The organism is Aliivibrio sp. S10_S31 (assembly GCF_014694495.1).
Lineage (GTDB): Bacteria > Pseudomonadota > Gammaproteobacteria > Enterobacterales > Vibrionaceae > Aliivibrio > Aliivibrio fischeri.
In genome coordinates, this window is record NZ_JAAUWR010000027.1 from 1 (window position 1) to 47599 (window position 47599).

The 47599-nt window shown below is 39.1% G+C and carries 32 protein-coding genes, 1 tRNA gene and 1 rRNA gene; 13 read left to right on the top strand and 21 right to left on the bottom strand.

Going from position 1 to position 47599, the window contains the following annotated elements:
- Positions 1-9 precede the first annotated feature (9 nt).
- The 3 genes from HC728_RS17990 (at position 10) to acnB (ending at position 5699) form a co-directional block, all read left to right on the top strand.
- Positions 10-86 (top strand) — tRNA-Asp (locus tag HC728_RS17990).
- Between the two features lie 541 nt (positions 87-627).
- Positions 628-2889 (top strand): patatin-like phospholipase family protein, encoded by a 2262-nt coding sequence (locus tag HC728_RS17995; protein ID WP_190395843.1) that lies wholly within the window; start codon positions 628-630, stop codon positions 2887-2889.
- A gap of 221 nt (positions 2890-3110) precedes the next feature.
- Positions 3111-5699, top strand: a complete 2589-nt coding sequence (gene acnB, locus HC728_RS18000) for a bifunctional aconitate hydratase 2/2-methylisocitrate dehydratase (protein WP_190395844.1) — start codon at positions 3111-3113, stop codon at positions 5697-5699.
- Between the two features lie 67 nt (positions 5700-5766).
- Here the strand turns inward: acnB and HC728_RS18005 are convergent, their stop codons facing one another.
- The 3 genes from HC728_RS18005 to HC728_RS18015 form a co-directional block, all read right to left on the bottom strand.
- On the bottom strand, positions 5767-6897 hold the full coding sequence (locus HC728_RS18005; protein WP_017019164.1) for a glycerate kinase: 1131 nt from the start codon (positions 6895-6897) through the stop codon (positions 5767-5769).
- A gap of 12 nt (positions 6898-6909) precedes the next feature.
- Positions 6910-8175 (bottom strand): GntP family permease, encoded by a 1266-nt coding sequence (locus tag HC728_RS18010; RefSeq protein WP_190395845.1) that lies wholly within the window; start codon positions 8173-8175, stop codon positions 6910-6912.
- Between the two features lie 127 nt (positions 8176-8302).
- Positions 8303-9448 carry a sugar diacid recognition domain-containing protein gene (locus tag HC728_RS18015; protein WP_190395846.1) on the bottom strand — a complete coding sequence of 382 codons (1146 nt, stop codon included), beginning with the start codon at positions 9446-9448 and terminating at the stop codon, positions 8303-8305.
- 142 nt (positions 9449-9590) lie between these two features.
- On the opposite strand from HC728_RS18015, the gene HC728_RS18020 reads away from it, so the two are divergent.
- The 6 genes from HC728_RS18020 to HC728_RS18045 all read left to right on the top strand — a co-directional run bounded on the left by HC728_RS18020 (position 9591) and on the right by HC728_RS18045 (position 15622).
- Entirely contained in the window at positions 9591-9959 is a 369-nt protein-coding gene (locus HC728_RS18020; RefSeq protein ID WP_005420832.1) for a YacL family protein, read from the top strand.
- A gap of 162 nt (positions 9960-10121) precedes the next feature.
- Positions 10122-10460: a P-II family nitrogen regulator gene (locus tag HC728_RS18025; RefSeq protein ID WP_005420830.1), complete on the top strand. Its 339-nt coding sequence runs from the start codon at positions 10122-10124 to the stop codon at positions 10458-10460.
- A 17-nt stretch (positions 10461-10477) separates the two neighbouring features.
- The gene (locus tag HC728_RS18030; protein ID WP_011262597.1) at positions 10478-11707 is read left to right on the top strand and encodes an ammonium transporter; all 1230 of its coding nucleotides are present in this window, start codon (positions 10478-10480) and stop codon (positions 11705-11707) included.
- 168 nt (positions 11708-11875) lie between these two features.
- Positions 11876-12889 carry a Fe(3+) ABC transporter substrate-binding protein gene (locus HC728_RS18035; RefSeq protein ID WP_012533191.1) on the top strand — a complete coding sequence of 338 codons (1014 nt, stop codon included), beginning with the start codon at positions 11876-11878 and terminating at the stop codon, positions 12887-12889.
- Positions 12890-12956: 67 nt separating this feature from the next.
- Positions 12957-14588, top strand: a complete 1632-nt coding sequence (locus tag HC728_RS18040) for an iron ABC transporter permease (protein WP_065604272.1) — start codon at positions 12957-12959, stop codon at positions 14586-14588.
- The gene (locus tag HC728_RS18045) at positions 14588-15622 is read left to right on the top strand and encodes an ABC transporter ATP-binding protein (RefSeq protein WP_190395847.1); all 1035 of its coding nucleotides are present in this window, start codon (positions 14588-14590) and stop codon (positions 15620-15622) included. The genes HC728_RS18040 and HC728_RS18045 overlap by 1 nt, the downstream gene beginning before the upstream one ends.
- A gap of 90 nt (positions 15623-15712) precedes the next feature.
- Here the strand turns inward: HC728_RS18045 and HC728_RS18050 are convergent, their stop codons facing one another.
- The 14 genes from HC728_RS18050 to hemL form a co-directional block, all read right to left on the bottom strand.
- Positions 15713-17125, bottom strand: coding sequence for a phosphoglucomutase/phosphomannomutase family protein (locus HC728_RS18050; RefSeq protein WP_005420824.1), 1413 nt, complete (start codon positions 17123-17125; stop codon positions 15713-15715).
- Positions 17126-17205: 80 nt separating this feature from the next.
- On the bottom strand, positions 17206-19611 hold the full coding sequence (locus HC728_RS18055; protein ID WP_063650479.1) for a GH36-type glycosyl hydrolase domain-containing protein: 2406 nt from the start codon (positions 19609-19611) through the stop codon (positions 17206-17208).
- 38 nt (positions 19612-19649) lie between these two features.
- The gene (locus tag HC728_RS18060; protein ID WP_190395848.1) at positions 19650-21554 is read right to left on the bottom strand and encodes a beta-N-acetylhexosaminidase; all 1905 of its coding nucleotides are present in this window, start codon (positions 21552-21554) and stop codon (positions 19650-19652) included.
- A 20-nt stretch (positions 21555-21574) separates the two neighbouring features.
- A complete protein-coding gene (locus tag HC728_RS18065) occupies positions 21575-22450 on the bottom strand; it encodes an N-acetylglucosamine kinase (protein WP_190395849.1) in 876 nt (291 codons plus the stop codon).
- Between the two features lie 2 nt (positions 22451-22452).
- Positions 22453-24171 (bottom strand): glycoside hydrolase family 9 protein, encoded by a 1719-nt coding sequence (locus HC728_RS18070; protein ID WP_190395850.1) that lies wholly within the window; start codon positions 24169-24171, stop codon positions 22453-22455.
- A 48-nt stretch (positions 24172-24219) separates the two neighbouring features.
- Complete coding sequence (locus HC728_RS18075; protein WP_005420816.1) at positions 24220-25215, bottom strand: ABC transporter ATP-binding protein; 996 nt, start codon at positions 25213-25215, stop codon at positions 24220-24222.
- 22 nt (positions 25216-25237) lie between these two features.
- Positions 25238-26221 carry an ABC transporter ATP-binding protein gene (locus HC728_RS18080; RefSeq protein ID WP_005420813.1) on the bottom strand — a complete coding sequence of 328 codons (984 nt, stop codon included), beginning with the start codon at positions 26219-26221 and terminating at the stop codon, positions 25238-25240.
- A gap of 1 nt (position 26222) precedes the next feature.
- Positions 26223-27248 (bottom strand): ABC transporter permease, encoded by a 1026-nt coding sequence (locus HC728_RS18085; RefSeq protein WP_065595746.1) that lies wholly within the window; start codon positions 27246-27248, stop codon positions 26223-26225.
- 2 nt (positions 27249-27250) lie between these two features.
- Positions 27251-28237, bottom strand: coding sequence for an ABC transporter permease (locus HC728_RS18090; protein ID WP_005420809.1), 987 nt, complete (start codon positions 28235-28237; stop codon positions 27251-27253).
- Between the two features lie 149 nt (positions 28238-28386).
- Positions 28387-30060, bottom strand: coding sequence for an ABC transporter substrate-binding protein (locus tag HC728_RS18095; protein WP_005420807.1), 1674 nt, complete (start codon positions 30058-30060; stop codon positions 28387-28389).
- Between the two features lie 621 nt (positions 30061-30681).
- Positions 30682-34062 carry a response regulator gene (locus tag HC728_RS18100; RefSeq protein ID WP_017019174.1) on the bottom strand — a complete coding sequence of 1127 codons (3381 nt, stop codon included), beginning with the start codon at positions 34060-34062 and terminating at the stop codon, positions 30682-30684.
- Between the two features lie 165 nt (positions 34063-34227).
- Entirely contained in the window at positions 34228-35247 is a 1020-nt protein-coding gene (gene rsmC / locus HC728_RS18105; protein ID WP_012533401.1) for a 16S rRNA (guanine(1207)-N(2))-methyltransferase RsmC, read from the bottom strand.
- A 117-nt stretch (positions 35248-35364) separates the two neighbouring features.
- A complete protein-coding gene (locus HC728_RS18110) occupies positions 35365-36450 on the bottom strand; it encodes an AI-2E family transporter (protein ID WP_012533785.1) in 1086 nt (361 codons plus the stop codon).
- Between the two features lie 340 nt (positions 36451-36790).
- Entirely contained in the window at positions 36791-38086 is a 1296-nt protein-coding gene (gene hemL, locus HC728_RS18115) for a glutamate-1-semialdehyde 2,1-aminomutase (RefSeq protein WP_012534220.1), read from the bottom strand.
- A 226-nt stretch (positions 38087-38312) separates the two neighbouring features.
- Here hemL and erpA point away from each other — a divergent pair, with 226 nt between their 5' ends.
- The 3 genes from erpA (at position 38313) to HC728_RS18130 (ending at position 43007) form a co-directional block, all read left to right on the top strand.
- Entirely contained in the window at positions 38313-38654 is a 342-nt protein-coding gene (gene erpA, locus HC728_RS18120) for an iron-sulfur cluster insertion protein ErpA (protein WP_005420796.1), read from the top strand.
- Between the two features lie 132 nt (positions 38655-38786).
- A complete protein-coding gene (locus tag HC728_RS18125) occupies positions 38787-39899 on the top strand; it encodes an efflux RND transporter periplasmic adaptor subunit (RefSeq protein ID WP_012532887.1) in 1113 nt (370 codons plus the stop codon).
- Positions 39900-39908: 9 nt separating this feature from the next.
- Positions 39909-43007, top strand: a complete 3099-nt coding sequence (locus HC728_RS18130; RefSeq protein WP_065604283.1) for an efflux RND transporter permease subunit — start codon at positions 39909-39911, stop codon at positions 43005-43007.
- Positions 43008-43048: 41 nt separating this feature from the next.
- Here HC728_RS18130 and HC728_RS18135 read toward each other — a convergent pair whose 3' ends face one another.
- The 4 genes from HC728_RS18135 to mtnN form a co-directional block, all read right to left on the bottom strand.
- Positions 43049-44359 (bottom strand): peptidoglycan DD-metalloendopeptidase family protein, encoded by a 1311-nt coding sequence (locus HC728_RS18135; protein ID WP_026029310.1) that lies wholly within the window; start codon positions 44357-44359, stop codon positions 43049-43051.
- 187 nt (positions 44360-44546) lie between these two features.
- Positions 44547-45158, bottom strand: a complete 612-nt coding sequence (locus HC728_RS18140; protein ID WP_005420789.1) for a TRIC cation channel family protein — start codon at positions 45156-45158, stop codon at positions 44547-44549.
- 42 nt (positions 45159-45200) lie between these two features.
- Entirely contained in the window at positions 45201-46154 is a 954-nt protein-coding gene (locus HC728_RS18145) for a cobalamin biosynthesis family protein (RefSeq protein WP_017019177.1), read from the bottom strand.
- Between the two features lie 66 nt (positions 46155-46220).
- Positions 46221-46916, bottom strand: a complete 696-nt coding sequence (gene mtnN, locus HC728_RS18150) for a 5'-methylthioadenosine/S-adenosylhomocysteine nucleosidase (protein ID WP_065597619.1) — start codon at positions 46914-46916, stop codon at positions 46221-46223.
- Positions 46917-47377: 461 nt separating this feature from the next.
- Between mtnN and HC728_RS18155 the strand changes: the two genes are divergently transcribed.
- Positions 47378-47599: ribosomal RNA gene (locus tag HC728_RS18155) — 16S ribosomal RNA — on the top strand; the annotation flags it as partial.

A 47599-nucleotide genomic window follows, 5' to 3' on the forward strand; every position in this document is an offset into this window, starting at 1 on the left:
AGACACTGCGGAGTGGTAGTTCAGTTGGTTAGAATACCGGCCTGTCACGCCGGGGGTCGCGGGTTCGAGTCCCGTCCACTCCGCCACTTATTTGAAAAAGCCCTAATCGAAAGATTAGGGCTTTTTTGCGTCTGAATAAAAGTAAAATGATGCAGAATAGACACAGCGAAGTGGTAGTTCAGTTGGTTAGGCTTTCTATTGGAGAGCTTAGCGGCCTGTCACACCGGGGGACGTGTTGCTCTCAAGGTTAATAGAAAGTCCCGTCCACTCCGCCACTATACTAAGAAGCCCTAATCGAAAGATTAGGGCTTTTATACGTCTGTATAAAAGTAAAATGATGCAGAATAGACACAGCGAAGTGGTAGTTCAGTTGGTTAGGCTTTCTATTGGAGAGCTTAGCGGCCTGTCACACAGGGGGACGTGTCGCTCTCAAGGTTAATAGAAAGTCCCGTTAACGTAGCCACTATACTAAGAAGCCCTAATCGAAAGATTAGGGCTTTTTTACGTCTGAATAAAAGTATAATTATACCGAATAGATACTGCGAAATAGGCAGTTTAGTTGATTAAGCTTTTTATCTCCTTCTTCATCCTGTATTCTTTTTATATCAATATTTCAAGGATGATTTTATGCGCTTCAAGCCTCTCCTGTTTTCTTCTATTTTTTTATATCTATCTTCTTCTGTGGCATTCGCTGATGAAACTCGCCCTAAAATTGGGTTGGTGCTTGCTGGCGGTGGAGCAAAGGGTGCAGCACATATTGGGGTACTTAAAGCACTAGAAGAAATGAAAATCCCCATTGATTATATTACAGGTACCAGTATGGGGGCTTATATTGGGGGGTTATATGCATCAGGGTTAAGTGCGGATGAAATCGAAATCTTTATTGATACTATTGATTGGAATAGCGGATTTGTTGATAAAGTTGAACGAAGTGAAAGACAAATTAGAGATAAGGAATATGAAGACCGTTATCAAATAGGGACAGATATTGGCTTCTCATTCACAGAACTAAAAGCACCAAAAGGCTTTGTTCAGGGCCAAAATATGGCCAAAATCCTGAGAACAACCTCTGGAAATGTTCCTTATTTAGAGTCATTTGATGATCTTCCTATCCCATTCAGAGCTGTTGCTACTGATATAGAGAAGCTAGAGCCTGTGATATTAGAACATGGCAATTTAGCAGAAGCAATGATGGCAAGTATGTCAGTTCCTGGAGCGCTTCCACCTGTTGAATATGAAGGGCGTTTGTTGGTTGACGGCGGTAGTGTAAATAATATGCCTGTGGATATAGCAAGGGAGATGGGGGCAGATATTATTATCGCTGTAGATATAGGTTCTGATTACTTAGAGGCAAAAGATATCTCCAGTTATTTATCTGTAATGGGGCAATTAACAAATTACATTGTAAAAAATAGCACCCTTCAGCAAGAAAAACTATTAGGTGAAAACGATATATTACTTTCTCCCCATGTAGGGAAGATGGAAACTGCAGAGTTTAGTAAGATGCCTTTTGCGTATGGAAAAGGTTATGATATCGCTTATGAACAGCATTTAGAGTTAGATAAATTGGTATTACCTACCGCTGAATATCAAACTTATTTAAAAGAAAAAGAACAAAAAACCAGTCAGTTAAAACGTGGTGATAATCTTAAAATAGATCATGTAACGTTAAATAATAACAGTTCATACAGTGAACGTATGTTATTTGAATATCTTCAAATAGATGAGGGTAAAACTTATACTTCAGAACAATTAGAAGCTAAAGTTAGAGCGCTGTATACGATTGATAGGTTTGAAAGAATAGATTATTTTTATCAGACAGCCAATGATGGATCTACAGAACTCGTTGTTGATGTAAATGAAAAAAGTTGGGGACCAAATTATTTAGATTTTCGTTTTTCATTAGAAGATGACTTTTATAATCAAAGTAAATACTCGCTTGGTTTTTCTATCAATTTTACAGATATTAACATAATTGGTTTATCTGAAAACAGTTCTGAGTTAAGGACAAATTTTGAATTAGGTACAGATAAGTTGATGCAAGCAGAGCTATATACGCCTTTTCTTAGTAATCAATTATTGTTTTCTTCTTTAAAAGGGACTTATAGCGTTACTCAAACTCAATTTAGGCCAACTCCTACTCTTGATAATATAGATAACTACCTACCAACTGAATATAACGAACTTGAATTTGAAGCATCTCTAGGTATACAACCCGCGCTTTGGAGTGATTTTAGGATCGGGGGGAGATATACAACGGGTGATTTAGTTTTAAATATTATTCCAGATTATAATAGTGATTATGAGAGACAAGGAATATTTGCACAATATCGTTTAGATACGTTGGATAATTTTACTTTTCCGACTAAAGGTTTTTATTTATTTACTGAGTATTTATATAGCGAAGATACATTAGGCGAAATTAGTAGTAGCGATACGATTGATGATTCAGTTGTAGAGTTAACCGTTAATGGGCGATTTGCTTATACAATAAAGCGTCATACTTTAGTCGTGCACGGTGAGTATGGTGTTGTAGAAAATAAAAATGGAGGTATTCCTCTTGAGCCTAAATCTCTGGGGGGCTTTCTACATTTATCAGGAATATCAAAAGACAGTTTATCTGGTGAGAATTTAGCATTTGCAAGTTTAGTTTATCGTTATCGTTTAATGGACAATGATTTTGGATTATTCCAGTCGCCTATATATTTAGGTGGATCTCTTGAGCAAGGAAGTGTCTGGAATGATGAACATTTTAGTGATGCCCCTATGTATGCAGCAGGCTCTATTTTTGCAGGAATAGACTCACCAATAGGCCCTATTATTTTCGCTTATGGTCGCACAGAGCAAAATCATGAATCAGTATATTTAAGTATTGGTGCAACTTTATAATGTTTAAAAGTGCGCCATAAGTCGTATGTTGTTTGATGTGGTGAGATTTTAATTTTGAGTTAAATTTGATATCATCTCGCCACATTTTTAGTCTATTCCGATACATATTCTCTTGTTTTATTGAGATTTATAACAGAATTAAAAAGTTAATGGATATAAACTGAATTGTTTCCAAGGATGTTTACTCATTAAGAGTAGACCAGAAAGTGAGGAATTAAGTCGTGCTTGAAGCTTATCGTAAACACGTCGAAGAACGTGCTTCAGAAGGCGTGGTCCCAAGACCACTGGATGCTGAGCAAGTAGCAGCATTAGTTGAATTAGTAAAAAATCCGCCTCAAGGCGAAGAAGAAGTTATTCTTGATTTACTAGAGAATCGTATTCCCCCTGGCGTTGATGAAGCCGCTTATGTTAAAGCTGGCTTCTTAACAGCAGTTACTAAAGGAGAAGTCTCTTCTCCACTTGTTAGTAAAGAAAAAGCAGCAGAATTACTTGGTACAATGCAAGGTGGTTATAATATAGAGCCTCTTGTTTCTTTATTAGATGATGCTGAACTTGCACCAATTGCCGTTAAAGCACTATCGCACACACTTTTGATGTTTGATGCTTTTTATGACGTAGAAGAAAAAGCAAAATCAGGTAATGTTTCAGCGCAGCAAGTACTTCAATCATGGGCTGATGCAGAATGGTTTACATCAAAAGATAAAGTAGCTGAAAAGATCACAGTAAAAGTATTTAAAGTCACAGGTGAAACGAACACCGATGATCTTTCTCCTGCACCAGATGCATGGTCGCGTCCTGATATTCCTGTACATGCAAAAGCAATGTTGAAAATGGAACGTGATGGTATCACTCCAGATGAACAGGGTAGCGTTGGTCCTATTACTCAAATCGAAGAAATGCAAAAAGACGGCATCCCATTAGCTTATGTTGGTGATGTTGTTGGTACGGGGTCTTCTCGTAAATCTGCAACAAACTCAGTGCTTTGGTTTATGGGGGAAGATATCCCATTCGTGCCAAATAAACGCACTGGTGGTGTTTGTTTAGGCGGTAAGATCGCTCCAATTTTCTATAATACGATGGAAGATTCTGGCGCATTACCGATTGAGCTTGATGTTCAAAACATGAATATGGGAGATATTATTGATATTTTCCCTTATGAAGGTGTTGTTCGTAAAAATAATGAAGAGATCTCTAGTTTTAAACTAGGGAAAGTATTGCTTGATGAAGTTCGTGCAGGTGGTCGTATTCCACTGATCATTGGTCGTGGTTTAACAAGTCGTGCTCGTGACTCTCTAGGTTTAGAAGAAACCGATCTATTTGCTAAGCCAATTGATCCATCTGCATCTGATAAAGGCTACACGCTAGCTCAGAAGATGGTTGGTAAAGCATGTGGTGTTGAAGGTGTGCGTGCTGGTCAATATTGTGAGCCTAAGATGACAACGGTAGGCTCTCAGGATACGACGGGTCCTATGACACGTGATGAGCTTAAAGATCTTGCATGTCTTGGTTTCTCTGCGGATCTTGTGATGCAATCTTTCTGTCACACATCGGCATACCCAAAACCTGTTGATGTAAACACGCATCACACGCTACCTGATTTTATTATGAACCGTGCAGGTGTTTCACTGCGTCCGGGTGATGGTGTTATCCACTCATGGTTAAACCGTATGCTCCTACCTGATACTGTTGGTACTGGTGGTGACTCGCATACTCGTTTCCCTCTAGGTATTTCGTTCCCTGCAGGCTCAGGTCTAGTGGCATTTGCAGCAGCAACAGGTGTTATGCCTCTTGATATGCCTGAATCTATTTTGGTTCGTTTTAAAGGTGAAATGCAACCGGGCATCACGCTACGTGACTTGGTACACGCGATTCCGTTATATGGGATCAAGCAAGGTCTACTAACGGTAGAGAAAGCAGGTAAGATCAACGAATTCTCTGGTCGAGTACTAGAAATTGAAGGCGTTGAACACTTATCTGTTGAACAAGCATTTGAGCTTTCTGATGCGTCTGCTGAGCGTTCAGCAGCAGGTTGTACAGTTAAACTATCTCAAGAGTCTATTGAAGAATACTTGAATTCAAATATCGTTATGCTTAAGTGGATGATTGCTGAAGGCTATGGTGATGTTCGTACTATCGAACGCCGTATTACTGCAATGGAAGAGTGGTTAGCTAACCCTGAGTTACTGTCTGCTGATTCAGATGCTGAATACGCTCACGTTATCGAAATTGATCTTGCCGACATCGATCAGCCAATCTTATGTGCACCAAATGATCCAGATGATGCTCGTCTTCTTTCTGACGTTCAGGGCACTGAGATTCAAGAAGTGTTCATCGGTTCTTGTATGACGAATATCGGTCACTTCCGTGCTGCTGGTAAGATGCTTGAAGAGTTCAATGGTTCGCTGAGCACTCGTTTATGGGTGGCTCCGCCAACTAAGATGGATAAAGATCAGCTAACAGAAGAAGGCTACTATGGCATCTTCGGCCGCGCTGGGGTTCGTATTGAAACTCCGGGTTGTTCACTATGTATGGGTAATCAGGCACGTGTGGCAGACAAGTCGACAGTAATGTCTACGTCTACTCGTAACTTCCCGAACCGTTTGGGTACAGGTGCGAATGTTTACCTAGCATCTGCTGAACTTTCTGCGGTTGGTGCAATTCTTGGTCGTATCCCGACGAAGGAAGAGTATCTAGAGTACGCTGATAAGATTAATGCAACCGCTGCAGATACCTACCGTTATCTGAACTTCCATAAAATGGGAGCATATACAGAGAAAGCGGATACGGTTATTTTCCAAGAGCCAGCTTAACCTTATCTTCATAAATACAAAAAGCAGCCAATGGGCTGCTTTTTTATTTAGAGAGCTGGATACTTACCTATTTCATTGAATATATTGCTGCAACATTACGAGCGGTATTTTCTACGTTAATAGCGGCTTCTTTTAATGCAAGCTCAAGAGACACTGAGCGAGGCACAACACTAAATACTGCATCAATACCATACTCATGAACAATTGCACAATCATCAGATAAACAACCTGCAATACCAATAACAGGTAAATCAAATTTTTTCGCTGTTCTTGCTACGCCAATCGGTGTTTTTCCATGAATAGTTTGGCTATCGATTCGACCTTCTCCAGTGATAACAAGATCGGCACTTGATACAACATCTGATAGATTTACGGCATCCATTACGATTTCAATACCAGGACGCAGAGTTGCACTAAATAAACCAAGTAAGGCGGCACCAAGCCCACCTGCAGCGCCAGCTCCGGCTGTGTCTTTTACGTCTTTACCAAGTTGATCTTTCATTATATCGGCATAATGGCTTAGATTGTTATCTAACGTGGTAACCATCTCAGGAGTTGCCCCTTTTTGTGGGCCAAACACGAAAGAAGCACCTTTAGGTCCACACAGTGGGTTATCAACATCGCATGCAACTTCAAGTGTAATATCATCAAGACGAGGATCTTTATTTGATGTATCGATCGTTACAAGCTGTGCTAACGAATCTCCACCAAAAGCAAGATCATTACCATCTTTATCCAGAAGTTTGATACCAAGTGCTTGAGCCATGCCAATGCCGCCATCATTAGTCGCACTACCACCGATTCCTACAATGATGTGTTTTACACCTTTATCAAGCGCCGCTTTAATTAGTTCGCCAGTACCATAAGTGGTGGTATTTAGAGGGTTACGTAAACTTGGTTCAACAAGGTGTAAACCTGATGCCGCTGCCATCTCGATAATGGCTGTTTGACCATCGCCAAATAATCCATAAAAACCAGTAATTTGTTCACCAAGAGGCGCAGTTACTGTGTGCTCGATAATTGAGCCTCCAGTTGCATCAATCAGTGATTGAACCGTACCTTCACCACCATCGGCCATAGGTAACTTTATATATTCAGCATGAGGTAATACTTGTTTAAATCCAGCTTCAATGGCCGTAGCGACTTCCATCGCCGTTAAACTTTCTTTGTAAGAGTCAGGAGCAATAACGATTTTCATAATATAGCCTTATTAAACAAATAAACCGAAGACGCCAAAGATGAGGGTTGAAACCGTTGCGATCATTAGACCAACAGCTGATTCGTATGGAATAAGTTTTAAACGCTCTTTAATATCCATGTGTACAGCGCCACCAGTTGCATGGAAGAAACTACCGTGTGGCATGTGATCTAATACGGTTGCACCAGCGTGAATCATTGCAGCACCAGCAAGAGCAGGAACACCAAGCTCTAAAATTGTGTGACTAAATACACTCGCAGCAACGGCAGTACCTGCGGTTGTTGATGCTGTTGCTAACGACATCATGGCTCCGGAAATAGGGGCAAGTAGATAAGATGGAAGGCCAGAAGCCGTTAAAATATCTATAAGGCCAGATTTCAACCCTGAGTTTGCAATGATGCCTGCTAATGTACCTGTACCAAGTAACATTACAGCAACAGGGGCCATACGAGTTAAACCAGAGACTGCAAAATGATTGGTATCTCTAAAGCGTCCCATTGCAACAGCACCCAGTAAGCCACCTAAAGGAAGTGCTATGAGAGGATCGACATTAATACCCGCTATTGGGCGCAGGGCTAAAAGGCTGATTGCAACAAGAGGAGCTACGATAGAAGTCGTAAAACTAGGTAGGCGAGAATGATCAACAGAAACTACTTCATGAGCTTGGACTTTGCTGCCTTTATTGACAAGTTTTTTAGCGATGAAATAAGCAAACACTAACCCAAATAATCCAGGGATAACACCAGCTGCCATCACTGAAGTTAAAGGCACATTAAAAGCATCGGCTGCCGCAATCGCATTTGGGTTAGGTGACATTACGTTACCAGCTTTACCGCCGCCAACCATCGCTAATAAGATAGTCATTTTAGATAGGTCAGCACGCTGAGCAATCGCAAGTGCAATAGGAGCAACAGTAATTACAGCAACGTCTACGAAAACCCCCACAGCCGTTAAGATCATTGTTGCAACCGCTAATGCCAGCAGTGCTCTGGTTTCGCCTACTTTTTTTACTATGGTTTCTGCAATAGAGGTTGCCGCACCTGATTCAATTAATACACCAGCAAGAACACCAGCGGCAAGAATTCGTAAAACAGCGGTAACAATTCCTTGAGCACCGCCAATCATCAAGTTAACTGTATCTGTTAATGAAACGCCACCGACAATACCACCAATTAGAGCACCAATAATCATGCCATAAGCAGGCGGGACCTTTTTAAGGATGAGGGCGATAGCAACAACGAGCGCTGAAATAGCGCCTAGGGTAGATACTTCGATCATATTAACGTTCCATTTAATAATTAAGATGTCGGTAATCTAACGTTATCGTTATCAATATGCTTTAGTCGAATGCCCAAATTTCATGAGTTAAATATTTAATTCATTATGCAGTTGCACAAATTGAGTGTTATTTATTACTCATTAATGAAGCAAGATATAAATAGGTAGAATCATTTATCTTATTGATATCTAAGCCAGTTTCTTTGTTTATTTTATCAAGTCGATAACGAAGTGTATTTCTATGAATATGGAGTGATTTACAGGTTTGAGCTGAATCACAATTATGATTAAAAAAGGCTTTAAGGGTTTTGAATAATATCCCTTTAGGATCTGCTTTTTGAAGATTAACGATAGGTTGCTTTAATTGTTCCATTCGCCAAGTATCGGATTTTAGTCCATTAATTAAAACGGGTAACTTGTTATCTTGGAAAAATAAAATGCGATGTTTAGCATTAGCAGTACTCATGGTCGCTTTTGCTGTCATATAAGATTGCGCTAGTCCTTCTAGATTTGGAAAGTAATCACCCAATGCTATTTTTATTGTGAATTTCTCATCATGGGAGATGCGTTGAAATAATTGGCGGATCCTTTTTTCTTCATGGCTTCTATTCCATCCTGTATCCGTTAATGTAATTGGCTTTAATACCACAACTTCGTTTAAGGTCACGGAGCTGATTGCCACTAAATTATCGCGCTCTGGATATTCTAATAAATGAACTAATTTTTGAAGATGGCTGAGAGAAAGGTTTTCACCATTAAAAGAATCTACCTTAATGATGGTTGCGATTCGTGGTTGATTAAGATCGAGTTCTAATCGTTCAGCAATTGAATAAAGCTGTTGTGTATTTAAGTCTGATGGTTGAATTAATTGTAGAACTAATTCTTCTTTGTGACGTTTAGACCACTGGATTTCTGTCATTAAAGCGGCTTGCTCAATGATAAGTTCGGCGGTCATTTTTACTAACTCACCGTACTGTTGGATTTCTGAAGGTTTTCCAGAAATACCAACAACCCCAATAACCTTATTTTGAAACACAATGGGTAAGTTAATTCCAGCTTTTACACCACGTAATTGTTGAGCTGTAGAGTAATCGATTTCAACTTCTCGGTTTTCATTAATAGCAAGTATCGCCCCTTCATGGCGACAGTTTAATCTTGATGGGTCCCCTGAACCAATAATCACACCATACTCATCCATCACATTGACAGAGTGTTTGATAATTTTCATTGAACGCTCAACAATTTGTTTGGCGATCATTGTGGTTAACTGCATCTTTAAACCTTTTAGCTATTAAGAAAGGAGGGAGTTAGCTATAAAAAAAATAGGGATAAGATTATACTGGAGTAAAAGAGCTCGGCATTGTCTTTGATCCAAAACGTGTGAGTTAACGCCGATATAATTGTTAGGATATCCGATGGATTACGAATTTAAGAAAAATACCCTTGAGGGTACATACCATGCGAATTTTTCTATGGGGCATGAAGCCATGGGACGTTGGTTAGTTGAAGATGTAGCGAAAAATACGGATTTACTCGCAGAAATATATAAGCACATTGCTTTAATTAAAAATACACAGGATGAGTGGACGTTATCAGGCAAGGTGATGACATTAGTATTGAGCGATCAAGAAGTCATTGTTCAAGAGAACGCATTGTTTGAACAATCTGATGAAGAGTTCGAAGAAGATATTCATATGTATGATGATGAATGTATATCAGTATGTGGATTAGAAGATTTTGAAACTATGCTTCAAAGTTGGGAAGCATTTATAAATCGCTTTTAATCTAATGCTCATTGATAGGGAAAGGCTGCACTATATTAGTGCGGCCTTTTTTGTTTTGTTACTCTGCAATCCCCTATCTTATTGAATAATAATTATTTTTAATGTTGGCATACCGATTGAATTGTTAAGAATAAGTAACAAATAAATTCAAGGGACTGAGCTATGAAAATAATTAACGCCATAATCAAACCATTTAAATTAGACGATGTTAGAGAAGCGCTTGCTGATGCTGGAGTAGATGGCATGACCGTTTCAGAAGTGAAAGGGTTTGGACGTCAAAAAGGTCATACTGAACTATATCGAGGGGCTGAGTATCAAGTCGATTTTCTTCCAAAAGTAAAATTAGAAATAGCCGTTCAAGCTGAAGGGGTTGATCGTATTGTTGAAGCGATCAGCAAAGCGGCGCACACAGGTAAGATTGGTGATGGAAAGATTTTTGTTTATGACCTTCAGCAAGCTGTGCGTATTCGTACTGGTGAAACCGATACCGAAGCACTTTAAGGATAGAGGACAATATTATGGAACTTTCAACAACAGTATCAGAACTTCGTTATGCGTTAGATACCTTCTTCTTTTTGATGTCAGGTGCATTAGTTATGTGGATGGCAGCAGGGTTTGCCATGCTAGAAGCTGGTTTAGTTCGTTCAAAAAATACAACAGAGATACTAACTAAAAATATCTGTTTATATGCAATCGCTTGTACCACGTATTTAGTGGTTGGTTATAACATTATGTATGTTGATAACGGCTCAGGTGGTTTTTTACCTTCGATAGGAACCTTAATTGGTACACAGGCTGAAGGTGCCGATCATTCACTAGAATCAGACTTTTTCTTTCAAGTGGTATTTGTAGCTACAGCGATGTCAGTAGTTTCAGGAGCGGTTGCTGAGCGTATGAAGCTATGGTCATTCCTTATTTTTTCAGCGATTTTAACCGCTTTTATTTATCCAATGGAAGGGTATTGGACATGGGGTGGTGGCTTCCTATCAGAAGCAGGATTCAGTGATTTTGCTGGATCAGGTATCGTTCATATGGCTGGTGCATCTGCGGCGCTTGCAGGCGTTCTATTACTAGGGGCTCGTAAAGGTAAGTACGGTAAGAAAGGTCAAATATATCCAATTCCAGGTTCAAATATGCCTTTAGCTACACTGGGGACTTTTATTTTATGGTTTGGTTGGTTTGGTTTTAATGGTGGTTCTCAGTTAATGGTTTCTGACTTTGAGAATGCAACTGCGGTTGGCCAGATCTTTTTGAATACGAATGCAGCTGCGGCGGCAGGAGCAATTACGGCATTATTTGTATGTAAGAGCACATGGGGTAAAGCTGATTTAACTATGGTATTAAATGGGGCATTAGCAGGTTTAGTTGCTATCACGGCAGATCCGTTATCACCGTCACCATTAGCAGCTGTAAGTGTTGGTGCAGTAGCTGGAGCTCTGGTTGTATTTAGTATTGTTGGTTTTGATAAAATTAAAATTGATGATCCTGTAGGTGCTATTTCTGTTCATGGTGTGTGTGGCTTCTTTGGTTTAATGGTGGTTCCTTTGAGTAACTCTGATGCCACATTTGGAGCGCAACTACTTGGTGCTGTTGTGATCTTTGCATGGGTATTTGGCGCAAGTTTAGTTGTATGGGCGGTATTGAAAGCGACAGTCGGCATTCGAGTGACAGAGGAAGAGGAGCTTGAAGGTATGGATGTACATGATTGTGGTATCGATGCTTACCCAGAGTTTGTAAGTGTAAAATAGAAAGTTAATATTTCCTTACAAATTCAAGAGCCCTAATGCGCAAGTATTGGGGCTCTTTTTTATAAAAAAGAAAATTGGATCATTGTCTTTTTTAAATCTCTTCGTATAATACCGTTATTGATAATTATTATTATTACCATTTGTAAGTAAAGATTTTAAAGGAATAACATGAAAAAATTACTATCAGTTTCTGCTTTAATTGCAGGTATGTTTGCACCAAGTGTTATGGCTGCTGAAGAAGTTAACGTCTACTCTTATCGCCAACCTTTCTTAGTTGAGCCAATGTTCAAAGAGTTCACAAAAGAGACTGGTATTCAGGTTAATGTTAAGTTTGCTAAAAAAGGCCTAGCTGAGAAATTGGCTCAAGAAGGGGAATTAAGCCCAGCAGATGTTATTTTAACAACTGATATTAGCCGTTTAGCTGAATTAACTAATAAAAATTTAGTTCAACCTGTTGATAGTAAAGTTATTGATGCAAATGTTCCTGCACAATATCGTGATGCTGAAGATGAGTGGTTTGCTCTAACACTTCGCGCTCGTAACGTTTATTCATCTCGTGACCGTGTGGGTAAATTAGGTGCTGATTTTGATTATGCTGATTTAGCTAAGCCAGAATGGAAAGGTAAGATTTGTACTCGTAGTGGTAAACACCCTTACAATGTATCTCTTGTTTCTTCAATGATTGCTCATCATGGTGAAGCAGAAGCGAAAACGTGGTTAGAAGGCGTAAAATCAAACCTTGCTCGTAAACCACAAGGCAATGATCGTGCACAAGTGAAAGCAATTAAAGAAGGTCTTTGTGATCTTGCTTTAGGTAATAGCTACTACTTAGGCAAAATGGTTAACGATCCAAAACAAGTTTCTTGGGCTGAGTCGGTATACATCAACTTCCCAAATCAAAATACTGACGGTACACATGTGAATGTGAGTGGTATGGCGATGGCAAAATACGCACCAAATAAAGATAATGCATTAAAATTAATGGAGTTCTTAACTGGTGATGTAGCACAAGGTATGTACGCTGAAGTTAACTATGAATACCCTGTAAAACCAGGAGTTAAGCGTTCTGATTTAGTCGCTTCTTGGGGTGACTTTAAAGCCGATACACTTTCTTTAGATGAGATCGCAGATAATCATACAAAAGCAATTAAGCTTTTAGATGAAGTTAAATTCGATCTTTAATTTGATATTTAAAAATGGTGAGGTAACAATACCTCATCATTTTTATAAGAGCCTTGCAGTTTAGGCAATGAAAGAAAAATTATTATTTTGGAAAACCAGTAGCTGGAGTCTTTCTCTATTACTGGTTTTACCGATCTTAGCGATCCTATACACAGCATTAGGTAATACAGATGATATATTTACTCATCTGTTTAATACTGTGCTTCCTACATACACACTCAACACGGTTTTATTAGTGTTTGGTGCGATGTTCTTCTCTCTTATTTTGGGTGTTCCTTCTGCGTGGTTTATGGCTATGTGCCGTATTCCTAGCTCTTCCATTTTACAATGGGCTTTGGTTTTGCCTCTTGCTATGCCTGCTTATATCGTTGGGTACATCTATACGGATTGGTTAGATTTTGCTGGTCCAATACAAGTGTTATTACGTGATATTTTTGGCTGGCAGTCTTATAGCGATTATTGGTTCCCAGATATTCGTACATTAACTGGTGCCATCTTAGTGATGTCTTTAGTTTTGTACCCTTATGTATATTTATTAGCTCGCGCAGCTTTTATGGAGCAAAACATCAGTTTGTTACAATCAGCACGCTTACTAAAATGTACACCTTGGGAAAGTTTTAAACGTATTTCTTTACCTCTTGCTAGACCATCGATTGCTGTTGCACTGTCATTAGTTGCAATGGAGGCATTAGGGGATTTTGGTACTGTGAGCTATTTTGCGGTTAATACGTTAACGACTGCGGTTTATGATACTTGGCTTGGTTATTCAAATTTGAATGCGGCAGCTAAGGTTTCTGCTTTTATGCTGATGGGTATTTTATTGTTGATCAGTGGTGAACGTTATAGCCGCCGTAAACAAAAAATGTTCCAAGAAAAATTTAATACTAGCGAGGAATTTCAATATCAATTGCATGGTTGGAAAAAGTGGAGCGCCTTTATTTGGTGTTGGGGACTTGTTTCGATAGCTTTTATTTTCCCATTAATGCAGTTAATCAGTTATGCCATTGATTATTTTGAGCAAAGTTGGACTGCAGAATTTCAAGAATATGCCATCAATAGTTTATATGTCTCCAGTATTTCTGCCGTTATTGCCGTAATCATTGCTGTTGTGGTTAATTTCTTACGTCGCTTAAAGCCTGCGAGTAAATGGAGCGTTATTCCTATGCGTTTGGCTTCATTGGGTTATGCTGTACCAGGAACGGTTTTAGCTATTGGCGTTATGCTACCAATGATTGGTTTGGACCATTTTATTAATGATGTATCAAAACAGCTTGGCTTTGGGGTTATTGGGCTGATTTTCTCGGGCTCTATTTTTGCGTTAATTTTTGCTTCTGTAACTCGATTTTCAGCGGTCGCTATCGGTTCTATTGAAAGTAACTTAAATAAGATACCGCCTTCATTAGATATGGCTTCTCGCACATTGGGATGTGGGACTTGGTCTATGCTGCGTCGAGTGCACTTTCCACTGATTCGTCGAGGGTGTTTAATTGCGGGGCTTCTAGTGTTCATAGAAACAATGAAAGAGCTCAACGCAGCATTATTATTGCGTCCATTTAATTTTGAAACACTGGCAACTTACGTGTTTAATTTTGCTTCTGATGAGCAACTAGAAATCGCAGCGATGCCTGCGGTGCTATTGGTTTTAGTGGGGTTAATTCCATTAATTATTGTTAACCGTTCTTTGGAGCAACATCATTAATGAAGTCTGCATTATCTATTTCAAATTTGACTTGTCGCTATCACGATCAAGATATCTTATCTCAGCTTTCATTAAATGTTGAACAAGGTGAGATCGTTTGTTTACTTGGTGCAAGTGGGTGTGGAAAAACGACGTTATTAAAATCCATTGCAGGTCTGTTGCCTTTATCGTCTGGTGAGATGAACTTAAATGGTAAGGTGATAACGGATAACAATACTTGGTTACCACCAGAGCAAAGAAACATCGGCATGATTTTTCAAGATTATGCACTTTTCCCTCATTTGACGGTGACTCAAAATATTGGTTTTGGCTTAAAGGATTGGGATAAGAAAAAAGCCGATGATAAAGTTGAGTCGATGTTACACCTAGTTCATTTAAGCGGATTTGGTGATCGTTATCCTCATCAATTGTCTGGTGGACAACAACAGCGTGTCGCCATTGCGCGAGCGTTGGCGAGTGAACCTGATTTACTTTTACTTGATGAGCCATTTTCAAATATTGATACACAAGTACGTCATGACTTGATTAAAGAGATCCGTCGAATTTTTAAGGCTCAAGGTGTGACGGCTATTTTTGTTACTCACAGTCGTGAAGAAGCCTTTGCTTTTTCAGATAAATTAGCAGTAATGAATCATGGCGTGATTGAACAGTTTGGTAGCTCTAACGATTTATATTACTCCCCTAATAGTCGCTTTGTTGCTGATTTTTTAGGTGGTGGTTCTTATGTGTCTGGTACGATTAACCAGAATGGAAATATAGAGACTCAAGTTGGTTTCATCTCTTGTGGTAGAAGCACAACGGAAGCCGATAAAAAAGCGGAAGTGTTATTACGACCACAAAATATTACCTTATATCGTGATGCAAACGGTGAGGCGATAGTGAAAGAGCTGCAATTTATGGGGGATACGTGTCGTTATGTTATCGATAGTGATGGTGTGGAATTAATCGCTGTTTCTAATGATTCATTAACGATAGGTGAAAAGGTGAAATTTGAAATCAAACCGCACTGCCCAATTGTTTTTGTTCAGGATTAATATCAGTAGTATAAAAAGAACCCAGCTAACAGACTCTTATATTAGCTGGGTTAATTCTTTAGAGATCTTGTTTTAGTTAAAACGTAGAAACTAAAGAGAAAGGAAAGCTTTCATTTCATTAAGTACTTTTTCTGCTGTTGGTTTGTCTTCCATCTCTGCAAAAATACGTAATAATGGTTCGGTACCAGAGAAACGAGCAATAACCCAACCGCCATTTTTAAAGTAAACTTTTGCACCATCTTCATAGCTTACTTTTTCTATTTCATATTCAAATTCAGGCAGTTGCTTCTCTACATAAATTTTATTATATAGGGCTTCTTTTTCTGCTGGTTTAAAGGTGCAATCGCCTTCTGCTGTATAGGCGTAACCGTATTTAGCGTAAATCTCATCAAGCATTTCAGATAGTTTTTTACCTGTAACACTGATCATTTCAACTAATAAGCTAGAAGCGAATACGCCATCTTTACCTTTAATATGTCCACGAATGGTTAAACCACCAGAACTTTCACCACCGATTAAAGAGTCATCCGCTTCCATTTGAGAGCTGATGTGCTTAAAGCCTACAGGAACCTCAAAGCATTTTTCACCATGATCTGCTGCGACTTTATCAAGTAAGTGAGTCGTTGCAATATTACGAACCACTGAGCCTTTCCAGCCTTTGTACTCAAGTAAATAGTAGTAAAGGAGAATTAGGACTTCATTAGGGTGAATAAAGTTACCTTTTTCATCGATAATACCTAGACGGTCAGCATCTCCATCAGTACCAATACCAATGTCATAACCTTCGTGTGCAACTAAGTGTTTTAAGCGATACAAAGTAGCAGCACTTGGCGATGGCATTAAGCCTCCAAATGCAGGATTTTCACCATCGTTGATAACGTCAACATCGCAACGACCATTAATTAACACCGTTTGAAGCGCATTTTTTGCTACACCAAACATTGGATCGATAAGTACACGTAAGTTGGCTTTTTTAATTGATTCGATATCAATAAAATCGATGATTGAGTCAACAAATGCGTTCATTGGGTTAATGATTTCAATTTTTCCCGCAGTAACCGCTTCTTCAAATTCTAATGCATTAACATCTTGTTGAGTTAAATGAGCAATTTGTTGTTCGATTTTTTGGGTAATGATTTCATCGGCGTCACGACCACCTTCGATGAACACTTTCACACCGTTGTAGTCTGCAGGGTTATGAGATGCAGTGATACAAGCTGAATAGATACAACCCATCTCTTTTGTTTGGAACATAACGATAGGGGTTGGAACAAACTTATCAATAAAACTTACTTTAATGCCATTGGCTGCAACAACTTCTGCAAACCATTTTCCTGCTTTATCTGATAAGAAGCGACGGTCAAAACCAATAACAAACCCTTTATCTTGGACTTGTTCGTTAATCATAATATTTGATAGTGCTTGAGCAACAAGACGTACGTTGTCTTTGGTAAATTCTTCACCAATAAATGCGCGCCAACCACCTGTACCAAATTGAATCATAGTAAATTCCTTTTATAGTAAGGCACCAAAATAAGGTGCCTTACTTTTGTCTATAAAACTTAGCTCATCATTAAACGAGCTTAGCCCATAATTACGACAACTTCGTTAATAGAACCTTCGGCTTGAACCGGTACTGAACCCACAACTTCTGTACCATTAAGCGTAATGCTTTGAACCCCTTTACTTACAGAATTCGGGTTTTTCACCTGAATGTTGTAAGTGGCGCCACGCCATTGGCGAGTAACGGTAAATTCAGGCCAGTTTGTTGGAATACATGGATCAATCGTTAATCCATCAAAACCAGTACGAACACCCAAGATAAAGTTAGTTACTGCAAAGTAAGCCCAACCCGATGTTCCAGTTAACCAAGGGTGGTTTGCACGACCATGATCTTGGTGATCTTTACCCATAATGAATTGAACGTATGAGTATGGTTCAGCAATACGTTTTTCAATGATGTCATTTTGGTTATATGGGTTAAGTGCATCGTAGAACTTCATCGCACGGTCACCACGACCAAGTTTCGCTTCTGCTACCCAAGCCCATGGGTTTGGATGAGAGAAGATTGCGCCATTTTCTTTTACGCCTTGATAAACACGAGTAACAAAACCGATATCATCATTTGGTGTTGCAAATGATGGTGAATTTAGGTGAAGACCGTATTCAGAGAATAGGTTTTCATCAACGGCATCCATCGCTTTCTCGCCACGTTCTTGAGACACCGCACCAGAAAGTACCGCTAATGTATTTGATTCAAGATGCACTCGACCTTCGGTTTGTTGTGCTGTACCAATTTTGTCGCCATCTTTTGTTAGGCCACGAATGTACCAACCGCCTTCGTCATCCCAAAGGTGTGTTTCACACGCTTCACGAACATTTGCTGCCATTTCTGTATATTTCGTTACGTCAGCATCGTTATTACGGAATTTAGCTAAATCTAGGAACTCTTGAAGCGCCCAGAAGTGTAAGAATGAAACCATTGATGATTCACCACCACCTAGGTTTAGACAGTCATTCCAGTCAGCTCGTAAACCTTTACAGATACCTGTTTGCCCAACATATTCAGCAGAAAAATCTAGCGCAGCTTTCATGTGTTCGTAAACCGTTGCATCGCCACCATCAGCATATGGGATCACTTCATCAAAGAAAGAATGCTCACCGGTTTCCATTACGTATTTGATAATAGTAGGAACGATCCATAAGTGGTCATCAGAACACGTATCTTCAATACCGTGGATCTTGTCGTCGTCAGATGGTGTTGGAACCACTGTCGGTGATTTAGATGGTTTAACATCTGCTTTTTCTGGATCAAACCAATCTGGATCGAATAGATGTAGACCGTAACCTGCTTTTACTTGTCCGCGTAGTAAATCCACAATACGTTTGCGAGTCATTGCTGGGTTAGCGTGAGGTACAGAAATCGCATCTTGAGCAGTATCACGATAACCAAGACCTGTTCGACCACCAACTTCAATGAAAGAAGCAAAGCGAGACCATACAACACACGTTTCAGCTTGGTATAGCGTCCATGTGTTGATCATTGTATCTAGGCCTTCGTTTGGTGATGATACTTGGAATTTCTCGCAGCGCTCATTCCAGTGATTTTTAATTTCTTGGAATGCCGCATCCACATTTGCCACGTCTTGATATTTTTCACGTAGACGTTCGCCATTACCTTTACCAATACCTAGTACGTAAGCAAAACGCACTTCTTCACCAGGTTGAATTGTGAATTGTTTATGCAGAGAACCACAGTGGTTATAACAAGTTTGCGCTGAGTTTGAACAACGTCCTTTTTCAACGGCAATCGGATTTGCTTCATCACGGTATAGACCTAAGAAGGTATCGCGTTGGCCATCATATGAATCAGGGTCAAACGTTGAAGCTAGGTAGTAGAAGCCTTCAAAGTCATTGGTGTTGTAGTAAAGATCGTATTCAAGTACGCCATTTTTGTATTCTGTACCCGCAGAGTAAAGAGACATCTGGTGGTTTTGATTATCAGATTGAATATGGCTAAATGAAAACTCAACAAATGAGAACGTTGAAATAGTGCGTGGTTTATCGCTCGTGTTTTTAATCACGACATCCCATACTTCAGCATCTTCACCTTTTGGTACGAATAACGTTTTTGTTGCTTCAATACCGTTGTACTCACATTTGAATTTTGAGTAAGAAAGACCGTGGCGAACTTCATAGTTTGCTTCGTCTAAGCTTTTTGCTACTGGTTGCCATGAGATTGACCAGTAATCGCCAGTTTCATCATCACGTAAATAAACATAATGTCCTGGGCGATCAAATGTGCCATTTGGGCGGAACTTAGTAACACGGTTGTACTCTGGAGAGTTATAGAAAGAGTAACCGCCAGCATTGTGAGAAATAACCGTACAGAACTTTTCTGTACCTAAGTAGTTAGTCCATGGTGCTGGTACGTCAGGGCGTGTGATGACATATTCACGATTGTCGTTATCGAAAAAACCGTATTTCATTTTTTTATCCTTAACTAAAATACTAATAAATGGGTGACTTATGGTTGACGGAAATTAATACCCTGACGTGTTAGGGTTGGTAATCGTCCATTTAACCTTGCTAAAAAGTCTGTCCAGTTTCTGTGTTGTTTTTGTGTCCACATTCCTTCAGATATTGCTAAAAGACGTGGGAAAATCATGTAATCCATGCGCTCTTGGTTATTGATGATTTCACACCAAAGTGCACATTGAATTCCGAGAATGCGTTTACGAATAGGGTCGTTATCAGCTAATTCAGCAAGAGGTTCGTAGTTATAAGCCTCTTCAAGAGGAAGAACATTTGCCCAATCTACTCCAGGTTCTTCAGGAGCATAATCTTGTGCCATATCTAAATAGGTGGTTTGACCCGGTTGGAGTACGACATCAAAGCCTTGTTTGGCACAATTTAATGCTGCTTCTTCACTCAACCAAGAGTAAATAACGGTATCTTTGCTGACTTTATTACCATGTTGAGCTTCTTCCCAACCAAGCATTTGTTTGCCTAGTTGTTTTAATTTGTTTTCAGCATGACGAAGTAGATGACCTTGTAGTTCAACAGGGTCGCTATAACCTTGCTCTTCCATCAGTTTTTGACATTTTTCACTATCAGTCCAAACCCCTTTTGGAACTTCATCAGCACCAATATGAACGTATGGAGCTGGGAAAAGAGCGGCAATTTCTTCGAGCACCGTATCAATAAACTGATAGGTACCTTCGATTGCTGGTGATAGCACATTATCTGTGTAGTGTTGAATACTGCGATAAACCGAATTATCGTCAGAATCAATTAACAAATGAGGTAGTGATTTAATAGCTGCACGGCAATGACCTGGAATATCGATTTCAGGTATTACTGTTATTCCACGCTGTTCTGCATAAGCAATGACGTCTTTAATCTCTTCTTGAGAATAATAACCACCATGCTTTTCTGCTATATGAGTGTATTGTGGCTCAATCACTTCTTCTGGCCCACGCCATGCACCAATTTGCGTTAATTCAGGAAAGGCTTTTATTTCTACTCGCCATCCTTCGTCATCCGTTAAATGCCAATGGAAAGTGTTAAATTTATAATGAGCTAATTGATTAATTAAACGTTTTACACGCTCTAGTGGATGGAAGTGTCTTGCACAATCTAGCATCATTCCACGATAGTGAAAGCGTGGTTGGTCTTTGATTTTTGCACACGGGATCAAGTGTGTATTTTCATTTATTAATTGTAAAAGCGTTGCAGATGCGTGAACGAATCCCTCATTAGAGCCTGCTGTAAGAGTGATGATATCTTCAGATACCGAAAGTTGATATGCACCTTTATCTAATGTTGGATTAGCAATGAATTGGATCTGACCTTGTGATTTAATCGGATACTTTAAAGAAGTAATATTTTCTAATTCATCACTTAACCACTGTGCGGCACCTTGTGCTAAATGGGTTTGTGTTTCTAGAGAGATTTTATCTTTTAGATTAAATTGGCCATCAAAACGTTGTACTGATTCTGGTTTTGGAATAAGAGACAGTTCAGAAGGAGCAACTCTAGGGATAGACGTTCTCTCTGAGTATGGTGAAGCCAAAACAATCGGTGAGATCGATACATCTAAAAAATGAGTATTTTTGCCATCATCAACAAAAATAGCGGCATCATCTAAACCATCGGTGATAAAGCGAAAAGGGGCGGTACCAATACTAAATTCAACATAATAGTGATTATTTGCTTTTAGTACTTGGTTGGGATCTGGAGTTAATTTACAAAAACTACCGACTTGTTCTAATGTTCCTTGGGAATTACTTTCAGGTGCAATAAAACGATCAATAGTAAATTGTAATTGCCAATGATGAAGATCCACATCGCTTAAATTATGTAAGGTTAAGCCAAAACGGTTTAACTTTTCTTTGTCTGATAAGACAACAAGGTCTACACGATAATCCATCATCTTTTCCTTATAAAAGACTAGAACAGGTTATGTTCTTTGTTTCTTGCCATCATAATGCCACCTTCAATGGCATCAAATTGCGGCTGTACTAAATATTGACGAATAGAAGGCGATAGCCATTCAACAATGCGTTCACCAATACTTCCCATAAGAGCGATTTTTGTAGCTCCTTTTTTGTTTAGTGCGGTTAGAAACATTTCAATATCGCTTGCTGTTTGTTGCAGCATATCGATAGCAAGCGTGTCTCCTTTTAATGCAAGTTCAAAAATAGCAGGTGAGAACTGACCATAATCACAAGGACGAGCCGTTTTAGACCAATCAACGATACTATCGATATCATTCTCAAAGTGCGCTAATACGTGTTCGGTAAGAGCGGTGGTAGGTTTAATACCATCGGAGGCCAATAGGGTATATTGAATTAAACGAAGTCCCATAATAGCGCCACCGCCTTGATCTGAAATAGGGAACTCGCGCCCACCAACAACATGTTGTTGACCCTTGCTAATATAGATGCCACAAGAGCCTGTGCCTGCGATCATTATCGCGCCATTCTCACCGTTATGAGCTCCTAGACAAGCGCCGTAGGCATCGGTATTAAGAACCATTGAGGCAAAAGGGTGAGCTTGTTGCATAAAGTTATGCCAAGCTGATTTTTGTTCAGCGCCAGCAAGAGCCAAACCAAGGTGCATGCGAGAGAAATCCGCATCCGTTAAATTATGTTGTGCAGCAGCTTGGGTGATGGCGTCAATGATTGAATTCATTGCTACATCAACACCAAGTAGGATATTAGCGCTTCCGCTTTTTGCTTCACCTAATAATTCACCTTGTTCATTGCGAATACGAGCTCGACAAGACGTACCGCCACCATCAATACCGACATATAAATGCGTCATGATTATGCTCCTTGCTCTGAGTAATAAGCGGATTGAGACATAATCGCTAACAGATACCATGCGCCATGAGGGATCCATTGCTCACCCCAACGCCAGTTTTGCAACATATCATCGCCATGTGGTGCAGGATTAAATGCAATATCTTCTTCGTCTTCAAAACCACCAGTAATTCCATTACAAACACCACCTTTGGCATTAAAGAAACCAAGATGAGGAAGGTAATCAGGGTTATTGTGGCCATGACCGTCTAACATACACATGTCATAAGGATTTAGACCTAGCACCCAGTTCAGGTTATGTTGAGCAAATGAGGTTAGTCTTTGTTTTAGCTCGTTAGAGGTTAGGTGTGGTAACACAAGGTAGCTCATACTCGCTAGAGAGCCGAGTCGAGCATTTTCGCCTTGCCACCAGTAACCAGACTCATTGTCGTGAGCAACAAAGAAAGCACTGCGTTTTTGACCATTAACGGCTTTAACGTATTGTCTTGGGTAACCAAATGGATTGAATGTCTCCGATGAAATAGTCAATTCAAATTCAACCGCTTGATTGATCACTAATTGAGTATGAGCTTTGCGGCTATTATCGGTTTCAATCTCTAAGTACTGAGAGAGGGCAATAACAGGAAGGCCTGCTTCTGCTGCGTGAAAATATGGACGTTCGCCATTATCAGTCGCTGACCAGAAGTGTGAGAAATTATCATCACTTTGTTGACGTGCAGAAAGTTTATCGGCCCAGATTCGAGCTTCAATTAAGAAGCTATTTTCTTGTGTTGCTTTAAACAGTTCAATAACAGCAAGAAGAGCACAATATTCATCAATAATGTTTTCTTCGCCATTATTTAAATAACTAAGGTTGTTTTCTTTTAAGTGCCAGTAGCCTTTAGTTGCTGCGGCTAAGTATTCTTCGCGAGTAAATTCGCCATCAAGTGTTAATTGAGATGCAGCGGCAAGAGCAGCGATAGATACGCCACCACCTTGACGAAATCCTGCTTGATAATCATCGGATTTATGACCTTCTTGAGTAGCATAAGCACAAATATCACGTTGATTGATATCTTTACTCCATTTATCAAAGACGGTCATATAAAAGAAACCTGCCGGATTTTGCATTCGAACTAGGAAGTCTGCACCAAATAACGCCTCTTCCGTAAGACGGGTGCGAGAGAAAGCGGCAAAATCCGATAGGTTTTGTGTTAGTTCTAATCCTTTGAGCATATTCCAAACAACCATCGGAATTTGCTGAGGATTAAGGTAATTAGCATAAGATAAGTGACTAAGGTATTTACTCACATCACCGGATGCATCATACCAACCGCCATGAACATCCACGGTTTCGTTGCTATTTAATAAAGGTGCTTGTTTATCTTGTTTATCGAAAACCCCACCACATCGTTGTGATTTGAAATAGTGCATAACATCAGAAAATGTGTGCGCCATTAATAAGTTGGTTTTGATAACAAAAGAGTGAGACATTGCACCTTCGATAACAAGAATGAATTCACCTTCTTCAGTAAAATCAGTAAATGTTATCTCAGCAAAATAACCTTGATGCCAATGAGCGACTTGGTCTGATGAAGAAATAGAAAAACGGTATTTGACCTTTTGTGTTTGAGTACAAACAATATGACCTGATATTGGCTGCGTAAGGGCAGTGGTAGCCAATAATACTGCTGATTTCGGTCCGTTTGTTTCATATCCAATATGGTTAGTTAACAGTTGCATCTATTTCTCCAAAATACCAATTACTGCTGTTCAGAATTACAAATGAAATTAATTTTCGTATAAGTAACAACGAACAAAATGGTTGTCTGACAGTTTTGTTACGCCAGGCATTTGTTCTTTACATTTAGCACTTGCGTGAAGACAGCGGCCAGCAAAAGGGCAGCCTACTGATTCAGGTGTCCATAATGGAATTTCACCTTTGTTGCCTTTTAGTTCTGTATGGATCGACTTACTTGGATCTGGAACTGCTGATACAAGTAGTTGAGTGTATGGGTGTTGTGGATCGTGGATGATCTCATCCGTATCACCCCATTCAACCATGTGACCGACATACATAACCGCAAGATCTTCTGCAATGTAACGTGCAGTTGCGATATCGTGAGTGATATAAAGAAGAGACATTTTTTTCTCGAACTTCATCTCTTCCATTAGGTTTAGAACACCAGCACGAATCGACACATCAAGCATTGAGGTTGGTTCGTCAGCTAATACCACTTCAGCACCAACAGCAATATTTCTTGCAAGGTTTACACGTTGACGTTGGCCACCTGAAAGTTGGTGCGGGAACTTTGCCGCAGTTTCTTTAGGTGGGATCAAGCCAACTTGTTCTAGAAGATCGTAAACGCGCTCTTCTAATTCCTTTTTATTGCCTGGAGTCACTTTCTTATGGATAAGAAGAGGACGAGCAATATGGTGGAAGATGTTGTGAGTAGGGTTTAAAGAACCAAACGGATCTTGCCATACCATTTGAACACCTTCGCGATAAGTCATTAAATCGTTTTTCTTAACGATAGTTTGAATATCACGACCTTTATATTCGATTACACCATCTGTTGGTGCATACATTTTTGCTATCATTTTTGCTGTGGTGGATTTACCTGAACCAGATTCACCTACCACAGAAAGACCACGGCTTTTGTACATTTTGAAAGATACGTCATTAATAGCACGCATCATTGGGTTTTTAAGTGCGTTACTGCTTACAGGGAAATCTTTAACCAGATTTTTACCTTCAATCAGTAATTCGCCAAATTCTTTGCTCATAATTTACTCCAGAAAATCCGTTTTATGCTTTTACTTGTGCAATGGTTTCACCGTAAAGGTGACAGTTTGACAAGTGTCCAGGCTCGATCTGACGAAGCTGTGTTGGAATCGAACGACATGCTTCATGTACACGATCACAGCGAGCTTGGAAGCGACAGCCTTGTGGAACCTCTAGTAAATTTAGAGGGTTCCCTGGGATCCCTGTTAATTTCGTTTTTGGTCCTGTTAACGGTGGGAATGAGCTACCAAGGCCTTTTGTATATGGGTGATAAGGCGAAGTTAAGATTTCTTTAGAAGAAGCTACTTCGATTAATTCACCTGAATACATGATCCCAATACGATCAGAGAACTCAACCATTAACGATAAATCGTGCGTAATAAACAGAATAGAGAAACCAAATTCTTCTTTAAGCGCATAGATTTTTTGTAAGATCTCACGTTGAACAACTACATCAAGAGCGGTAGTTGGTTCATCCATAATGATCATTTTCGGATTTAACGCTAACGCAATTGCAATAACTAAACGTTGACGCATACCACCAGAGAACTGGTGTGGGTAATCAGTCAAACGACTAGGGTGAATATCAACAATTTCAAGTAAACCTTGTGCACGAGAAATTGCTTGCTCACGAGTCATGGTTGTGTGACGCATAATCACATCACAAAATTGTTCTTCCATCGTTAGTACTGGGTTCAATGCGTTCATGGCACTTTGGAATACCATTGACATTTCACTCCAACGGAATGCCTGCATTTGAGCATCGCTGTACTTTAAAATATCTTTACCATCGAAGAACACTTCACCACCGGTAATGAATGCTGGCGGCTTATGCAGGCGCATTAAAGAGAATGCTACGGTTGATTTACCACAACCAGATTCGCCTGCTAGACCAAAGACTTCACCTTTACCAATGTCAAAACTCACATTGTTTACAGCACGTACATCACCAGCGTCAGTAATGTAATCCACACATAGATTGCGGATAGAAATTTGTGGGTCAGTCATATTAATCTTCCCTGTTCCAATTTAATTCTGGTTTACCTAAATCTGGCTTACGTTCTTCAGTGTCTTGAGATGCCATTTTCTTCCAGCGTTTCATACCTTTATGAGAACGTAGTTGAGGGTTAGCAATTTCATCGACCGCAAAGTTAAGCATTGCTAGACCAATTGCGAGTAGCGTCAGAGCCATACAAGGAGCAATCAGTTCCCACCATGCGCCAATTAGAATTGATGATGATGTTTGTACGTTGTAAAGCATGATGCCCCAGCTGATTGTACTTGGGTCACCAAGACCTAAGAACGAGATGGTTGCTTCCATCATGATTGCGTACATCACTGAGCCGATGAAACTTGCACCAACGATAGAGATAAGGTTTGGAAGAATCTCAACAAAGATGATGCGCCATGCTGATTCACCAAGAACTTCTGCGGCCTTAACGAATTCTTTTTCACGTAGTGCTAAGGTTTGAGAACGAATTACACGTGCGCCCCAAGCCCAGGAGGTACAACCGATAATGAGGGCGATGGTCATTGGCCCTGCCTCACCAATAAATGCTGCAAGAACGAATAGTAGTGGATATTGAGGTATAACAAGCATGATGTTCATTGCTGCTGTTAATACATCATCAACTTTACCGCCAAAGTAACCCGCAGAAACACCGATGATGGTTGCTAAGAAACAAACAACAACACCAGCACCAAAGCCAACAGCAAGTGATACGCGTGCACCGTGTGCAAGTTGAGACCAAACGTCACGACCCATACGAGTTGTACCCATTACGTGATCTGCTTTTTTAGACATCAGTAATGTACGGCGATCGGTTGCTAGGTTTTCTGCAACCCAACCTTCAGGGTTATTTTGAGCAGCGTTTACAACAAAGCTTGGGTATTCATGTGGTTTACCAGTACGTTTATCTGGAGCATGGTCGCTAAGAAATGGTGCGAACACAGCAATAAAGATAAACATGAATAGGATACCTAAACCAAACAGAGATTTAGGGTTACCTGAAAGTAGTTTAATTAAGCCTTTCATTATTATTTTCCTCCCTTGCGTAGGCGAGGGTCTAGAACAACGTATAACATGTCAGCAAGAAGGTTAAAGAACAGCATGAACAGAGTCATGATAAGTAGCTGACCTTGAAGAACTTGGTAGTCACGAGAAGTGATTGCGTTAAATAGTACAGAACCAAGACCTGGATAGTTGAAGATGATTTCAACGATTAACTGACCACCAATTGCCATACCTAATGACATTGATAGAGCAGTAACACTTGGAAGCATTGCGTTTCGTGCTGCATAGTTAAATACAACGCGGTTTTCGCTTAAGCCTTTACCTTTAGCCATGGTGATGTAGTCTTCACCAAGTAGGTTAATCATGTTGTTACGCATGTTAATTAGGAAGCCACCAATTTGAACGATAGCTGCACAGAACAGTGGAAGAATAGCGTGATAAGCAACATCTTTAATGAATGCCCAGCTTGTCCAATCTGGAATTGTGCCTGGAGTATATGCGTAGCCTGTAGGGAACCATTTCAAACCGACAGCAAAGGTAAACATAGCTAACATTGCAATAACGACTTGAGGTACAGCTTGGATAACCAACATCCCTGGAGAGATGAATGTATCGTAAGCACTACCGCGTTTCCATGCTGCAAAGATGCCAAGAATAGAACCTAGAGAGAATGATAAAATTACCGCAGTACCTGCTAGGAATAATGACCAACCAAATGCACCACCAAGTAAATCATTTACACTTAGCGGATAGAATTTGATAGAAGTACCTAATTCCCAAGTTAGGATGTTTTTGATGTAGATAAAGTATTGCTCATATAGAGGGCCATCAACAAAGCCAAGCAATTGTTTCATTGCTTCAATACGCTCAGGAGTTACCTGAGTGGTTGCATTAGCGAACATCATGGTAACTGGGTCACCAGGCATTGCTCGCGGAATGATAAAGTTAATCGTTGCAGCAACGACCAACGCAATAAAATAGAACGATAAACGTCTTAGAAAAAATCCCATAACTCACACCTTACTCATCCAGATATTGTTTGCCTGACCTGGAAATCAGGACATAAAATCCCCTGACGACGAGCGCCATTCCTTTAGCTAGTAGGGAAGGGGGGGGAATAGGCGGTGCACAAAGGGTGCACCGCAAAGACAGTTACATATTACTTAACAGGTTTTAGGTCAAGAACGTGTAGAAGACGCTCAGGGATACCAGCCCAGATGTTTGGACGGCCCTTAGGATTCTTCTCGTTCCACCAACCGCTGAAGCGTTTTGTGTTGTATTGGTACATGTAAGCACCAGACATCACAGGGATTGTTACTTGGTTTTCAGCGATGATTTTCTGAATGCCATGAGCGATTTCTAATTGCTCATCACGGTCAGCTGTTTTGTAGAAGCTATCAAGTAGAGCATCAAGTTTCGCATCTTTGAAGTAGTGCATTGCGAAACGAGGCATACCATCACCTTCTTGAAGTGCTGAGTTGTAAGCACTGTTCCAGTATAGGTGTGGATCGGCACCGTGGAAGTAGTTTGTGTAAGCTACATCATAAGTACCTTCTAGCATTGCTTGGTTGTATACCGCGAACTCAGGAGTACGAGCTTTCGCTTTGATACCAACTTCATCTAATTGCTCTACAGCAAGTTGAACTGTGTTGTTAAAGTCAGTCCAGCCGTTTGGAGATTGGATTAGAAGCTCGAAAGGCTTACCTGATGGAGTATCAACATACCCATCGCCGTTTACGTCTTTAAAGCCAGCTTTAGCTAGTTGCTTTTTAGCGCCTTCAACGTTGTATGTGTTGAATTTCTTGTACTTGTTGTGAGTACCTTCATCAGACCAAGCTTCAAATGCATAGCCAAGACCAGATGCGAAATCATTCACAGTACCGCCGCCGTAGAATGCGATATCAATGATTGTTTGACGGTCAAGAGCCATACCCATAGCGCGACGGAACTCAACGTTTGTTAACGCTTCGTTTTTAGCTGCATCAGGGTTTTTGAAGTTAACCATGAATGCTTGTGTACCTGATGGCGGGTACCAGTATTGGTGGTTAGGACTTGCTGAAGCGTATGTACGATCGATATCTGGAACGAAAGAAGAAGTCCAGTCTAGTTCAGAGTTAACAATCTTACCTAGTAATTGGTCGTTGTTTGCGATTTGAGGTACACGTAAACAGTCCACATCTAGGTTATCGTTATCCCAGTAGTTAGGGTTACGACACTGAATGTAAAGTTGAGGTGTAAAAGTATCGATCTCAGTAAATGGACCTGTACCTACTGGGTTTTCATTTGTAAATGTTGTTGGATCTTTCACTTTAGACCAAATGTGCTCAGCAACGATTGGAACTAGTGAAATTTCGTATGGAACGTTTGAGTTAGCTTCAGATAGGCTGAATTTAACTTGGTATTCATTTACACGTTCAACGTTTGTAACCCACTTATTGATACCACGCTGATCAAGCTCAGGCTTATCTTTTAGTAGTTTATAAGAGTAAATTACGTCGTCAGCTGTGAATTTCTCACCATCAGACCATTTAACACCTTTACGAATGTCAAAAGTTACACTCATAAGGTCATCAGACATACGGAAATCTTCCGCAAGACGCATAACTGGTTTGTTACCATGCATTTCATTAAAGATAACTAGTGGTTCGTAAACAAAATCAGTTGTTGTACGAAGGTTAGTTGCAAGGTATGGGTTAAAGTTTTGGATCATTGTAGGGTAGAAATCTGGTACCACTGTTAGCTCACTTCGTGCCGCTGCATCTGTAGCTGCAAAACCCGTTGTTGCTGCAAGTACTGCAGCAGCTAATGTAGTTTTTTTAATATTGGCAAGCATAGCTGTTCCTTACTCTTTGCTTTAGTTTCACGATATATACGTCTTTATCAATTTGATAAACACACATTAAAGGCTTACCTCAAATCCATTTTTCCAAATTGCCTTTCTAATGGTTTTTGAGTGGTCTGTAGGCCTTGGGCATGTATAGGAAACCGTTTTCGGCTCAAAACGTCAATTTGGATTACCGTTAAAAACGGCAAAATAACTTTTTTTAACGTCAAAAACGTTATTTTCTGTAATTGTGTGTGTTTTTTACTCTATTTTAGTGGTGTGACCTTTATCTCATATACGTCGTTCCGTATGTTATTAAGTTAGTGATTACTTACTGTTTTAGCCTTTATAATTATACTTTCTTTTTCCTTGTTCTATAGTGGTGACCTTGATCACCTGTGATCTCTATCGTTAATTTTATCGCTAAAATTATTGGACAAGGTTTGTTGTGAGTCGCTTCTCATAATTATGACAAATATATAATAGATGAGTTTTTTCCACTAAAAAATAGCTAAATACAGTCAAATTACTGTGCTGATTAAGTGCTTTTTTTGAACCGTGAATTTGGTTGTGGTGAAAAAAAAGCCCGTAAATATTACGGGCTTTTAGGTTGAGTTACGATGGTGAATATTAGTTGTTGGATATGAGTATTTGTAGTTTATCTTTAATTCTAACTAGTTTGTCACGTTGGTCATTGTATTGCTCACAATGTTCTAAAATGTACTCTAAAGTACTAATTACGGTTCTCCAGCGTGGTGTTTTCGGCAGGGTTTCTACTCGTAAGTATTTATCAAGTGTACGTGTTTGTAGTGTGCTTCTATCTAAATACACTCGCCATAATCCACTCTCTTCTGCGAGAGTGTATTTGGTTTGCCCTGTGGACTCTTCCCAATAAGAAAGGCCTGAGATCATGCCGTCAACAATGAGCTCTCGCATGATGGTGCCTTTATCTTCTTTATTTTCATTAGCCTTAGTGGCTAGTTGCGCAATATCTCCACCAACTAACGATAGCGAGTTTAGTTTTTGTTTATCGCCTTCGAATGCAAATGCAGATAGTGCTTCTACTGCACTTTCTAAGTCATGAATTCGTTGTTCGCTTGCCTCGTGTTTATGGCTAACTACAAGAATAAGAGATAACCCTGACTCTGCAGGAAGATGTAATAAATCAGCGTTTATTTGTGTTATTTCACCATCAATATAAACATCAATATTGCCACGGTGATTTTGTTTACTTTCAATAAGGCTGCGTTTAGCGATTAACTCATCAATAGAGTAACGTGAAAGTTGTTCTTCTGTTCTTTGAAATAGTTTCGCTGCAGAGTTATTTACATACTTAATTTTTCCATCACTCTTGGCACATATAATGGCCTCTTGTGCATGGTTAAGTTGCTCTAATATATGAGCTTGTGTCTCGAGCAAACTGGCTTCCACTTTTTCTCTATGGCGAATTTCTTGCTGTAGGCGATCATTTTCACTTAAAAATAGTTCAGCCTTACTTGCTTTAAGATGCGCTTTTATTCGAGCTGCTAGTTCTTGTTTATTAAAAGGCTTACTTAAATAGTCGTTAGCGCCTGACTCAAAACCTCGAATCCTATCTTGAGTTTGATTTAAGGCCGTTAACATAATAATAGGCAGTTGAGAGTGGCTATAAGTCTCTCTTAATGATTGGCATACTTCATAGCCGCTCATTCCAGGCATCATGACATCAAGCAATAATAATTCAGGCTTTTCTTCTTCAAATACTTTTAATGTTTCAGGTCCATCATTAGCTACTTTCACTCGGTAGCCTTCGAGTTTTAAGAAACTAGTAAGTACTTGTAGATTAACGGGCTCATCATCCGCAACTAATAAAAGTGGACCCTCAGGGTTTTCTGGTAATTCCTCATCAATCTCATCTAAATTATATTCAAGTTTTTCAGGTGTTTGATAGTGAGTAATACCTTCTTGAGCAAGCAATTTGTGTTGTTGAATTTGTTCTTTAGTTGCAAGAGGAAGGGTAAAGCTAAATGTCGCTCCTACCATTGGTTGGCTACTTACATATAAAGAGCCACCCATTAATTCAATTAATTGTCGACTGATTGATAAACCAAGACCTGAGCCTTGACGATAGCGGTTTGAATCATGACCTGCTTGAATTAATGGTTCGAAAATATGTTCTAATTCATCTGCCGGAATTCCGTGCCCAGTGTCTACGACCTGAACTCGCAAGAATTGATCTACAACACTTGCTGAAATAACAATTTTACCTTCTGATGTATATTTAATCGCATTGCCAATAAGATTATAAAGAACCTGTTCAAGTCGTTGCTCATCGACAAAAACAACAGGTAATGATTTATCTACTTGGTTAATAATGCGAATGGATTTATTTCCAAGAAGGTGTTGTGATAACTCCAGAACTAAACTGGTTGCTGAGGATAGATCGGTAACATGCTTATTTATATCAAGGTTACCATGACGCATTTTATGATAATCAAGTAGGTCATTAACCAGACTTGTTAAGCGTTGACCACTATTTATAATTATCTCCAATTGATGGCGGTGAGATGCCGATATTGGACCGTTGGCTCCTGTATATAAGGCTTCTGCGATGCCAACCATACCATGTAGTGGTGTTCTTAACTCATGCGATGTGGTTGCTAAGAATTCATCTTTTAATTTATCAGCAGCTTCCAGTTCATTGTTCTTTAATTGAATGGTAGCTAAGTTAGCTTCAAGTTCTTCATTTTGATCTTTAATTAGTTGGATTTTTTCTCTTATTGAGCGTTGCATTCGTGCAAAACTAACTGCTAAGCGACCAATTTCATCTTTTCTATCCGTGCTGATCATCTCCTGATCAAGATCACCAGCAGATACTCGTTCTGCCGCCCATGTTAAGCGTAAAAGTGGCGCTGTGATTGAGTTAGATAAGAAATGCGAAGCAATAACAACACAGACAATGGCTATTATCATTGCAATAACAAAGATTTGCTCAAGTTGTTGAATGCGAGCAAAAGCCTCTTTTTCTGGAAGTTCAAGTGATAGTCCCCATAAATGTCCATCAACATTAATAGAAGTAAATGCGGCAAGCACTTTTTCTCCGTGCTTATCAATAAAGCTACCGACATTTGATTCACCTGATAGCGCCAACTTCATATTTTCAGAGAGGTTTTTTTCAATGTCTTCATTGCTGATACGGGAATAAGAGTCTTGGCCTACAAAGTAGGTTTTGATGGAACTTGTATCAGTATTATCTCCAATCAATTCAATTAGACCTGTATTTGGTAATTTGAATAGAGCAAAACTATGTAAGTAACCTTGCTGTACTATTGGAGCTGCAAACCATGCTACCGTTTCGTTATTTATGGTATTGAAATCAGAAAAAATGATAGGAATATTATCTTCGCTCTCAGGCTTTTTCATTAATGTTCGGATCTTTTTATATGTATCCGCTAACGTACTGTCTTTGTACTTACCTGTTAATAAATTCGTACCATAATTGTCTTCTTTGGCTTTGGAATACACAACGTTGCCATTAATATCAACTAATAGAACGTCACTAAAGTCTGAACGTTTTAAGAGTTCTAAATATGCCCAATGGTAACGTTTATGTAAAAGACGGTAGCGTTCACTACCAATATAAGAGTCTGATTCAGGAAGAACACTGGTTCTAATTTTATCACCAGAGCCTGTGATATATCGCAGTTGTGCGTTTTTACGAGCGTCTTCTATGGATGTACCTAAGTGTGGAAACGCACTAACTAAACCATAAAATCGACCACCACTTGCATTAGCTAGCTCAGAGCGAGCAAATCCTAATACTTCGGACTTACGCCCTTTAAAGTAATTTGTAATTTGTTGTTCTTTGTTATCTCGTAATGACACAAGATGCGCGGTACTTTGTGTTGCAAGATCTTGGCTGTGAGAGTGAAGAAAGAAAATTGCAATAAGTGACAATGGCGTTATGCTTAAAACAAGAAACGCAATCATCAACGTATTTTGTAGACGTTTAAAGTGTTGTTTTTTATCCATTTGAAGGCCTAGTCCACACTGTTATCCATTCAGCGAAATTGACATATTTAACGTGTCAGTAAGTTTTATTGAGTTTGATTTTAACGAGAAACTCTGCTGCTTCTTATACTTAATTCATGTTAAAAATCAAGCAGCAGAGTGATAAAGTGCGGCGGGAGGCAAGAATTATTTTTGAGCTGAATAGATCTTAAATTTGTTATTTTTAGCTAATGTTAGGCACTCACCAAATGCTTTTTCAATGATTGGTGGGTACTGTAAAAAGCTATTGGCCACTAAAATTAATTGCCCTTCATGGGTTAAATTTTGTGGTGCTTTTTCTAATAGCTCTTCTGTTGAAGAATAATGTGTTTTAAGACCTGCATGGAAAGGAGGATTACTGACAATAAATTGGTAATTCTCTTTAGTATCTGAATACACATCACTTGCAAATACACAGCCTTCAAGGTTATTGGCTTTTAACGTTTCAATAGAAGAGGCTATAGCAAGCGCACTGATATCAACCATATCTAAGTGAATTTTAGGATTGATTGTTTTCATTACCGAACCAATAACACCAGCACCACATCCAAAATCAAGTACATGGCCTCGTAGTGCGGGTAAGGTTTGTAGTAAAAGCTCAGAGCCTTTATCAAATTCGCCGTGGCTGAATACACCAGGTAAGCTTCTTACTTCGATAGTGTGGTTTTCAAATTCAACTTGGTATTCTTTAAACCAATCTTGCTGATTGAATGTTGGCGCTTCTTCAGTACACTGACCCCAATAAAAGCTACAACGACGAGCTGAATCAAATTTATTTATCGGACCAAAATCAGCAAACATTTTTTCAATGCTTTTTACACCACTTCGGTTTTCACCAACAACAACAATTTCCGTGCTTTTGCCCAGTTTTGCTAACAGCATCGTTAGTAAGTATTCTGCTTCTGCTTTTGCTTTAGGCCAGTAGAGTAAAATCATATCGGCATTGGTTGTTTCTGTTAATTCAGAACCAAAATAGCAGTGAATAGAATCATGCTCAGCAAATTGCTTATAGTATGAATAGTTAGTCGTGAAAATTGAGGTTGATTCACAATGCTTTGCTAGCTCAAAAGGAAAGTCATCGATTAACTCACCAGCAATGAGAACATGCTTGCCTTCAAAATAAGCAAGTTGGCGTTGAGTAATTTGACTTGGTGCAGAGTAAGACATTATGGCCTCGAAATAATATAAAAACTGGCAGGATTGTCCCACAAAGTGATAGGAAGGAAAAGAAAAGGCCACTGAAGATGATGAAAAATCAGTGGCCTTAAATGGTTTTAAATCGCTTTAGTTCTTATCTTGTTGATCTAAAAAAGTCTTAAATTCAGTTTCGTACATATTAAATAAAACTAATGTTAGAGCAAAAATGATTGGACCATAAATTAATCCAATTAAACCATAAAGCTGTATACCACCTAATAATGAGAAGAAAATCAGTAAGGTATTCATACCAGAGTTTCCTTGCATTAAGAGTGGTCGTACGATGTTATCAATAGATCCTACAACTAATACGCCCCATGCAGTTAAGAAGATGGCCCATTCCCATTGATTAGTAAGCAATAGATAAATGGTTGCTGGAACCCAAATTAAAGCGGTTCCTACAACTGGAATAAATGAAGCAAACCCCATCATTGTTCCCCAAAATAGACCAGGGAACCCTGCAAGCCACATAGCAAAACCACCGGCAATACCTTGTGCTATTGCTGTCAAAAATGAACCAAGAACTGCTGATTTCGAGACTTGTTCAATTTCATCTAATAAACGATCTTCTTGGCTGCGTGAAAGAGGTAATACATGGCGAAATGCTGAAATGATTTTGTCTTGGTCACGAAGTAAAAAGAACAAAACGAATAACATTAAAAAGAAATTCATTAGAACATTAGTTACATCACCAACAATTTGAGCGCTCATTCCAACAATTCGAGTGCCTATTTGCGATGCAAGTTGCGCCACTTTTTGAGTGACCTCTGCAGGATCTATGGCATCAAAAGGTAGGTATTTATTAATAAAAGATAACGCTTTTGCGACAAACGGGTGTTGGAATAAGGTTTGTATTCCACCATCAATAACCCAGTGGTAAGCGTCTTTTGAGAATGTTGCACCTTGTTGAACAATGGCAATAAAAACAAAGAATAGAGGAATAGCAATAATAAAAGTTAACGCCATACAAGAAAGTATTGCAGCACTATTTGGGCTGTTAGGGAGTCGGTCACTGATTTTATTATGTAAAGGTGCAAATAATAACGACATAATAAAAGCAAGAATGATTGGGTTTAAGTAGGGTTCAATTAAAAGGAAGCATGCGTAACCAGCAGCAAGCAAAGCAGCAATTAAAACCCAATGACTGGAGTTCAGTTTATTGAAATGAGACACATTATTCCCTTATGATGCGATTATCGGTTTATAAAATTAAGATGATAGCAATTTAGATAGTTATATAGCTAGTTGATCATCATAGCAAGATTAATGGAGAGTAACGATGGGCTGTTGTGATAAAGAGACATGCGCGGGAAGTAAGAAAAAAAGATTTCCAATTATTCCTGTGATAGTTATCGGGTTATTGGTGGCAGTTGTGTATTTTTGGCAATAATTACTTATTAAGTATTATCACTTTTTCATGGTAGGGTGATTAAGCTGTTACTGGGTTATTATGGCTATATTATATGAAAAAAGGCTCTCAATAATGAAAGCCTTTATCTGATTAAAATAAATCTTATTTAGTTTCAGAAGCAATGATCGCGAAACACTGGTCAGCAGCTTCTAATGTCGCTTCGATTTCTTTTGGTCCATGAGCCAAAGAAGTGAAGCTTGCTTCAAATGCTGAAGGTGCTAGGTATACCCCTTTCTTAAGCATTAGGTGGAAAAAGCGTTTAAATCTTTCAATATCACACTTAGCAACATCAGCGTAGCTGGTTACTGTTTCTTGATCGGTAAAGAAGAAACCAAACATTCCGCCCACTTGGTTCACAACCATTGGGATGCCGTGTTTATTTGCTAACTCTTTAAAACCATTAGCTAGATGTTTCGTTGTATCTGCAAGGCGTTTTTCATTACCTTCTTCAGTTAATACTTTTAAGCAGGCAAAACCAGCAGCCATCGCTACAGGGTTACCTGAAAGTGTACCTGCTTGGTAAACTGGTCCAGTAGGTGCAATGTATTGCATTACGTCTTTACGACCACCAAATGCACCAACAGGCATACCACCGCCGATTACTTTACCTAATGTTGTTAGGTCTGGTTTGATGTTGTAGTAACCTTGAGCACAGTTTTCAGCCACACGGAAACCAGTCATTACTTCATCAAAAATTAATAGAGCACCTTCTTCATCACAAATTTGACGAAGTCCTTCGTGGAACCCTTCTACTGGTGGAATACAGTTCATGTTACCAGCTACTGGCTCAACAATAATACAAGCGATTTCGCCTTTATTTGCAGTGAATAGTTCACGAACAGAATCTAAATCATTAAAAGTTGCTGTTAATGTGTATTTAGCAAAATCAGCAGGAACACCAGGAGAACTTGGCTGACCTAGGGTTAATGCACCAGAACCTGCTTTAACAAGTAAGCTATCAGCATGGCCATGGTAACAGCCTTCAAATTTCATGATTTTATCACGGCCTGTGTAACCACGAGCCAAACGAATAGCACTCATTGTTGCTTCAGTACCTGAACTTACCATGCGAACTTGTTCCATTGATGGTACGAGTTCAGAAACTAATTCAGCCATAGTAATTTCAGTTTCAGTGGGTGCACCAAAACTTAAACCACGTTGTGCTGCAGAGATAACTGCTTCACGAATTGCGGCATGGTTATGACCAAGGATCATTGGACCCCAAGAACCAACATAATCAATATAAGCTTTGCCATCGGCATCAAAAATTAAAGGGCCATCGGCACGCTCAACGAAAATTGGTGAGCCACCAACGCCAGCAAAAGCACGAACAGGAGAGTTTACACCGCCAGGGATTTTATCTTGCGCTTTTGCAAATAGTTCTGCTGATTTGGTCATTACTTATATCCTCATAGTAATTAATTTGGACCAGTTGGGCGCTATTGTACCTAAAAAAGCTTGAGTTGATCGTATTAATCCCCATCTAATAGTAAAATAGTACTGATAAATGCGATCTTCATTTTATGAGAACGCAGAGAAGAGCGATTGAATACTTGAATGAAACAGTCAGGTATTAGATAATCGCCTATAAAATAGAATTGGAAACCAATCCTGAGAGGTTTAAATGAGTGATGTATCTGTGCCGTTAACGTTTTCTGATGTTGCAGCAGCAAAAGTAAAAACGTTAATTGCAGAAGAAGAAAACCCAAATCTAAAACTACGAGTTTATATTACTGGTGGTGGTTGTAGTGGTTTCCAATACGGCTTTACTTTTGATGAAGACGTAAATGAAGGTGATATGACAATTGAAAACGATGGCGTTACATTAGTTGTTGATCCAATGAGCTTACAATATTTGATTGGCGGTAAAGTTGATTACACCGAAGGTTTGGAAGGTTCACGTTTCTTCATTGATAACCCAAATGCAACGACAACGTGTGGTTGTGGTGCATCATTCAGTGTGTAAGTCCTGAGTATTCAAAGGTAAGTAGCGGAGTTTACTTACCTTTTTTATTATAAAAAATCATAATTTTGAGTAACAGCAAGTTCAGATGTATTGCTGTTAGTTTTTGTTTCCTAAGCGCTAAGGATTGTTGCTATGGGTAAATTTACATCTGTTTTTTTTTCTTATCTTATCCATAGACCTTGGATTATCTCTTTTCTTTTATTCCTCAGCTTATTTTTATGGGTCATGAGTGGACCTTCAAACGCGGAAGAATCATCAATAGAGACAAAAAGCTCGCCTCTTACCATACCATTAGCCAACGTGGTTATTGAACGTTTTGAATCTATCCCTACTCATAAAACCATTTCTTTGTATGGACGAACTAGCCCTGATAAACAAGCCATATTAGGAGCTCAAGTTGCAGCTCAGATTGAAGAATTGTTAGTAAATAAAGGCGTTAGAGTCACAAAAGGGCAACCCATCGCTCGTTTAGATATGGCCGATCTTGATTTGCAATTAAGCCAAGCTAAAGCCATCTACTCAGTTCGAATGAAAGAGTTTAATGCAGCAAAAGAATTAAAACGTAAAGGCTTACAAGGAGAAGTTGCGTTTAGCCAGTCACAAGCCTCACTTGCTGAAGCAAAAGCAAGAGTTCGTAATGCTGAGTTAATATTAGAAAATACTACGATCACGGCGCCATTTGATGGCATTGTTGAGCACCTGTTTATTGAAGTCGGTGACTTTGTCAGTCGTGGTGATCCTGTTGCTAAAGTCGTTGTTCTTGATCCACTTGTTATTGATGTCAATGTTAGTGAAAGGCATATCAGTCAAATAACAAAACAACAAAAAGCAGATGTTAGTTTTATTAATGGTGCTTCAATTGAAGGCTATGTTCGTTATATTTCAAAAATATCATCGTCATCAACCAATACATTTTCAGTAGAAATAGAAATTCCCAATATTGGTGGAAAGATCCCTGCAGGTGTGAGTTCTGAAGTCGCTATTAATTTAGCGCTTCAACCAGCAATAAAAGTCACTCCAGCAATGCTCGCATTAAATGAAAGTGGGGATTTGGGGGTAAAAACAGCGATAGAAGCTGAAGGGCATAGTGAGACGGCTCATAAAGTTAAGTTTGTTCCTATTCAGTTAGTTAAGGCTGAAGATGATGGTGTTTGGTTAACAGGGCTTGGGAATGAAGTGGATATTATTACTGTTGGACAAGGATTTGTTCGTGATGGTGACTTCATTCATATTCAGCGTAAATAGGGACATTATATGCTAGCTATTATTAATGCGGCATTGGGTCGCTCTCGTACCATGTTGATGCTGTTGGTTTTATTACTTATTGCTGGTGTGTCGACGTATCTCGTTATACCAAAAGAGTCCAATCCAGATATTACGATCCCTATTATTTATGTATCTATGAGTCACCAAGGTATTTCTCCTGAAGATTCTGAGCGTTTACTCGTGCGCCCAATGGAGCAAGAATTACGCTCTATTGAAGGGATAAAGGAAATGACTGCGGTTGCAGGGGAAGGGCATGGCTCAGTGACATTAGAGTTTAGTGTTGGAGTCGATTTAGATAAAGCCTTAACGGACGTGAGAGATGCGGTTGATTTAGTTAAGCCAAACCTTCCAGAAGAGAGTGATGAGCCAACGGTTCATGAGGTTACATTAGCGGCTGAGCAAGCCGTATTATCCGTGGTTTTATATGGCACTGTTCCTGAGCGAACCGCGGTTCAAATTGCAAGAAAGCTGCAGGATAAACTCGAAAGTTACAAACAGATACTTGAAGTTGATATTGCAGGAGATAGAGAAGATGTCGTTGAAATTATTGTCGATCCTCTTTTGCTTGAGAGTTACGGGTTAGATCAGGCCGCCATCTATAATTTAATAGCATTAAATAATCGTGTTGTTGCTGCTGGTTTTGTTGATACTGGTTATGGTCGGTTTTCAGTAAAAGTCCCTTCTGTTTTTGAATCATTAAAAGATGTACTAGAGCTGCCAATCAAAGTCGATGGAAAACAAGTGGTCACTTTTGGTGATATTGCCACGGTTCGTAAAGCATTTAGAGATCCTAATAGTTATGCTCGATTAAATGGTGAAAAAGCCATTGTTCTCGATATAAAAAAACGTTCCGGGGAAAATATCATTGAAACCGTTGAGATTGTAAAGGCGGTACTATCGAGAGCTCAGCAACTTGATGATTGGCCAAATAATTTATTAGTTAAATACACGTGGGATGAATCTAAAGATGTAAAGATCATGCTTAATGATCTTCAGAATAATATTCTTTCCGCTATTTTATTGGTTGTTATCGTTATCATTGCAATTTTAGGAGCAAGAACTGCTCTTTTAGTTGGAATATCAATTCCCGGCTCTTTCTTAACAGGTTTACTTATACTTGCAGTTTCAGGGTTAACCATCAATATTGTTGTTCTATTTTCATTAATCATGGCCGTAGGAATGTTGGTTGACGGCGCTATTGTTGTAACTGAATACGCTGATCGTCGAATGCAAGAGGGAGCTCATCGTGTAGAAGCTTATAGAGAAGCTGCACAACGAATGGCATGGCCAATTATTGCATCAACAGCGACAACATTAGCGGCATTTGCTCCTCTATTATTCTGGCCTGATATTACTGGGGAATTTATGAAGTATCTGCCATTAACTTTGATTGCGACGTTAAGTGCATCTTTAGTTATGGCTCTGTTATTTGTTCCCGTTTTAGGGAGTTTGTTTGGTAAACCGCAGCAAGTCCTCCCTAAAAAAAGAGTGAAATTACAGGCACTAAGTAGAGGAGACTATACTCAAGCTGAAGGGGTCACTAAGCTATATTATCAAACGCTTTCATTTTCATTAAAGCACCCCTTTAAGATTTTATTATTAGCAATAACGTTTGCTGTCGGTATTGGATTTACTTACGCCAAAGCGGGACTCGGTGTTGTTTTCTTTCCTGATGTCGATCCTCCATTTTTAACCGTAAAAGTTCGTTCTCATGGTGATCTTTCTATTGATGAGAAAGATAAAATTATGGTTCAGGTTCAAAATCAAATATTAGGAATGGAAGAGTTAGACAGTATTTATACTCGAACGGGTGGCGACGATGAAATAGGACGTATCCAAATTACTCCAATTGATTGGCAAAACAGAAGGCCAGTAAAAGAGATAATTGAAGATCTCCGAGTGAAAACGAAAGATATTGCAGGTGTTGAATTGGAGTTCAGTACACCAAATGCAGGGCCTCCTAGCGAGCATGATTTAGTGATAGAACTCAGTGCGAGAAATGGAGAACTATTAAATCAATCCATCACTCAAGTTCGTAAATGGGTTGATTCAAATGCAGCATTTACTAATGTTAGTGATACTTCTAATAAGCAGGGTATTGATTGGAAAATTGATATTCGACGAGATGATGCAGCAAGATTTGGTGCCGATGCAACATTAGTTGGTAATACCGTTCAGTTTGTCACTAATGGTTTAAAAATTGGTGACTACCTACCTGATGATAATGATGAACAGGTCGATATTCTTGTACGTTTTCCTGAAGAGCATCGAGATATCGGGCGATTTGATGAGCTTAGAGTAAAGACGAATAATGGACTTGTTCCAATTACTAATTTTGCACGCATTATTCCTACGCACAAACAAGATACGATTCACCGAATAGATGGGCACAGAATTTTATCGGTAAAAGCCGACATGAGTGAAGGGTATAACCTGAGCATTGAGCTTCCTAAAGTTGAGGAGGTACTAAAAAATCTAGACTTACCTAAGGGCGTTGAATTTAAATTAAGAGGACAAAATGAAGAGCAAAATAATTCAGCCGCATTTTTGCAGAATGCTTTTCTTGTAGCACTTGCTGTTATGGCAATTATTTTAGTTACTCAATTTAATAGTTTTTATCAGGCATTCTTAATCTTAAGTGCAGTTCTTTTTTCAACCGTTGGCGTGTTTGCTGGTTTACTTATTTTCCAGCGCCCGTTTGGCATTATTATGTCAGGCATTGGGGTAATTTCATTAGCAGGGATCGTCGTTAATAATAATATTGTACTGATTGACACCTATAACACCTTACGCAAAGAAGGCATTGAAAAAGTCGATGCTATTTTGCGAACTGGCGTTCAGCGTTTACGACCTGTTATGTTAACCACGGTAACGACCATTTTGGGATTAATGCCAATGGTGCTAGAAATGAATATTGATTTAGTTAATCAAAAAGTGGAATTTGGTGCACCAAGTACTCAGTGGTGGTCGCAATTAGCCACTGCTGTTGCAGGAGGCTTGGCCTTTGCAACCGTTCTAACATTAGTACTGACACCTTGCTTGTTAATGCTTGGAAGAGACAAAAAAATAAGAGAATTACTTGATTAAAAAAAAGCCCTAATTATCTCTAATTAGGGCTTTAATTTTAGTTATTCATGGTTAATTACTGGATGGTTACCAACAATAAACTGACTGTATTGCTCTAATTGCTTTAAGCGTTCTTTAGCCACAATTTCAAACTCTTTTTTGTCTTTACCTGTTAAGGATTTTGACTGTGGTAAAGATACTGTTCGAGCATCTTTATGAACGCCATTTACTAAGAATTCATAATGAAGATGTGGACCTGTTACTCGGCCTGTTCCACCAAGAGTACCAATAGTTTCACCTTGCTTAACTCTTTGACCTGCACGTACATAACGTTTAGTCATGTGTAGGTATTTCGTTATGTAAGTATTGCTATGTCGAATAAAGACATAATTACCATTAAATTGATTATAACCAGCTTTATCTACTACGCCATCACCGGCAGCCCAAATAGGGGTGCCAACTGGCGCAACATAATCAGTCCCTCTATGAGCTTTTCTTTGTCCTGTTACTGGATGCAGACGACGAGGGTTAAAATTAGAGCTAACGTAACGGAAATTGATTGGTGAACGCAAGAAAGCTTTTTTCATCGCTCGGCCATTTGGTTCGTAAAAATTGCCGTTTTTATCGTTTCTTATCGCTGTGAAAGTATCGCCACGGTTAGTAAAAGAAGCGGCGATAATATTGCCTTTTCCAGCATATTCACCTTCAACATACTTCTCTTCATAAAGAACTTTAAAATTGTCGCCCTCTCGGATATCTAAAGCAAAGTCGATATCCCATCCAAAGATACCTGCAAGCTCCATAATTTGATTAGGGTTTAGTCCCGCACCAATTGAAGCATTCCAAAAATTTGAGGTGATAGTTGCTTTAGTATAATTAAGCTGAGTTTCAATATCTTGTTTTTCAAATAAACCAATATAGCTGTCACCAACTTTACTAATACGGTAAGTTTCAAATTTACTGATAGGGCGTATAAGTTGGACGATGTCTTGATCTTGGTTAAACCCAAATTTTAATTTGTCACCAGGACGTAAGCGAGTGAGTTGGTTTTCAATTTCTTTATCGCTACTGGTGAGTTTTAGAAGTTGGCTGTATCCCAAACCGATGCGACTAAATAAAACAGAGGCGCTTTCCCCTGATTTTACTGTATAGGTTTCCCAAGATAATTGTTGGTTTTGAGCATTTTTTTCATGAGAAACGAGGGCTTCTTTTCTTATCTCAATTGGGTATGTTTGACCTACCGCTAATTTATAAAAGCCTGAATCAGGGGCGACAGAGTCTGGTATTGTTGCAATAGCTACAACAATCCCTGCGCTGCAAAGACCAATCAGAATGCGATGGATTACAGGAATGCGAGTTAATTTAGATAATATCATTCGATTAGTTAGTAAAGAGTGAATAAAAATAACAACCTAGAAGTGTATCGTGTTTTGAAGTTAACTACTATGTGAGGAACTTGTAGTTTGGTCACCTTTTTATAAAAAAAAGTTCATTAATTTAAAGAAATAAATAAAAACAGGTCAAATATGAGGCCATATATATAGCTATGGCCTATTTAAATTATTTATTAAGAGCGAAGGTTGGTAACGATAAGTGCCATCGAATGGCAGCTAATCTAATGATTAATGTAGCAGTGACACCCAGTAACATTGCTGTAGAACTTTGAACATTGAACTCGAGAGCAGAAGTATGAACGATGCCACCAAGAATGCACGCAGTAGCATACACTTCACTTCTTAATACCATAGGGACTTCTCTGGCTAGTACATCTCGAATAATGCCGCCGCCGCAACCTGTAATTACCCCCATAATAACGGCGACCATTGGATCTGCATTGTAATTAAGTGCTTTTTCTACACCAATCCCAACAAAGACAGCTAATCCAATAGCATCGGAAACGGGAAGTACATACCAAGGTAGGCGTCTAGGTCTTCTGATGATTAACATAGTTAAAATGCAGGTAATGAAAATGACCAATAAATAATTGGTGTCGTTAATCCAGAAAACGGGAGTTGCACCTAAAGCCATATCCCTTATCGTACCGCCACCTATTGCGGTAACACTTGCTAAAACGGTGACGCCAAATGGGTCCATTTTTAATCGACCAGCCAGTAACACTCCTGAAATGGCGAAAATGGCAGTACCAAACATATCAATTGTATAGATTAACATCTTGTCCTCTATGACTTACTGCATGATGTTGTTGAAAGAAAGTTATAAACCCTGTTTTAATATGACCATTATTGAGCTTTGAAGAATGAGCCAAATCGCTATTCTCCAGCTTAAAAAACGGTGAATTTGTGCTAAATGAATCGCTGATGGGGCTATTTTTCCACCTAGTTTTGCTCGGTTGATTTTCTTTCCTTGATAAATAACAGGTCCACCTAAAGAAAGCTCAAACTTTTTTCCAATAATAATAAGTAGCCCTGCATTATTTTTATTGGCCCAGTTCTTTTTTTGTAATTGTAACTGTTGAAAAGAATGACGGATGTTTTTGTCTATAAAACAAAGGAGGGTGAAAAGCTTAAGTGGGAGAAAATCTAAGATATATTGAATACGTAGAGCTGGGATGCCAAAAGGTCGAAATGAATCTCTAGATGGAGACCACGCTCTTGCTAACTCTAATGATAATCGATAAACAAAAGCTCCAATTCCACCAGCAATACCATACCAAAATAAGACCCCAATAACGGTTCTCGCATAAGCCAAAATGATCGTTTCACTAGATGCTTTACCTAAACCTAGTAATGATAATGGTTCTACGTCTCTATTTACCCAATGTTTGAGGGTTTCTTTTGCTTTGCTTTTATCCTCTTTATTAATGGCGTGAATCGTATCTTTACACAGTTTTTCAACACCGCGCCATTCTAATGACAACAATAATAACCCAAGATTAAAAAGAGGGATGTTCCAAATAAGAGGCACTGCTGCAATATATACAATGATTACAGGAATAATCATCAATGCCCATGCAAGGGAGCCAGAAAGTAGTCGTTGCTGATAAGGGCGAGAAGTATTTACCTTTTCAGCTAGGATTAAAGCAAATTTATGCCAGAAAGACATTGGATGAAACTGAGCTGAAATAGGAATAATGAGGTGAAAAATTAAAGCCCCCCATAAAACTAATAATGAGTAATCTGAAATAAAGAGAGTTAATTTATCTAGCATGAGATGATTCTTTATATATAAAAGAAGATAAAATTGAGCCAGAGGAACTGGCTCAATAAAATAAGATTACTTTAATAAAGCAACCATGTTTAATACCATTTCTGATGAGCTTTGCGCTGCAAGAGGAAGGAATTCATCAAAACTCATTGGTGACTCTTTATCTGCTACATCAGAAATAGCGCGAACCACAACAAAAGGGGTATTGAATTGGTGACATGTTTGCGCGATAGCTGAGGCTTCCATTTCTACAGCAATTACTGAAGGGAAGTGAGTGCGGATAAACTCTTGGCGCTCAGGAGTACAAACAAAAACATCACCAGTACAAATTAATCCGCGAACAGCGTGCTTATTACTCATTTCAGTTAACGCTTGCTCAGCAGTTGTGATTAGCTTTTCGTCAGCAATAAATGCAGCTGGCTGTTGAGCCATTTGACCCATTTCGTAACCAAAAGCAGTTACGTCAGCATCGTGGTGGCGAACCTCTGTTGAAATTACTACGTCACCAAGATTTAATGATGAATCAAAGCCACCAGCAGAACCTGTATTAAGAACCACATCAACATTATGCTCAGCAATAAGAAGAGTTGTTCCAACTGCTGCTGCAACTTTACCAATTCCTGATTGTAATAAAACAACGTCAGCGCCATTTAATGTACCAGTATAAAAAGTACAACCAGCTTTAGTTACTGTTGATAGACCTTCAATTTTGTCTTTAAGAATGGCAACTTCTTGTTCCATTGCGCCAATAATGCCAATTTTCATGTTTATATCTCAATAAAAGTTAGAGTAGTGGATGATTGTAACATAGGTATATAGTACTTAGGAGATATGGAATTTGATGTTTATTCTTAAATAAATAAGAGTTTTTGTTTGTATTTTGAACGTTATGTTTATTTATTGTTCGGTTGGTTATTTTTTTAATAAAAATGCTTGCATCAAAATCTGATACGCCTATACTGCGCATCCACTGACACGGAGAGAGTGATTCACATCACAGTCTGCTTTGTTAGTAAGCTCTTTAAAAATTAGAAACCTATTAATCTGTGTGGGCACTTGTGAATTGATAATCACTATTTGCGAAAGCAAACTGCTTGTTTTCATTTTTTAAAATGAAAGTAAATGGAATCAATGAACTGAGTGACTACACAAAATTACTTTTATGTAACAATCAGTATTAATCATTGAGTCGATATCCTTTCTGCTGAAAGGTATCAAAAAAACTTTAATTGAAGAGTTTGATCATGGCTCAGATTGAACGCTGGCGGCAGGCCTAACACATGCAAGTCGAGCGGAAACGACTTAACTGAACCTTCGGGGGACGTTAAGGGCGTCGAGCGGCGGACGGGTGAGTAATGCCTGGGAATATGCCTTAGTGTGGGGGATAACTATTGGAAACGATAGCTAATACCGCATAATGTCTTCGGACCAAAGAGGGGGACCTTCGG

What these genes read in the sequence shown, in the direction of transcription:
- HC728_RS18045 (WP_190395847.1), top strand. Translation starts at nt 14,588, where the DNA reads ATGAAGTCTGCATTATCTATTTCAAATTTGACTTGTCGCTATCACGAT.
- hemL (WP_012534220.1), bottom strand. Translation starts at nt 38,086, where the DNA reads ATGACCAAATCAGCAGAACTATTTGCAAAAGCGCAAGATAAAATCCCT.
- HC728_RS18140 (WP_005420789.1), bottom strand. Translation starts at nt 45,158, where the DNA reads ATGTTAATCTATACAATTGATATGTTTGGTACTGCCATTTTCGCCATT.
- HC728_RS18095 (WP_005420807.1), bottom strand. Translation starts at nt 30,060, where the DNA reads ATGCTTGCCAATATTAAAAAAACTACATTAGCTGCTGCAGTACTTGCA.
- HC728_RS18065 (WP_190395849.1), bottom strand. Translation starts at nt 22,450, where the DNA reads ATGACGCATTTATATGTCGGTATTGATGGTGGCGGTACGTCTTGTCGA.
- HC728_RS18020 (WP_005420832.1), top strand. Translation starts at nt 9,591, where the DNA reads ATGGATTACGAATTTAAGAAAAATACCCTTGAGGGTACATACCATGCG.
- HC728_RS18075 (WP_005420816.1), bottom strand. Translation starts at nt 25,215, where the DNA reads ATGAGCAAAGAATTTGGCGAATTACTGATTGAAGGTAAAAATCTGGTT.
- HC728_RS18080 (WP_005420813.1), bottom strand. Translation starts at nt 26,221, where the DNA reads ATGACTGACCCACAAATTTCTATCCGCAATCTATGTGTGGATTACATT.
- rsmC (WP_012533401.1), bottom strand. Translation starts at nt 35,247, where the DNA reads ATGTCTTACTCTGCACCAAGTCAAATTACTCAACGCCAACTTGCTTAT.
- HC728_RS18085 (WP_065595746.1), bottom strand. Translation starts at nt 27,248, where the DNA reads ATGAAAGGCTTAATTAAACTACTTTCAGGTAACCCTAAATCTCTGTTT.
- erpA (WP_005420796.1), top strand. Translation starts at nt 38,313, where the DNA reads ATGAGTGATGTATCTGTGCCGTTAACGTTTTCTGATGTTGCAGCAGCA.
- HC728_RS18050 (WP_005420824.1), bottom strand. Translation starts at nt 17,125, where the DNA reads ATGATTCAATTTGGTACAGGTGGTTGGCGCGCATTTATTGGTGAAGAA.
- HC728_RS18070 (WP_190395850.1), bottom strand. Translation starts at nt 24,171, where the DNA reads ATGCAACTGTTAACTAACCATATTGGATATGAAACAAACGGACCGAAA.
- HC728_RS18010 (WP_190395845.1), bottom strand. Translation starts at nt 8,175, where the DNA reads ATGATCGAAGTATCTACCCTAGGCGCTATTTCAGCGCTCGTTGTTGCT.
- HC728_RS18025 (WP_005420830.1), top strand. Translation starts at nt 10,122, where the DNA reads ATGAAAATAATTAACGCCATAATCAAACCATTTAAATTAGACGATGTT.
- HC728_RS18130 (WP_065604283.1), top strand. Translation starts at nt 39,909, where the DNA reads ATGCTAGCTATTATTAATGCGGCATTGGGTCGCTCTCGTACCATGTTG.
- HC728_RS18030 (WP_011262597.1), top strand. Translation starts at nt 10,478, where the DNA reads ATGGAACTTTCAACAACAGTATCAGAACTTCGTTATGCGTTAGATACC.
- HC728_RS18055 (WP_063650479.1), bottom strand. Translation starts at nt 19,611, where the DNA reads ATGAAATACGGTTTTTTCGATAACGACAATCGTGAATATGTCATCACA.
- HC728_RS18145 (WP_017019177.1), bottom strand. Translation starts at nt 46,154, where the DNA reads ATGCTAGATAAATTAACTCTCTTTATTTCAGATTACTCATTATTAGTT.
- HC728_RS18100 (WP_017019174.1), bottom strand. Translation starts at nt 34,062, where the DNA reads ATGGATAAAAAACAACACTTTAAACGTCTACAAAATACGTTGATGATT.
- mtnN (WP_065597619.1), bottom strand. Translation starts at nt 46,916, where the DNA reads ATGAAAATTGGCATTATTGGCGCAATGGAACAAGAAGTTGCCATTCTT.
- HC728_RS18035 (WP_012533191.1), top strand. Translation starts at nt 11,876, where the DNA reads ATGAAAAAATTACTATCAGTTTCTGCTTTAATTGCAGGTATGTTTGCA.
- HC728_RS18090 (WP_005420809.1), bottom strand. Translation starts at nt 28,237, where the DNA reads ATGGGATTTTTTCTAAGACGTTTATCGTTCTATTTTATTGCGTTGGTC.
- HC728_RS18015 (WP_190395846.1), bottom strand. Translation starts at nt 9,448, where the DNA reads ATGCAGTTAACCACAATGATCGCCAAACAAATTGTTGAGCGTTCAATG.
- HC728_RS18060 (WP_190395848.1), bottom strand. Translation starts at nt 21,554, where the DNA reads ATGGATTATCGTGTAGACCTTGTTGTCTTATCAGACAAAGAAAAGTTA.
- HC728_RS17995 (WP_190395843.1), top strand. Translation starts at nt 628, where the DNA reads ATGCGCTTCAAGCCTCTCCTGTTTTCTTCTATTTTTTTATATCTATCT.
- HC728_RS18040 (WP_065604272.1), top strand. Translation starts at nt 12,957, where the DNA reads ATGAAAGAAAAATTATTATTTTGGAAAACCAGTAGCTGGAGTCTTTCT.
- HC728_RS18125 (WP_012532887.1), top strand. Translation starts at nt 38,787, where the DNA reads ATGGGTAAATTTACATCTGTTTTTTTTTCTTATCTTATCCATAGACCT.
- HC728_RS18005 (WP_017019164.1), bottom strand. Translation starts at nt 6,897, where the DNA reads ATGAAAATCGTTATTGCTCCTGACTCTTACAAAGAAAGTTTAACGGCG.